At 62.0% G+C, this 57,671-nt stretch carries 48 protein-coding genes and 4 pseudogenes (2 of these 52 only partly in view); 29 read left to right on the forward strand and 23 right to left on the reverse strand.

From position 1 onward, the window contains the following. The 4 genes from PCOSP_RS18990 to aceA all read left to right on the forward strand — a co-directional run. On the forward strand, window positions 1-444 hold the final stretch of the coding sequence (locus PCOSP_RS18990; protein ID WP_464709296.1) for a ribosomal protein uL16 3-hydroxylase. The gene continues 723 nt to the left of window position 1, outside the view; 444 of the gene's 1,167 nt are visible here — the last part of the coding sequence; its start codon lies off the left edge, out of view; its stop codon occupies window positions 442-444. Next, window positions 437-862 (forward strand): GNAT family N-acetyltransferase, encoded by a 426-nt coding sequence (locus PCOSP_RS18995; RefSeq protein ID WP_139643811.1) that lies wholly within the window; start codon window positions 437-439, stop codon window positions 860-862. Before PCOSP_RS18990 ends, PCOSP_RS18995 begins: the two co-directional genes overlap by 8 nt. Window positions 863-1,097: 235 nt before the next feature. Then, window positions 1,098-1,859 (forward strand): secretin N-terminal domain-containing protein, encoded by a 762-nt coding sequence (locus PCOSP_RS19000; protein ID WP_041021071.1) that lies wholly within the window; start codon window positions 1,098-1,100, stop codon window positions 1,857-1,859. Between the two features lie 492 nt (window positions 1,860-2,351). Beyond that, window positions 2,352-3,677 (forward strand): isocitrate lyase, encoded by a 1,326-nt coding sequence (gene aceA / locus PCOSP_RS19005; protein WP_041021072.1) that lies wholly within the window; start codon window positions 2,352-2,354, stop codon window positions 3,675-3,677. A 95-nt stretch (window positions 3,678-3,772) separates the two neighbouring features. Here aceA and PCOSP_RS19010 read toward each other — a convergent pair whose 3' ends face one another. Continuing rightward, a complete protein-coding gene (locus PCOSP_RS19010; RefSeq protein ID WP_464709297.1) occupies window positions 3,773-5,695 on the reverse strand; it encodes a methyl-accepting chemotaxis protein in 1,923 nt (640 codons plus the stop codon). Between the two features lie 701 nt (window positions 5,696-6,396). On the opposite strand from PCOSP_RS19010, the gene PCOSP_RS19015 reads away from it, so the two are divergent. The 14 genes from PCOSP_RS19015 (at window position 6,397) to PCOSP_RS19080 (ending at window position 22,332) form a co-directional block, all read left to right on the forward strand. Continuing rightward, window positions 6,397-6,810, forward strand: a complete 414-nt coding sequence (locus tag PCOSP_RS19015; protein WP_024779313.1) for an NADH-quinone oxidoreductase subunit A — start codon at window positions 6,397-6,399, stop codon at window positions 6,808-6,810. 10 nt (window positions 6,811-6,820) lie between these two features. Next, complete coding sequence (locus tag PCOSP_RS19020) at window positions 6,821-7,495, forward strand: NuoB/complex I 20 kDa subunit family protein (RefSeq protein ID WP_024779314.1); 675 nt, start codon at window positions 6,821-6,823, stop codon at window positions 7,493-7,495. Window positions 7,496-7,568: 73 nt separating this feature from the next. Beyond that, window positions 7,569-9,353, forward strand: coding sequence for an NADH-quinone oxidoreductase subunit C/D (gene nuoC, locus PCOSP_RS19025; RefSeq protein WP_030141321.1), 1,785 nt, complete (start codon window positions 7,569-7,571; stop codon window positions 9,351-9,353). Window positions 9,354-9,355: 2 nt separating this feature from the next. Further along, window positions 9,356-9,853, forward strand: coding sequence for an NADH-quinone oxidoreductase subunit NuoE (gene nuoE, locus PCOSP_RS19030; RefSeq protein WP_024779316.1), 498 nt, complete (start codon window positions 9,356-9,358; stop codon window positions 9,851-9,853). Continuing rightward, window positions 9,850-11,208 carry an NADH-quinone oxidoreductase subunit NuoF gene (gene nuoF / locus PCOSP_RS19035; RefSeq protein ID WP_024779317.1) on the forward strand — a complete coding sequence of 453 codons (1,359 nt, stop codon included), beginning with the start codon at window positions 9,850-9,852 and terminating at the stop codon, window positions 11,206-11,208. Before nuoE ends, nuoF begins: the two co-directional genes overlap by 4 nt. 137 nt (window positions 11,209-11,345) lie before the next feature. Beyond that, a complete protein-coding gene (nuoG, locus tag PCOSP_RS19040) occupies window positions 11,346-14,060 on the forward strand; it encodes an NADH-quinone oxidoreductase subunit NuoG (protein WP_139643821.1) in 2,715 nt (904 codons plus the stop codon). After that, window positions 14,057-15,064 carry an NADH-quinone oxidoreductase subunit NuoH gene (nuoH, locus tag PCOSP_RS19045; protein WP_139643823.1) on the forward strand — a complete coding sequence of 336 codons (1,008 nt, stop codon included), beginning with the start codon at window positions 14,057-14,059 and terminating at the stop codon, window positions 15,062-15,064. Before nuoG ends, nuoH begins: the two co-directional genes overlap by 4 nt. An 11-nt stretch (window positions 15,065-15,075) precedes the next feature. Further along, window positions 15,076-15,624, forward strand: a complete 549-nt coding sequence (nuoI, locus tag PCOSP_RS19050; protein WP_024779320.1) for an NADH-quinone oxidoreductase subunit NuoI — start codon at window positions 15,076-15,078, stop codon at window positions 15,622-15,624. Window positions 15,625-15,633: 9 nt separating this feature from the next. Beyond that, window positions 15,634-16,134 carry an NADH-quinone oxidoreductase subunit J gene (gene nuoJ, locus PCOSP_RS19055; protein ID WP_024779321.1) on the forward strand — a complete coding sequence of 167 codons (501 nt, stop codon included), beginning with the start codon at window positions 15,634-15,636 and terminating at the stop codon, window positions 16,132-16,134. Between the two features lie 4 nt (window positions 16,135-16,138). Then, window positions 16,139-16,447, forward strand: a complete 309-nt coding sequence (nuoK, locus tag PCOSP_RS19060; protein ID WP_017131317.1) for an NADH-quinone oxidoreductase subunit NuoK — start codon at window positions 16,139-16,141, stop codon at window positions 16,445-16,447. Beyond that, a complete protein-coding gene (gene nuoL / locus PCOSP_RS19065) occupies window positions 16,444-18,297 on the forward strand; it encodes an NADH-quinone oxidoreductase subunit L (RefSeq protein ID WP_139643828.1) in 1,854 nt (617 codons plus the stop codon). Before nuoK ends, nuoL begins: the two co-directional genes overlap by 4 nt. 39 nt (window positions 18,298-18,336) lie before the next feature. Beyond that, window positions 18,337-19,869 carry an NADH-quinone oxidoreductase subunit M gene (gene nuoM, locus PCOSP_RS19070; RefSeq protein ID WP_024779324.1) on the forward strand — a complete coding sequence of 511 codons (1,533 nt, stop codon included), beginning with the start codon at window positions 18,337-18,339 and terminating at the stop codon, window positions 19,867-19,869. Between the two features lie 7 nt (window positions 19,870-19,876). Beyond that, complete coding sequence (gene nuoN / locus PCOSP_RS19075; RefSeq protein WP_024779325.1) at window positions 19,877-21,340, forward strand: NADH-quinone oxidoreductase subunit NuoN; 1,464 nt, start codon at window positions 19,877-19,879, stop codon at window positions 21,338-21,340. Between the two features lie 173 nt (window positions 21,341-21,513). Continuing rightward, on the forward strand, window positions 21,514-22,332 hold the full coding sequence (locus PCOSP_RS19080; RefSeq protein ID WP_464709299.1) for a DeoR/GlpR family DNA-binding transcription regulator: 819 nt from the start codon (window positions 21,514-21,516) through the stop codon (window positions 22,330-22,332). Window positions 22,333-23,045: 713 nt separating this feature from the next. Here the strand turns inward: PCOSP_RS19080 and otnI are convergent. The 5 genes from otnI to ltnD all read right to left on the reverse strand — a co-directional run bounded on the left by otnI (window position 23,046) and on the right by ltnD (window position 28,345). After that, a complete protein-coding gene (gene otnI / locus PCOSP_RS19085) occupies window positions 23,046-23,828 on the reverse strand; it encodes a 2-oxo-tetronate isomerase (protein ID WP_139643831.1) in 783 nt (260 codons plus the stop codon). Between the two features lie 11 nt (window positions 23,829-23,839). Then, a complete protein-coding gene (locus PCOSP_RS19090; RefSeq protein ID WP_464709300.1) occupies window positions 23,840-25,300 on the reverse strand; it encodes a GntT/GntP/DsdX family permease in 1,461 nt (486 codons plus the stop codon). Window positions 25,301-25,481: 181 nt separating this feature from the next. Continuing rightward, window positions 25,482-26,120, reverse strand: coding sequence for a 3-oxo-tetronate 4-phosphate decarboxylase (gene otnC, locus PCOSP_RS19095; protein WP_464709301.1), 639 nt, complete (start codon window positions 26,118-26,120; stop codon window positions 25,482-25,484). Then, window positions 26,117-27,409, reverse strand: a complete 1,293-nt coding sequence (otnK, locus tag PCOSP_RS19100; protein WP_464709302.1) for a 3-oxo-tetronate kinase — start codon at window positions 27,407-27,409, stop codon at window positions 26,117-26,119. The genes otnC and otnK overlap by 4 nt, the downstream gene beginning before the upstream one ends. A gap of 9 nt (window positions 27,410-27,418) precedes the next feature. Further along, the gene (gene ltnD, locus PCOSP_RS19105) at window positions 27,419-28,345 is read right to left on the reverse strand and encodes an L-threonate dehydrogenase (RefSeq protein WP_464709303.1); all 927 of its coding nucleotides are present in this window, start codon (window positions 28,343-28,345) and stop codon (window positions 27,419-27,421) included. 195 nt (window positions 28,346-28,540) lie between these two features. On the opposite strand from ltnD, the gene PCOSP_RS19110 reads away from it, so the two are divergent. Together PCOSP_RS19110 and PCOSP_RS19115 are read left to right on the forward strand one after the other, a co-directional pair. Next, window positions 28,541-29,647: an NAD(P)/FAD-dependent oxidoreductase gene (locus tag PCOSP_RS19110; RefSeq protein WP_464709304.1), complete on the forward strand. Its 1,107-nt coding sequence runs from the start codon at window positions 28,541-28,543 to the stop codon at window positions 29,645-29,647. A gap of 314 nt (window positions 29,648-29,961) precedes the next feature. Then, window positions 29,962-30,438 (forward strand): hemerythrin domain-containing protein, encoded by a 477-nt coding sequence (locus PCOSP_RS19115; RefSeq protein ID WP_024779328.1) that lies wholly within the window; start codon window positions 29,962-29,964, stop codon window positions 30,436-30,438. A gap of 52 nt (window positions 30,439-30,490) precedes the next feature. Here PCOSP_RS19115 and PCOSP_RS19120 read toward each other — a convergent pair whose 3' ends face one another. The 7 genes from PCOSP_RS19120 to PCOSP_RS19150 form a co-directional block, all read right to left on the reverse strand. Further along, the gene (locus PCOSP_RS19120) at window positions 30,491-31,369 is read right to left on the reverse strand and encodes a LysR family transcriptional regulator (protein ID WP_464709306.1); all 879 of its coding nucleotides are present in this window, start codon (window positions 31,367-31,369) and stop codon (window positions 30,491-30,493) included. A gap of 253 nt (window positions 31,370-31,622) precedes the next feature. Then, window positions 31,623-32,252, reverse strand: a complete 630-nt coding sequence (gene ycaC / locus PCOSP_RS19125; protein WP_024779330.1) for an isochorismate family cysteine hydrolase YcaC — start codon at window positions 32,250-32,252, stop codon at window positions 31,623-31,625. 140 nt (window positions 32,253-32,392) lie between these two features. Beyond that, window positions 32,393-34,231 (reverse strand): amidohydrolase, encoded by a 1,839-nt coding sequence (locus PCOSP_RS19130; protein ID WP_139643851.1) that lies wholly within the window; start codon window positions 34,229-34,231, stop codon window positions 32,393-32,395. Window positions 34,232-34,305: 74 nt separating this feature from the next. Continuing rightward, window positions 34,306-34,932 carry an antibiotic biosynthesis monooxygenase gene (locus PCOSP_RS19135; protein ID WP_464709308.1) on the reverse strand — a complete coding sequence of 209 codons (627 nt, stop codon included), beginning with the start codon at window positions 34,930-34,932 and terminating at the stop codon, window positions 34,306-34,308. Next, entirely contained in the window at window positions 34,925-35,338 is a 414-nt protein-coding gene (locus PCOSP_RS19140) for a DoxX family protein (RefSeq protein WP_139643856.1), read from the reverse strand. Before PCOSP_RS19140 ends, PCOSP_RS19135 begins: the two co-directional genes overlap by 8 nt. Continuing rightward, window positions 35,335-36,282, reverse strand: a complete 948-nt coding sequence (locus tag PCOSP_RS19145) for a LysR substrate-binding domain-containing protein (RefSeq protein ID WP_041024342.1) — start codon at window positions 36,280-36,282, stop codon at window positions 35,335-35,337. The genes PCOSP_RS19140 and PCOSP_RS19145 overlap by 4 nt, the downstream gene beginning before the upstream one ends. A gap of 130 nt (window positions 36,283-36,412) precedes the next feature. Beyond that, a complete protein-coding gene (locus PCOSP_RS19150; RefSeq protein WP_464709309.1) occupies window positions 36,413-37,234 on the reverse strand; it encodes an alpha/beta fold hydrolase in 822 nt (273 codons plus the stop codon). A gap of 355 nt (window positions 37,235-37,589) precedes the next feature. On the opposite strand from PCOSP_RS19150, the gene PCOSP_RS19155 reads away from it, so the two are divergent. After that, complete coding sequence (locus tag PCOSP_RS19155; RefSeq protein ID WP_464709310.1) at window positions 37,590-40,394, forward strand: ATP-binding protein; 2,805 nt, start codon at window positions 37,590-37,592, stop codon at window positions 40,392-40,394. On the opposite strand, the gene PCOSP_RS19160 is transcribed toward PCOSP_RS19155, so the two are convergent. From PCOSP_RS19160 to PCOSP_RS19170, 3 genes are all read right to left on the reverse strand, one after another. Further along, window positions 40,341-40,670 carry a hypothetical protein gene (locus tag PCOSP_RS19160; RefSeq protein ID WP_464709311.1) on the reverse strand — a complete coding sequence of 110 codons (330 nt, stop codon included), beginning with the start codon at window positions 40,668-40,670 and terminating at the stop codon, window positions 40,341-40,343. The genes PCOSP_RS19155 and PCOSP_RS19160 overlap by 54 nt on opposite strands. Beyond that, window positions 40,610-41,803 carry an ATP-binding protein gene (locus PCOSP_RS19165; RefSeq protein ID WP_464709312.1) on the reverse strand — a complete coding sequence of 398 codons (1,194 nt, stop codon included), beginning with the start codon at window positions 41,801-41,803 and terminating at the stop codon, window positions 40,610-40,612. The genes PCOSP_RS19160 and PCOSP_RS19165 overlap by 61 nt, the downstream gene beginning before the upstream one ends. A gap of 182 nt (window positions 41,804-41,985) precedes the next feature. Continuing rightward, window positions 41,986-42,936 (reverse strand): GlxA family transcriptional regulator, encoded by a 951-nt coding sequence (locus tag PCOSP_RS19170; protein ID WP_139643863.1) that lies wholly within the window; start codon window positions 42,934-42,936, stop codon window positions 41,986-41,988. Between the two features lie 339 nt (window positions 42,937-43,275). Between PCOSP_RS19170 and PCOSP_RS19175 the strand changes: the two genes are divergently transcribed. Continuing rightward, on the forward strand, window positions 43,276-43,998 hold the full coding sequence (locus PCOSP_RS19175) for a pirin family protein (RefSeq protein WP_464709313.1): 723 nt from the start codon (window positions 43,276-43,278) through the stop codon (window positions 43,996-43,998). Between the two features lie 99 nt (window positions 43,999-44,097). On the opposite strand, the gene PCOSP_RS19180 is transcribed toward PCOSP_RS19175, so the two are convergent. Beyond that, window positions 44,098-45,126 (reverse strand): GlxA family transcriptional regulator, encoded by a 1,029-nt coding sequence (locus PCOSP_RS19180; protein ID WP_139643869.1) that lies wholly within the window; start codon window positions 45,124-45,126, stop codon window positions 44,098-44,100. Between the two features lie 250 nt (window positions 45,127-45,376). Between PCOSP_RS19180 and PCOSP_RS19185 the strand changes: the two are divergent. Together PCOSP_RS19185 and PCOSP_RS19190 are read left to right on the forward strand one after the other, a co-directional pair. Further along, window positions 45,377-46,459: pseudogene (locus PCOSP_RS19185) on the forward strand (cache domain-containing protein); the annotation flags it as partial. A 324-nt stretch (window positions 46,460-46,783) separates the two neighbouring features. After that, window positions 46,784-47,320 (forward strand): annotated as a pseudogene (locus PCOSP_RS19190) (methyl-accepting chemotaxis protein); the annotation flags it as partial. 155 nt (window positions 47,321-47,475) lie between these two features. Here the strand turns inward: PCOSP_RS19190 and PCOSP_RS19195 are convergent. The 4 genes and pseudogenes from PCOSP_RS19195 to PCOSP_RS19210 form a co-directional block, all read right to left on the reverse strand. Continuing rightward, window positions 47,476-49,128, reverse strand: a pseudogene (locus tag PCOSP_RS19195) (AMP-binding protein). After that, window positions 49,125-49,865, reverse strand: coding sequence for a nitroreductase (locus PCOSP_RS19200; protein WP_464709314.1), 741 nt, complete (start codon window positions 49,863-49,865; stop codon window positions 49,125-49,127). The pseudogene PCOSP_RS19195 and the gene PCOSP_RS19200 overlap by 4 nt, the downstream one beginning before the upstream one ends. A gap of 55 nt (window positions 49,866-49,920) precedes the next feature. Beyond that, window positions 49,921-50,058 (reverse strand): hypothetical protein, encoded by a 138-nt coding sequence (locus PCOSP_RS19205; protein ID WP_464709315.1) that lies wholly within the window; start codon window positions 50,056-50,058, stop codon window positions 49,921-49,923. Window positions 50,059-50,375: 317 nt separating this feature from the next. Then, the gene (locus PCOSP_RS19210) at window positions 50,376-51,392 is read right to left on the reverse strand and encodes an AraC family transcriptional regulator (RefSeq protein ID WP_464709316.1); all 1,017 of its coding nucleotides are present in this window, start codon (window positions 51,390-51,392) and stop codon (window positions 50,376-50,378) included. Between the two features lie 541 nt (window positions 51,393-51,933). Between PCOSP_RS19210 and PCOSP_RS19215 the strand changes: the two genes are divergently transcribed. Continuing rightward, complete coding sequence (locus tag PCOSP_RS19215; protein WP_464709318.1) at window positions 51,934-52,596, forward strand: class I SAM-dependent methyltransferase; 663 nt, start codon at window positions 51,934-51,936, stop codon at window positions 52,594-52,596. Window positions 52,597-52,780: 184 nt separating this feature from the next. Further along, window positions 52,781-52,939, forward strand: a complete 159-nt coding sequence (locus PCOSP_RS19220) for a hypothetical protein (RefSeq protein WP_175385607.1) — start codon at window positions 52,781-52,783, stop codon at window positions 52,937-52,939. An 83-nt stretch (window positions 52,940-53,022) separates the two neighbouring features. Here the strand turns inward: PCOSP_RS19220 and PCOSP_RS19225 are convergent, their stop codons facing one another. Continuing rightward, entirely contained in the window at window positions 53,023-54,351 is a 1,329-nt protein-coding gene (locus PCOSP_RS19225) for a sensor histidine kinase (RefSeq protein WP_464709319.1), read from the reverse strand. After that, window positions 54,348-55,006, reverse strand: a pseudogene (locus tag PCOSP_RS19230) (response regulator transcription factor). Before PCOSP_RS19230 ends, PCOSP_RS19225 begins: the two are co-directional and overlap by 4 nt. Window positions 55,007-55,138: 132 nt before the next feature. On the opposite strand from PCOSP_RS19230, the gene PCOSP_RS19235 reads away from it, so the two are divergent. The 3 genes from PCOSP_RS19235 to PCOSP_RS19245 all read left to right on the forward strand — a co-directional run. Further along, window positions 55,139-55,462 (forward strand): PepSY domain-containing protein, encoded by a 324-nt coding sequence (locus tag PCOSP_RS19235; protein WP_139643911.1) that lies wholly within the window; start codon window positions 55,139-55,141, stop codon window positions 55,460-55,462. Window positions 55,463-55,554: 92 nt separating this feature from the next. After that, entirely contained in the window at window positions 55,555-56,025 is a 471-nt protein-coding gene (locus tag PCOSP_RS19240) for a DUF2271 domain-containing protein (protein WP_175362059.1), read from the forward strand. Between the two features lie 25 nt (window positions 56,026-56,050). Beyond that, window positions 56,051-57,671, forward strand: the 5' portion of a protein-coding gene (locus PCOSP_RS19245) for a PepSY domain-containing protein (RefSeq protein ID WP_464709320.1). The gene runs 560 nt beyond the window's last position; 1,621 of the gene's 2,181 nt are visible here — the first part of the coding sequence; its start codon is at window positions 56,051-56,053; its stop codon lies off the right edge, out of view.

The following is a 57,671-nucleotide window of genomic DNA, read 5'->3' on the forward strand; positions in this document are numbered from 1 at the left end:
GACGCGCGCCCGGTGAGCGATCCGCACCAGATCCAGCACGACGCCCTCGACCGCCTCAAGGGTCTGCTGGCCGAGCACATGAGCGACGAACGCCTGCTGCTGACCTGGTTCGGCCAGTTCATGACCGAGCCGCGCTACCCGGAACTGGTGGTTGGCCCGGAACTGGAAGAAGAGGACCTGCTGGCCGGCCTGGAACAGGGCGCCGTGATCATCCGCAACCCGAGCGCGCGCCTGGCCTGGTCGGAAGTCGACGACGACCTGCTGCTGTTCGCCAGCGGCCAGAGCCGTTACCTGCCGGGCAAGCTGCGCGAGCTGCTGAAAATGATCTGCGCGGCCGATGCCCTGCACATTGAAAACCTCGGCCCATGGTTGGCCGACGAAGACGGCCGCGGCCTGATCTGCGAGCTGGTCAAACAAGGCAGCCTGGGGTTCGCCGATGAATAAAATCCACGTTCGTGTCGCAGACTGGCAAAAGGATAACGCCGAGATCCGGCGCATTCGTGAGAGCGTGTTCATTGTCGAGCAGTCCGTTCCGCCCGAGCTGGAATGGGATGCCGACGATCAGGGCGCGGTGCACTTCCTCGCCTTCGAAGGCGACTTCCCCATCGGCACCGCACGCCTGCTGACCGACGGTCATATTGGCCGCGTCTCGGTGCTCAAGGACTGGCGCGGCCTGAAAGTGGGCGATGCCCTGATGCACGCACTGATCGCCGAAGCCGAGAAACGCGGGCTCAAGCAACAGAAGCTCAGCGCCCAGGTGCATGCCACGCCGTTCTATGAGCGGCTGGGCTTTGCGGTGGTCAGCGAGGAATTCCTGGAAGCCGGGATTCCCCATGTGGATATGGTGCGGCATTCGGCTTGATACCACGGCGCAGCCTTCGCGAGCAGGCTCGCTCCCACAGAATCAGTGGTGTTCATGTAATTTGTGCACACTCGACCTCGATGTGGGAGCGAGCCTGCTCGCGAAGAGGCCCTGAAGCGTAAGAAACGCCCCGCCATCCACCGATGCCGGGGCGTTTTGCCGTCTATCATTCAACTTGCCCCACCCTGGGCCGACAAACTGGCAATATCAAGCCTTTGTCCCGCGGAGAAATGGAATGTCGCTACGCACCCTCCTGGCCACCCTGCTGCTCGGCTGCAGCCTGTCGGTCATGGCCGATACGCAAATCGTACCGCTGAATTACCGCACCAGCGCCGACCTGCTCCCGGTGGCGCAGAACTTCATCGGCAAAGATGGCCAGGTCAGCGCCTATGGCAATCAACTGATCGTCAATGCCGAGCCCGGCAAGATCGAGGAACTCCGGCAATTCCTCGCGCAACTGGACACCGCCCCCAAGCGCCTGCTGATCACGGTCGACACCAACGAAAACAACCTGCAAGGCGACCAGGGGTACTCCATCAACGGCGCGGCACCCAGCCAGACCCGCATCATCAACCGCAGCACGGCCAGCCGTGACGGTGGCGTGCAACAGGTACAAGCCAGCGAAGGTCAACCGGCGCTGATCCAAGTCGGCCAGAGCGTACCGTTCACCAGCAACCAGACCGACAGCTACGGTCGCATGCAAAGCCAGACCGAATACCGCAACGTCACCCAGGGTTTCTATGTCACGGCGAGCGTCACCGGCGAGACCGTTCATCTGAGCATCAGTACCAACCGTGACCGCATGAGCCAGGAACGTCCCGATGTAGTGAACGTTCAGAGTACCGACACAACTGTCAGCGGACGGCTGGGTGAATGGATCACCCTGGCGGGCGTGAATCGTCAGACCCAAGCCGATAAACAGGGCCTTACCCGCAGCTACTCGACACAAGGCCGCGACGACATGATTCTGCGGGTCAAAGTCGACACCCTGAACTGAAGCACCAAAAACTGACTGATGAGTCGTATTAGACCAAAGATGTAGTGCCACAAAAAAAGCACTACAAAACGTTTGACGAGCCAAAAAACCGAAGGCATGATGGCCTCGCTCCCGCTAATCAGGGGCCCTGGCAAGGGCCTTCGGGTCGCCGCTTGCAACTACCCCGCAAGCCGATTCGTGTCTGTACCGCCCACAAGGTGTGTTTGACGAGGTTGCGACTGGAACGAAGTTGTCCCGAGGGACGGAAGCGTAACTAGGTAACCCGGCATCACTCTGAGTTCGTACAAGGGCCCACGACGCCCGAATGCGCCCGCAGTCCGCCTCTACCTGCTCACTTTCCCCTCGAGCCCATCGTTCATCCCGTCGCCTCCCCGCCTGAACCGACTTGTATGCCCGGCCCCCTGGCCAGCGAGCAGCCTTCTTCGCCAACGACTGGCGGATCGGCAGGAGCAGGAATCTTCCACACCCGACGATGCGACGAGGTTTATTTCCATGGCACTGACACGCGAACAGCAAATTGCAGCCCTTGAAAAAGACTGGGCTGAGAACCCACGCTGGAAAGGCGTGAAGCGCAATTATTCCGCTGCTGACGTCGTCCGCCTGCGTGGCTCGGTTCAACCTGAGCACACCTTTGCGAAAATGGGCGCCGAAAAGCTGTGGAACCTGGTGACCCAGGGCGCCAAGCCATCCTTCCGTCCCGAGAAAGATTTCGTCAACTGCATGGGCGCCCTGACCGGCGGCCAGGCCGTACAGCAAGTCAAGGCCGGCATCCAGGCGATCTACCTGTCGGGCTGGCAAGTGGCAGCGGACAACAACTCCGCCGAGTCGATGTACCCTGACCAATCCTTGTACCCGGTGGATTCGGTTCCGACCGTGGTCAAGCGCATCAACAACTCGTTCCGTCGCGCCGACCAGATCCAGTGGAAAGCCGGCAAGAACCCGGGCGACGAAGGCTACATCGACTACTTCGCGCCGATCGTGGCTGACGCCGAAGCCGGTTTCGGCGGCGTCCTGAACGCCTACGAGCTGATGAAGAGCATGATCGAGGCAGGCGCCGCCGGCGTTCACTTCGAAGACCAGCTGGCGTCGGTGAAGAAATGCGGCCACATGGGCGGCAAGGTACTGGTACCGACCCAGGAAGCCGTGCAGAAGCTGACCGCTGCCCGCCTGGCCGCCGACGTTGCCGGCGTACCGACCATCATCCTGGCCCGTACCGACGCCAACGCCGCCGACCTGCTGACTTCCGACTGCGATCCGTACGACCAGCCATTCGTGACCGGCACCCGCACCCAGGAAGGTTTCTACAAGGTTCGCGCCGGCCTTGACCAGGCCATCGCCCGCGGCCTGGCCTACGCCCCATACGCCGACCTGATCTGGTGCGAAACCGCCAAGCCAGACCTGGATGAGGCCCGCCGCTTCGCTGAAGCGATCAAGAAGGAATACCCGGACCAGATCCTGTCGTACAACTGCTCGCCTTCCTTCAACTGGAAGAAAAACCTGGACGACGCGACCATCGCCAAGTTCCAGCGCGAACTGTCCGCCATGGGCTACAAGCACCAGTTCATCACCCTGGCCGGCATTCACAACATGTGGCACAGCATGTTCAACCTGGCGCACGACTACGCCCGCAACGACATGACCGCCTACGTGAAGCTGCAGGAGCAGGAATTCGCCGACGCCGCGAAAGGCTACACCTTCGTGGCTCACCAACAGGAAGTGGGCACCGGCTACTTCGACGACATGACCACCGTGATCCAGGGCGGCACTTCGTCGGTGACCGCACTGACCGGCTCCACCGAAGAAGAGCAGTTCCACTGATCGATGGGTAACGGCCCTTGCGGACCGAATAAAAGCTAACCGCAAAGCCGACGATCTGAAGCCCCGACTGGTTCGGGGCTTTTTTTTCGCCGTTTTTACACCTTGAAGTGACTGACTAGTTGCTGCAACTGGTTACCCAGGCGCGCCAGCTCGATGCTGGAAGCGGCGGTTTCTTCGCTGGCCGAGGCGGTCTGTTCGGATACATCGCGCACGCTCAGGATACTGCGACTGATGTCCTCGGCCACCGAGCTTTGTTGCACCGCAGCAGCGGCAATCTGCTGGTTCATGGCCTGGATGCCTGAAACCGCCTGGGTGATGTTGCCGAGGGAGATGCCAGCCTTGCCGGCCAATTCCACGCTACTGTCGGTCAGTTCGCGGCTATTTCGCATAATGCTCGATACCTGGCGCGTGCCGCTCTGCAAGCCCGCCACCAGGCTTTCAATCTCTTCGGTGGAATGCTGGGTACGCTGGGCCAGCCCACGTACTTCGTCAGCGACCACCGCAAAACCGCGCCCGGCGTCACCCGCGCGAGCAGCCTCAATGGCGGCGTTAAGGGCCAGTAAGTTGGTCTGCTCAGCCACCGCCTTGATCACGTCCATGATCTTGCCGATGCGCGCGCTTTCTTGCTCCAAGTCATCCATGGCATCGACGGAGCGCCCGACTTCGCTGGCCAAGCGCTCGATCTGAACGATGGCCTGCGCGACGACCTGGTCGCCAATACGGGCCTGTGCATCGGCCTCTGAGGCGACCGTGCAAGCCTGCTCTGCATTACGCGCGACTTCATGCACGGTGGCGGACATTTCGTGCATGGCGGTAGCCACCTGGTCGGTCTCGGTCTTCTGACTATTGACCCCGGCACTGGTCTGCTCGGTGACGGCCGATAACTCTTCGGCGGCGCTGGCGATCTGAGTGACGCCATCGCGGATACCACCGATCAGGTCGCGCAACGTGGTGCCCATGCGCTGGATGCCTTGCTGCAAGACACCCAGTTCATCACTACGGGTCACGACCATGTCTTGCGTGAGATCACCTGCTGCAATGCGATCGACCACAGCCAAGGTGTCCTGCAACGGCCGCGTAATCTGGCGAGTGATGATCATGGCCGCAAGAATCCCCAGCAGCATCGCCAAGGCCGTACAGCTCAGTTGCAGGATGCGGGCCTGGGCGCTGTCTTCGTCACGGGAGACCAGTTGGCTGGCATACATTTCTTCAGACAGACGGGTAATCGTCTCGCCCAAATCGATGGTGTCCTGCACAGCCTTCACAATGGCCTGGTTGCTGGCGGTGAAATTCTGCACCGAACGGCGGTAGGCAATCAGTGCGGTTTCCAGCTGCTTGATGGTGTCGGCATAGGCCGGGCCGAAAGCGCCATTGAGGGTTTCAATGCCCTTGAGCGCATTTTCGATCTGGCGGCTGGCGGCTTGTTCGGTGGTGCTGTTGGGGTTGCCCGTGTAGCCACGCACCTCATAGCGCACCAAGGCCACGTCCTCCTTGGCCTTGAGGATGATCCTGTACAACTCGAACCGTCGCTCATCCGAAGCAGGCATTGCTTCTACATCATTGATGACCTTGGCAATCAGCGCGGCCCCCTTGACCGCATTGACCCCCATCTCCTTGCGCATGGCTGCGTCATTGCGATAAGCCTCGCGCATCGCATTCAGTGCCACTTGATACTGCGTGCTGGCCTGCTCGATCAGCGCAAGTTTTTTCAGGTTTTCAGCTTTCTTCAACTCGCTTGCAAGGCTTTTCTGCTTGGCGACAAACTGCTCCAGCGCCGCCTGGATCAACGCCCCCTTTTGTTCATCGCCCTTGTCCAGCTGGTATTGCAAGCGAGCCCTGCGCAGGAGATCAAGACGGTTGCCGAGTTCGGTAATGCTGGTCATTCGATCAGTGCGCTCGATCATTTTTCCCAGGCTGAACCAGCCGGTCGCGGCAAGGACAGCGGTCAGAAGCAGCACAACGGCAAAGCCCAAAGCCAACTTGAGCATGACGCTAATATTCGCGAGCCAAGAATTCATGACATTCCTTTGGTAATCAGCCGCGAACGATGAAGCTGACGCAGCTATGAAGGGAGCGATTGTCTAACCAGCATTGATATAGATGATTAGATGAGTGAATCGCAAAGATAGCTATTTGCCATCAATCCTTCAAGGCTCTAGACCAGGCCTCGTGCCGATTTTTGCTGGCAAAGATCTTTTGCTAGATGCCCCAATGCCCCGGGACCGCGTTGCTGACAGCGCGAACAAGCCTGGCTTCCACGGGAGCGGCCATCATGCAGATCCAACCCTTACCGAGCCCTTCCCTTCGACGCGCCCATAGAAAAATTGATCGAACGCAGTAACAGGCAGTCTGAAAAAGAGTAAAACGGCCGGCGCTGACAATTGCAGTAGCCACCCTGTAAGAAAAGTTCTCAGCTACTGCACCGGGTTATTGATGAAAAGCCCGGGCAAACAATAATAATTATCATTTGAAAGGCATTATCATTGTTACAGCGCAAACGAAATAAAGTCGATGATTTATCGGCCAATGCCCGCTGGGCCTGGGCTGCGCAGCCTTGGAGGTGCGCTATGTCCTTATTCCAATAAATAATTTCGCTATAGGAATTTTACTTGCCCGGTGTTTAGCCATAAAATCACCGCGATTGATTGCTGCGACATATCGTCACTGCGTTATTTCTTTCAAGCTCAGAGGCCTTTGCCCTCTGTTAAGGATTTCCAGCATGCCCGAAGCGACAGGACTCATGGCCCACAACTGGGGCTTTGCCATTTTCCTTCTGGGTGTCGTCGGCCTGTGTGCCTTCATGCTCGGGCTGTCGAGCCTGCTCGGGTCAAAAGCCTGGGGCCGCAGCAAAAACGAACCGTTCGAGTCCGGCATGCTGCCTACCGGTGGCGCCCGCTTGCGGCTCTCAGCCAAATTCTATCTGGTCGCGATGCTCTTCGTGATCTTCGATATCGAAGCCCTCTTTCTCTTTGCCTGGTCTGTGTCCGTCCGCGAAAGCGGCTGGACCGGATTTGTCGAAGCTCTCGTTTTCATAGCAATTCTGTTGGCAGGTCTTGTCTACCTATTCCGGGTGGGGGCACTTGATTGGGCTCCGGAAGCTCGGCGCAAGCGGCAAGCGAAGCTGAAACAATGAGGCTTTGGCAATGCAATACAATCTCACCAGGATCGACCCCGATGCTCCTAACGAGCAGTATCCGATTGGCGAACGGGAAACCGTCTCCGATCCGTTAGAAGATCAAGTCCACAAAAACATCTTCATGGGCAAGCTCGAAGACGTGCTGAACAGCACGGTCAACTGGGGTCGCAAGAACTCCCTGTGGCCGTACAACTTCGGCCTTTCGTGCTGCTACGTGGAAATGACCACCGCCTTCACGGCGCCCCACGACATCGCGCGCTTTGGCGCCGAGGTGATCCGGGCATCGCCGCGTCAGGCGGATTTCATGGTTATCGCCGGTACCTGCTTCATCAAGATGGCGCCGATCATCCAGCGTCTCTATGAGCAAATGCTCGAACCGAAGTGGGTCATCTCCATGGGTTCGTGCGCCAACTCCGGTGGCATGTACGACATCTATTCCGTCGTTCAAGGGGTGGACAAGTTCCTGCCCGTGGACGTCTACGTGCCTGGCTGCCCGCCCCGCCCCGAAGCTTTCCTGCAAGGCCTGATGCTGTTGCAGGAATCGATTGGCCAGGAGCGTCGCCCACTGTCCTGGGTCGTTGGCGATCAAGGCGTCTATCGCGCCGAGATGCCGTCGCAAAAGGAACAGCGCCGCGAACAGCGTATCGCAGTCACCAACCTGCGCAGCCCCGACGAAGTCTGATCCAGCTCTGTTCCTGAACAAGAAACACGAACCTGGCTTCATTCTTTACGTTGACCGAAAGCGATAAATAACCATGACTACAGGCAGTGCTCTGTACATCCCGCCCTACAAGGCAGACGACCAGGATGTGGTCGTCGAACTGAACAACCGTTTTGGCCCCGAGGCGTTCACCGCCCAGCCGACCCGCACCGGCATGCCGGTGCTTTGGGTTGCCCGCGCCAAACTCGTCGAAGTCCTGACCTTCCTGCGCAACCTGCCCAAGCCGTACGTCATGCTCTATGACCTGCACGGCGTGGACGAGCGCCTGCGCACCAAGCGCCAGGGCCTGCCCGACGGCGTCGACTTCACCGTGTTCTATCACCTGATGTCGATCGAGCGTAATAGTGACGTAATGATCAAGGTCGCCTTGTCCGAGAGCGACCTCAGCGTACCGACCGTGACCGGCATCTGGCCGAACGCCAACTGGTACGAACGTGAAGTGTGGGACATGTACGGGATCGATTTCCCCGGCCACCCGCACTTGTCGCGCATCATGATGCCGCCGACCTGGGAAGGTCACCCGCTACGCAAGGACTTCCCGGCCCGTGCCACCGAGTTCGACCCGTTCAGCCTGTCCCTGGCCAAGCAGCAGCTCGAGGAAGAAGCCGCGCGCTTCAAGCCTGAAGACTGGGGCATGAAGCGTTCGGGCGCCAACGAGGACTACATGTTCCTCAACCTGGGCCCGAACCACCCTTCGGCCCACGGTGCGTTCCGCATCATCCTGCAACTGGACGGCGAAGAGATCGTCGACTGCGTCCCGGACATCGGCTACCACCACCGTGGCGCCGAGAAAATGGCCGAGCGCCAATCCTGGCACAGCTACATTCCGTACACCGACCGCATCGACTACCTCGGCGGCGTGATGAACAACCTGCCGTACGTGCTTTCGGTCGAGAAACTGGCCGGGATCAAAGTGCCGGACCGGGTCGACGTCATCCGCATCATGATGGCCGAGTTCTTCCGTATCACCAGCCACCTGCTGTTCCTGGGCACCTACATCCAGGACGTGGGCGCCATGACGCCGGTGTTCTTCACCTTCACCGACCGCCAGAAGGCGTACACGGTGATCGAAGCCATTACCGGTTTCCGCCTGCACCCGGCCTGGTACCGCATCGGTGGCGTTGCCCACGATCTGCCACGTGGCTGGGAAAAGCTGGTCAAGGACTTCGTCGAGTGGATGCCCAAGCGCCTGGACGAATACACCAAGGCCGCCTTGCAGAACAGCATCCTCAAGGGCCGTACCATCGGTGTCGCCGCCTACAACACCAAGGAAGCCCTGGAATGGGGCGTCACCGGTGCAGGCCTGCGTTCCACCGGTTGCGACTTCGACCTGCGCAAGGCACGCCCCTACTCCGGCTACGAGAACTTCGAATTCGAAGTACCGCTGGCGGCCAACGGCGATGCCTATGACCGCTGCATGGTTCGCGTCGAGGAAATGCGCCAGAGCGTCAAGATCATCGAGCAATGCATGCGCAACATGCCGGAAGGCCCGTACAAGGCGGATCACCCGCTGACCACGCCGCCGCCCAAGGAGCGCACGCTGCAGCACATCGAGACCCTGATCACGCACTTCCTGCAGGTTTCGTGGGGCCCGGTCATGCCGGCCAACGAGTCCTTCCAGATGATCGAAGCGACCAAGGGCATCAACAGTTATTACCTGACGAGCGACGGCGGCACCATGAGCTACCGTACCCGGATCCGCACCCCAAGCTACCCGCACCTGCAGCAGATCCCTTCGGTGATCAAAGGCAGCATGGTCGCGGACTTGATCGCGTACCTGGGTAGTATCGATTTCGTTATGGCCGACGTGGACCGCTAAGCATGAACAGCACGCTTATCCAGACAGACCGTTTCGCCCTGAGCGAAACCGAGCGCTCGGCCATCGAGCACGAGCTGCATCACTACGAAGACCCGCGCGCGGCGTCGATCGAAGCCCTGAAGATCGTCCAGAAGGAACGTGGCTGGGTGCCTGACGGCGCGCTCTACGCCATCGGCGAGATCCTCGGCATTCCGGCGAGCGACGTCGAAGGCGTCGCCACCTTCTACAGCCAGATCTTCCGCCAGCCCGTAGGCCGCCACATCATTCGCGTCTGCGACAGCATGGTCTGCTACATCGGTGGCCACGAATCCGTGGTCAGCGAAATCCAGAGCAAGCTGGGCATCGGCCTCGGCCAGACCACCGCCGACGGCCGCTTCACGCTGCTGCCGGTGTGCTGCCTGGGCAATTGCGACAAGGCCCCGGCGCTGATGATCGACGACGACACCTTCGGTGACGTTGCACCCGCTGGCGTCGCCAAATTGCTGGAGGGCTACGTATGACCCTGACTTCCTTCGGGCCCGCCAACCGCATCAAGCGCTCGGCCGAAACCCATCCCCTGACCTGGCGCCTGCGTGACGACGGCGAAGCCGTGTGGCTGGACGAGTACCAGGCCAAGAACGGCTACGCCGCCGCGCGCAAGGCGTTCGCCGACATGGCCCAGGACGACATCGTCCAGACCGTGAAGGACTCCGGCCTCAAGGGTCGCGGCGGTGCGGGCTTCCCCACCGGCGTGAAGTGGGGCCTGATGCCCAAGGACGAATCCATCGACATCCGCTACCTGCTCTGCAACGCGGATGAAATGGAACCCAATACCTGGAAGGACCGCATGCTGATGGAGCAACTGCCCCATCTGCTGATCGAAGGCATGCTGATCAGCGCCCGTGCGCTGAAAACCTACCGTGGCTACATCTTCCTGCGCGGCGAATACACCACCGCCGCCAAGCACCTGAACCGTGCCGTGGAAGAAGCCAAGGCTGCGGGCCTCCTGGGCAAGAACATCCTGGGCAGCGGCTTCGATTTCGAGCTGTTCGTCCACACCGGTGCCGGGCGTTACATCTGCGGTGAAGAAACCGCACTGATCAACTCCCTGGAAGGCCGCCGCGCCAACCCGCGTTCCAAACCGCCCTTCCCTGCCGCCGTGGGCGTGTGGGGCAAGCCGACCTGCGTGAACAACGTCGAGACCCTGTGCAACGTGCCGGCGATCATCGCCGACGGCGTGGACTGGTACAAATCCCTGGCCCGCGACGGCAGCGAAGACATGGGCACCAAGCTCATGGGCTTCTCCGGCAAGGTCAAGAACCCCGGCCTGTGGGAACTGCCCTTCGGCGTCACCGGCCGCGAGCTGTTCGAGGATTACGCCGGCGGCATGCGCGACGGCTACAAGCTCAAGTGCTGGCAGCCCGGCGGTGCCGGTACCGGTTTCCTGTTGCCGGAACACCTGGACGCACAAATGTATGCCGGCGGCATCGCCAAGGTGGGCACCCGGATGGGTACCGGCCTGGCCATGGCGGTGGACGACAGCGTCAACATGGTTTCGCTGCTGCGCAACATGGAGCAGTTTTTCTCCCGTGAGTCCTGCGGCTTCTGCACCCCTTGCCGCGATGGCCTGCCCTGGAGCGTCAAGCTGCTGATGGCCATTGAGAACGGCGAAGGCCAGCCCGGCGACATCGAGACCCTGCTGGGTCTGGTGGGTTTCCTCGGCCCAGGCAAGACCTTCTGTGCTCACGCACCGGGTGCCGTGGAGCCGTTGGGCAGCGCGATCAAATACTTCCGCTCTGAATTCGAGGCCGGCATCGCGCCTACCCGCGCAGGCGATCTCAATCAGGTGGTCACGCCGACCATGGTCGGCGCGTAACACGCTTAAGAAGGCGAAGGGTCCGTGCCCTTCGCCTTTCGTCCGATGACGCCTTTGCAGGCTGTTTGGATTCGGACGAACGACAAGATTCCATTAGCCACGCCCGCTGACACCGGGCCAACGAAGAACTTTGAACCATGGCCACTATCCACGTAGACGGCAAAGCGCTCGAAGTCGACGGGGCAGACAACCTGTTACAGGCATGTCTGTCGCTAGGCCTCGACATCCCATATTTCTGCTGGCATCCCGCGCTTGGTAGCGTCGGGGCCTGCCGCCAGTGCGCGGTCAAGCAGTACACCGACGAGAACGACACCCGTGGTCGGATCGTCATGTCCTGCATGACCCCCGCCACCGACAACACCTGGATCTCCATCGACGATGAAGAATCCAAGGCGTTCCGCGCCAGTGTCGTCGAATGGCTGATGACCAATCACCCGCACGACTGCCCGGTCTGCGAGGAAGGCGGTCACTGCCACCTGCAAGACATGACCGTGATGACCGGCCACAACGAGCGCCGTTATCGCTTCAAGAAACGCACCCACCAGAACCAGCAACTGGGCCCGTTCATCTCCCACGAGATGAACCGCTGCATCGCCTGCTACCGCTGCGTGCGCTACTACAAGGACTACGCCGGCGGCACCGACCTGGGCGTGTTCGGCGCCCACGACAACGTGTACTTCGGTCGCGTTGAAGACGGCACCCTGGAAAGCGAATTCTCCGGCAACCTCACCGAGGTCTGCCCGACCGGTGTGTTCACCGACAAGACCCACTCCGAGCGCTACAACCGCAAGTGGGACATGCAGTTCTCGCCAAGCATCTGCCACGGCTGCTCCAGCGGTTGCAACATCAGCCCGGGCGAGCGCTACGGCGAACTGCGTCGCATCGAGAACCGCTACAACGGTTCGGTGAACCAGTATTTCCTGTGCGACCGCGGCCGCTTCGGCTACGGCTACGTCAACCGCACGGACCGTCCACGCCAGCCGCTGCTGGCCGACGGTACCAAGCTGAGCCTGGACGCAGCCCTGGACAAGGCCGCCGAACTGCTGCGCGGCCGCAACATTGTCGGTATCGGTTCGCCACGGGCCAGCCTGGAAAGCAACTACGCACTGCGTGAACTGGTCGGCGCCGAGCACTTCTACAGCGGTATCGAAGCCGCTGAGCTGGAGCGCATCCGCCTGGTGCTGCAAGTGCTCAAGGACAGCCCGCTGCCCGTGCCGACGATGCGTGACATCGAAGACCACGATGCCGTGTTCGTCCTCGGCGAAGACCTCACCCAGACCGCCGCACGCATGGCCCTGGCCCTGCGCCAGTCGGTCAAGGGCAAGGCCGAAGACATGGCCGACGCCATGCGCGTCCAGCCGTGGCTCGACGCTGCCGTGAAGAACATCGGCCAGCATGAGCTGAACCCGCTGTTCATCGCCAGCCTGGCTGAAACCAAGCTCGACGACGTCGCCGAGGAATGCGTTCACGCCGCCCCTGACGACCTGGCGCGCATCGGCTTTGCCGTGGCCCACGCCCTGGACGCCAGCGCCCCGGCCGTCGAAGGCCTGGACAGCGAAGCGACCGCCCTGGTCCAGCGCATCGCCGACGCCCTGCTGGCGGCCAAGCGTCCGCTGGTGATCGCCGGTACCTCTCTGGGCTCCAAGGCCCTGATCGAGGCCGCCGCCAACATCGCCAAGGCCCTGAAACTGCGCGAGAAGAACGGTTCCATCAGCCTGGTTGTGCCGGAAGCCAACAGCCTCGGCCTGGCCATGCTCGGTGGCGAATCGGTGGATGCAGCCCTGCAAGCAGTGATCGACGGCAGCGCCGACGCCATCGTGGTGCTGGAGAACGACCTGTACACCCGCACCGACAAAGCCCGTGTGGACGCCGCGCTGAACGCCGCGAAAGTGGTGATCGTCGCCGACCACCAGAAGACCGCCACCACCGACCGCGCCCACCTGGTGCTGCCGGCGGCGAGCTTCGCCGAAGGCGACGGTACGCTGGTCAGCCAGGAAGGCCGCGCCCAGCGCTTCTTCCAGGTCTTCGACCCGCAATACCTGGACGCCAGCATCCTGGTCCACGAAGGCTGGCGCTGGCTGCACGCCCTGCGCGCCACCCTGCTGAACCAGCCGATCGACTGGACGCAACTCGACCACGTCACCGCTGCCTGTGCCTCGAGCACCGCGCAACTGGCCGGCATCGTCGACGCCGCGCCGTCCGCCTCGTTCCGCATCAAGGGCCTGAAACTGGCCCGTGAACCGCTGCGTTACTCCGGCCGTACCGCCATGCGCGCGAACATCAACGTTCACGAACCACGCACCCCGCAGGACCAGGACACCGCGTTCGCCTTCTCCATGGAAGGTTACTCGGGCTCCGCCGAACCGCGCTCGCAAGTGCCGTTCGCCTGGTCGCCGGGCTGGAACTCGCCGCAGGCCTGGAACAAGTTCCAGGACGAAGTCGGTGGTCACCTGCGTGCCGGTGATCCAGGCACCCGCCTGATCGAAAGCCAGGGCGATGGCCTGAGCTGGTTCGCCAGCGTACCGCGCGCCTTCAACCCGGCACCGGGCACCTGGCAGGTCGTGCCGTTCCATCACCTGTTCGGCAGCGAAGAGAACTCTTCCAAGGCCGCGCCGGTTCAGGAACGCATCCCGGCCGCCTACGTGGCGCTGGCCAAGTCCGAAGCCGACCGCCTGGGTGTCAACGATGGCGCCCTGCTGAGCCTGAACGTGGCCGGCCAGACCCTGCGTCTGCCGCTGCGCATCAATGAAGAACTGGGCGCCGGCCTGGTGGCCCTGCCGGCTGGCCTGGCGGGAATCCCGCCGGCGGTGTTCGGTAAAACCGTCGACGGTCTGCAGGAGGCAGCGCAATGAGCTGGTTCACCCCTGAAGTGATCGCTGTGATCCTGACGGTCCTCAAGGCCATCGTGATCCTGCTGGCCGTGGTGGTCACAGGCGCGCTGCTGAGCTTTGTCGAACGTCGCCTGCTGGGCTGGTGGCAGGACCGCTACGGTCCGAACCGCGTCGGCCCGTACGGCATGTTCCAGATCGCCGCCGACATGATCAAGATGTTCTTCAAGGAAGACTGGACGCCTCCGTTTGCCGACAAGGTGATCTTCACCCTGGCACCGGTGGTGGCCATGAGCGCCTTGCTGATCGCCTTCGCGATCATCCCGATCACCCCGACCTGGGGCGTGGCGGACCTGAACATCGGCCTGCTGTTCTTCTTCGCCATGGCCGGCCTGTCGGTGTACGCGGTGCTGTTCGCCGGCTGGTCGAGCAACAACAAGTTCGCCCTGCTGGGCAGCCTGCGGGCTTCGGCCCAGACCGTGTCCTATGAAGTGTTCATGGGTCTGGCGCTGATGGGCGTGGTGGTCCAGGCCGGTTCGTTCAACATGCGCGACATCGTCGAGTACCAGGCCCAGCACCTGTGGTTCATCATTCCGCAGTTCTTCGGCTTCTGTACGTTCTTCGTCGCTGGCGTGGCGGTGACTCACCGTCACCCGTTCGACCAGCCGGAAGCGGAACAGGAACTGGCCGACGGTTACCACATTGAATATGCCGGCATGAAATGGGGCATGTTCTTCGTGGGCGAGTACATCGGTATCGTCCTGATCTCGGCACTGCTGGTGACGTTGTTCTTCGGCGGCTGGCACGGTCCGTTCGACATCCTGCCGCAACTGTCCTTCGTGTGGTTCGCCCTGAAGACCGCGTTCTTCATCATGCTGTTCGTTTTGCTGCGCGCCTCGATCCCGCGCCCACGCTACGACCAGGTGATGGACTTCAGCTGGAAATTCTGCCTGCCGCTGACCCTGATCAATTTGCTGGTGACCGCTGCGATCGTGTTGATGAACACGCCTGCGGCCGCGGTTCAGTGAGGATTTGACCCATGTTCAAATATATTGGCGACATCGTTAAGGGTACCGGTACCCAACTGCGAAGCCTGGTCATGATCTTCGGCCATGGCTTTCGCAAGCGCGACACCCTGCAATACCCGGAAGAGCCGGTCTACCTGGCACCGCGTTACCGCGGCCGCATCGTCCTGACCCGCGACCCCGACGGCGAAGAGCGCTGCGTAGCGTGCAACCTGTGCGCCGTGGCCTGCCCGGTAGGCTGCATCTCGTTGCAGAAAGCTGAAACCGAAGACGGTCGCTGGTACCCGGACTTCTTCCGCATCAACTTCTCGCGCTGCATTTTCTGCGGCCTCTGCGAGGAAGCATGCCCGACCACCGCGATCCAGCTCACGCCGGATTTCGAAATGGCGGATTTCAAACGTCAGGACCTGGTGTACGAGAAAGAAGATCTGCTGATTTCCGGTCCCGGTAAAAACCCTGATTACAACTTCTATCGTGTTGCAGGTATGGCCATTGCCGGTAAGCCGAAAGGCGCCGCGCAGAACGAAGCCGAACCGATCAACGTGAAGAGCTTGCTGCCTTAAGGAAGAAAGATGGAATTCGCTTTCTATTTCGCATCGGGTATCGCGGTGGTGTCCACGCTTCGTGTGGTCACCAACACCAACCCCATACATGCCCTGCTCTACCTGATCATTTCGCTCATCGCCGTGGCCATGACCTTCTTCGCTCTCGGCGCGCCGTTCGCCGGGGCCCTGGAAGTGATCGCCTACGCCGGCGCCATCATGGTGCTGTTCGTGTTCGTGGTGATGATGCTGAACCTCGGCCCGGCCTCGGTCCAGCAGGAGCGTAACTGGCTCAAGCCCGGTATCTGGGCGGGGCCGGTGATTCTCGCCGCCCTGCTGCTGGGTGAACTGCTGTATGTGCTGTTCGCTCACCAGAGCGGCCAGGCCATCGGCCACACCACCGTAGGTGCCAAGACCGTGGGCATCAGCCTGTTCGGTCCGTACCTGCTGGTGGTCGAACTCGCCTCGATGCTGCTGCTTGCCGCAGCCGTCACGGCGTTCCATTTGGGCCGTAACGAGGCGAAGGAGTAATCACATGCCTGCTATCCCTCTCGAACACGGTCTGGCGGTTGCCGGCATCCTGTTCTGTCTCGGTCTGGTCGGCCTGATGGTCCGCCGCAACATTCTGTTCGTGCTGATGAGCCTGGAGGTCATGATGAATGCCGCCGCCCTGGCCTTCATCGTCGCGGGCGCTCGCTGGGCGCAGCCCGATGGACAGATCATGTTCATCCTGGTGATCAGCCTGGCAGCCGCCGAGGCCAGTATCGGCCTGGCGATCCTGTTGCAGCTGTATCGCCGCTTCCACACGCTCGATATCGACGCTGCCAGTGAGATGCGCGGATGAACATGATCTTTCTGACTTTCGTATTTCCCCTGATTGGTTTCCTGCTGCTGGCGTTCTCCCGTGGACGTCTCTCGGAAAATCTTTCGGCCCTGATCGGCGTCGGCTCCATCGGCCTGTCGGCGATTGTCGCCGCCTACGTGATCTGGCAATTCAACGTCGCACCGCCCGAAGGTGGTCACTACACCCTGGTGCTGTGGCAATGGATGGCGGTGGAAGGCTTCACGCCGAACTTCGCCCTGTACATCGACGGCCTGTCGGTCACCATGCTGGGCGTCGTGGTCGGCGTGGGTTTCCTGATCCACCTGTTCGCGTCCTGGTACATGCGCGGTGAAGCCGGTTACTCGCGCTTCTTCGCCTACACCAACCTGTTCATCGCCAGCATGCTGTTCCTGGTGCTTGGCGATAACCTGTTGTTCCTGTACTTCGGCTGGGAAGGCGTGGGCCTGTGCTCGTACCTGTTGATCGGTTTCTACTACAGCAACCGCAACAACGGCAACGCGGCACTCAAGGCGTTCATCGTCACCCGCATCGGCGACGTGTTCATGGCCATCGGCCTGTTCATCCTGTTCCAGCAACTGGGCACGCTGAACATCCAGGAACTGCTGGTCAAGGCGCCCGAGCACTTCAAGGTCGGCGACTTCTGGATCGTCCTGGCGACCCTGATGCTGCTGGGCGGCGCCGTCGGTAAATCCGCGCAACTGCCGCTGCAGACCTGGTTGGCGGACGCGATGGCCGGCCCTACGCCGGTATCGGCCCTGATCCACGCTGCCACCATGGTGACCGCGGGCGTCTACCTGATCGCCCGTACCCATGGCCTGTTCGCCCTGGCGCCGGACATCCTCCACCTGGTGGGCATCGTCGGTGGCGTGACCCTCGTACTGGCCGGCTTTGCCGCCCTGGTACAGACCGACATCAAGCGGATCCTCGCCTACTCCACCATGAGCCAGATCGGCTACATGTTCCTGGCCCTGGGCGTCGGTGCCTGGGAAGGCGCGATCTTCCACCTGATGACCCACGCCTTCTTCAAGGCCCTGCTGTTCCTTGCTTCCGGTGCGGTGATCGTTGCCTGCCACCACGAGCAGAACATCTTCAAGATGGGCGGCCTGTGGAAGAAACTGCCGTTGGCCTACGCCAGCTTCATCGTCGGCGGCGCGGCCCTGGCGGCCCTGCCACTGGTGACCGCCGGCTTCTACTCCAAGGACGAGATCCTCTGGGAAGCGTTCGCCAGCGGTAACCAGGGCTTGCTCTATGCCGGCCTGGTGGGTGCGTTCATGACCTCGCTGTACACCTTCCGCCTGATCTTCATCGCGTTCCATGGTGAAGCCAAGACCGAAGCCCACGCCGGCCACGGGATTGCCCATTGGCTGCCGCTGTCGGTGCTGATCGTGCTGTCGACCTTCGTCGGCGCCATGATCACCCCGCCGCTGCACGGTGTACTGCCGGAGAGCGTCGGCCATGCCGGCGGCGAAGCCAAGCACAGCCTGGAAATCGCCTCCGGCGCCATCGCCCTGGCGGGTATCCTGCTGTCCGCCCTGCTGTTCCTGGGCAAGCGTCGCTTCGTCACGGCCATCGCCAACAGCGGCCTCGGCCGTGTCCTTTCGGCCTGGTGGTTCGCTGCCTGGGGCTTCGACTGGATCTACGACAAACTGTTCGTCAAGCCATACCTTGCGATCAGCCACATTCTGCGCAAAGACCCGCTCGACCAGACCATTGGCCTGATCCCGCGCATGGCCAAGGGCGGCCACACTGCCCTGAGCCGTACCGAGACCGGTCAACTGCGTTGGTATGCGGCTTCCATGGCGGCTGGCGCCGTGCTGGTTATCGGCGCCATCGTGCTGGTAGCGGTCTGATATGAACCTTGCGAACTTGCGAAAGGAAACGAGCCCGTCATGATTCTGCCCTGGCTAATCCTGATCCCCTTCATCGGCGGCCTGCTGTGCTGGATCGCGGAGCGCTCCAGCTCCACGCTCCCGCGCTGGATTGCGCTGCTGACCATGTCCCTGGAACTCGCGCTCGGCCTCTGGCTGTGGGCGACCGGTGACTATTCATTCGCCCCGGCCCCTGGTGCCAACCCGACCTGGGCGCTTGAATTCAAGCACCTCTGGATCGAACGCTTCGGCATCAGCGTGCACCTGGCCCTTGATGGCCTGTCGCTGCTGATGATCCTGCTGACCGGCCTGCTGGGTATCCTCTCGGTACTCTGCTCCTGGAAAGAGATCCAGCGTCACGTCGGCTTCTTCCACTTGAACCTGATGTGGATCCTGGGCGGTGTCGTCGGCGTGTTCCTGGCGCTGGACCTGTTCATGTTCTTCTTCTTCTGGGAAATGATGCTGGTGCCGATGTACTTCCTCATCGCGCTCTGGGGTCACAGTTCTTCGGACGGCAAGAAGACCCGGATCTACGCGGCGACCAAGTTCTTCATCTTCACCCAGGCGTCCGGCCTGATCATGTTGGTGGCGATCCTTGGCCTGGTGCTGGTCAACTTCAACAACACCGGCGTGATTACCTTCAACTACGCCGACCTGTTGAAAGTGCAGATGTCGCGCAGCACCGAGTACGTGCTGATGCTGGGCTTCTTCATCGCTTTCGCGGTGAAGCTGCCGGTGGTGCCGTTCCACTCCTGGCTGCCGGATGCCCACGCCCAGGCGCCGACCGCAGGTTCCGTGGACCTGGCCGGTATCTTGCTGAAGACAGCGGCCTACGGCCTGCTGCGTTTCGCCCTGCCGCTGTTCCCCAACGCCTCGGCCGAGTTCGCGCCGATTGCGATGACCCTGGGCCTGATCGGGATCTTCTACGGTGCGTTCCTGGCGTTCGCCCAGACCGACATCAAGCGCCTGATCGCCTTCTCCAGCGTCTCGCACATGGGCTTCGTGCTGATCGGGATCTACTCCGGCAGCCAGCTCGCCCTGCAAGGCGCGGTGATCCAGATGCTCGCCCACGGTCTGTCGGCGGCGGCACTGTTTATCCTCAGCGGTCAGTTGTACGAGCGCCTGCACACCCGGGACATGCGTGAGATGGGTGGCCTGTGGTCGCGCATCGCCTACCTGCCGGCCATCAGCCTGTTCTTCGCGGCCGCCTCCCTGGGCCTGCCGGGAACCGGCAACTTCGTCGGCGAGTTCCTGATCCTGATCGGTACCTTCGTCAGCGCGCCGTGGATCATCGCCATCGCCACCTCCGGCCTGGTGTTCGGTTCGGTCTATTCGCTGATCATGATCCACCGCGCCTACTTCGGCCCGTCGAAGTCGGACGAAGTGCTGCGCGGCATGGACGGTCGCGAACTGATCATGGTGCTGGGCCTGGCGATGCTGCTGGTCTACCTCGGCGTCTACCCGCAGCCGTTCCTCGACACGTCTGCCGCCACCATGCATGGCGTGCAGCAGTGGCTCGGCACCGCCTTCTCTCAACTCGCTTCGGCCCGGTAAGAGCGCTATGGAATTCACGATTCAACACTTTATCGCGCTTGCACCGCTGCTGATCACCAGCGCCACGATCATCGTGGTGATGCTGGCGATCGCCTGGCGGCGCAATCACTCACAGACCTTCCTGCTGTCGGTGGCGGGGCTGAACCTGGCCTTGCTGTCGATCCTGCCGGCCCTGAAAGTCGCGCCACTGGCGGTCACGCCGTTGCTGCAGATCGACAGCTTCGCCTGCCTGTACATGGCGTTGATCCTGGTCGCCACCCTGGCCTGTGTCACCCTCGCCCACGCCTACCTCGGCGATGGCGGTTCGGGTTACCCGGGCAACCGTGAAGAACTGTACCTGCTGATCCTGATGGCCGCCGCCGGTGGCCTGGTCCTGGTCAGCGCGCAGCACCTGGCCAGCCTGTTCATCGGCCTGGAACTGCTGTCGGTGCCGGTCTACGGCCTGGTGGCCTACGCCTTCTTCAACAAGCGCTCCCTGGAAGCCGGCATCAAGTACATGGTGCTGTCGGCGGCCGGTTCGGCGTTCCTGTTGTTCGGCATGGCGCTACTCTACGCGGAAGCCGGTACCCTGAGCTTCGTCGGTATCGGCCAGGCCCTGGCGGCCACCGGCCTGCCTAGCCCGATCGCGCAACTGGGCCTGGGCATGATGCTGATCGGCCTGGCGTTCAAGCTGTCGCTGGTACCGTTCCACCTCTGGACCCCGGACGTCTACGAGGGCGCCCCGGCGCCGGTGGCGGCGTTCCTGGCCACGGCCTCAAAAGTGGCGGTGTTCGCGGTGATGGTGCGTCTGTTCCAGATCTCGCCAGTGGCCAGCAGTGGCGTCCTGAGCAACGTGCTGACCATCATCGCCATCGTGTCGATCCTGTTCGGTAACCTGCTGGCACTGACCCAGAGCAACCTCAAGCGTCTGCTGGGTTACTCGTCCATCGCCCACTTCGGTTACCTGCTGATCGCCCTGATCGCCAGCAAAGGCCTGGCGGTGGAAGCCATCGGCGTGTACCTGGTCACCTACGTGATCACCAGCCTCGGCGCCTTCGGCGTGATCACCCTGATGTCCTCGCCTTACAACGGCCGTGACGCCGACGCCCTGTACGAATACCGCGGCCTGTTCTGGCGCCGTCCGTACCTGACCGCCGTGCTGACCGTGATGATGCTGTCCCTGGCCGGCATCCCACTGACCGCCGGCTTCATCGGCAAGTTCTACATCGTCGCCACCGGCGTCGAGGCTCACCAATGGTGGCTGGTCGGCTCCCTGGTGCTGGGCAGTGCCATCGGCGTGTTCTACTACCTGCGTGTCATGGTCACCCTGTACCTGATGGAACCCAACCTGCGTCGCCACGACGCCGAGTTGCACTGGGAACAGAAAGCGGGCGGCGTGATGCTGCTGGCCATCGCCATCCTGGCGTTCTTCCTCGGTGTGTACCCACAGCCGTTGCTGACCCTGGTCCAGCAGGCGGGCCTGACAGGCTGATTGCCTGAACCCCGTCGCAGTGAAAAAACCCGTATCGCGAGATGCGGGTTTTTTTATGGCTGTGGAAAGACAATCGTGGCGAGGTAGCTTACTCGGCTTTGTTCCTCGTCCGCCTCCCGCAGATTCGTTACTATGTCCGCTCCCCTGCCCTCTCAGTTACCGAGCCCACACCAATGCCCACCTCCAAGGACATGGCCAACGACAGCCCCGCACCGATGATTCCCGAGCAGCGCCGGGAACAGATCCTGCGTCAGTTGCGCAAGCATCAGGTGCTGAGCGTCCATCAGTTGATGGAGATGTTCGATTGCTCGCACATGACCGTGCGTCGCGACATTGCCCTGCTGGAACAGGAAGGCCGGGCTTATTCGGTGACGGGTGGGGTGCGTATCGCCAGCCAGCTGCACAGCGAGCCGAGCCACCAGTCCAAGGCCGTGGTGGAGCTGCCGCAGAAGCAGGCCATGGCCAAACTGGCGGCCAGGCTGTTGAAGGATGACATGACGGTGTACCTGGATGCCGGCACCAGCACGCTGGAGATCGTGCCCTACATCAAGGCGTTGTCGGGAATGACGGTGGTGACCAACGATTTCGGCGTGGTCCAGGCGCTGATGGAAGCGCCGCAGGTGACGGTGATTCATACCGGCGGGCAGTTGGATCATTCCAACCACTCTTGCGTCGGCGGGCTGGCGGTGGCGACCTTGCGTCAGGTGGTGACGGACATTGCCTTCATGTCCACCAGTTCGTGGGACCTGCAACGGGGCATCACCACGCCGTCGGCCTTGAAAGTGGAGGTCAAGCAGGTGGCGATGCAGTCGGCCTCGCAAGTGGTACTGGTGGCCAGCAGTTCCAAGTATGGCACCTTCAGCATGTACCGCATCGCCGGGCTGGAGCAGTTCGACTTCATCATCAGCGACAACGCCCTGGCACCGGCAGCGGCAGATGGCATCCGCAAGCAAGGCGTCGAGTTGCTGCTGCCGGATGGGCAGCCTGCCTGACATCGTCGCAAGCCGGTCCATCGCTATCGCGAGCAGGCTCGCTCCCACAGGGGATTGATGGCGAACGGGAATCTGGCGAACAGCCGAAATCAGTGTGGGAGCCGGGCTTGCCCGCGATGGCGGTGGCACAAATAGATTGATGCAAGCTGACCCACCGCTTTCGCGAGCAAGCCCGCTCCCACAGGGGATTGATGGCGAACGGGAATCTGGCGAACAGCCGAAATCTCTGTGGGAGCTGGGCTTGCCCGCGATGACGGCGGCACAAATAACATCGATGCAAGCTGACCCACCGCCATCGCGAGCAGGCTCGCTCCCACAGGGGATTGATGGCGAACGGGAATCTGGCGAACAGCCGAAATCAGTGTGGGAGCCGGGCTTGCCCGCGATGGCGGCGGCACAAATAACATCGATGCAAGCTGACCCACCGCTTTCGCGAGCAAGCCCGCTCCCACAGGGGTATTGATGGCGAACGGGAATCTGGCGAACAGCCGAAATCAGTGTGGGAGCCGGGCTTGCTCGCGATGGCGGTGGCACAAATAGATTGATGCAAGCTGACCCACCGCTTTCGCGAGCAAGCCCGCTCCCACAGGGGGATTGATGGCGAACGGGAATCTGGCGAACAGCCGAAATCTCTGTGGGAGCGAGCCTGCTCGCGATGGCAATGGATCAGTCAACATCAAAGCCGGCTGACCCACCACCATTTCTCACAGTTCCTAGAACGCTTTCCAGTCCCGCAGCCACTGCAGGCCGGCCGAGGTATCGCCACGGGGACGGTATTCGCAGCCGACCCAGCCGTCATAGCCCAGCTCGTCCAGCAATCCGAACAGGAACGGATAATGAACCTCCCCCAGGTCCGGCTCATGCCGATCCGGCACGCCGGCGATCTGGACATGCCCGATACCGCTGAAGTCGCGCCTGAGTTTGCTCGCCAGGTCGCCCTCGACGATCTGGCAGTGGTAGCAATCGAACTGGACCTTGAGGTTATCCGCCCCCACCTCCCGGCAGATGGCATGGGCCTGATCCTGACGATTGAGGAAAAAGCCCGGCATGTCCCGGGTGTTGATCGGCTCCAGCAACACCGTGATCCCGGCTTTCGCCGCCTGGGTCGTAGCGTAGGCGAGGTTTTCCAGGTACACGGCGTGGTGCCGGGCACGCTCGGCTTCGGACGGGAGCAAGCCCGCCATCACATGAATGTTCGAGTTGCCGAGCACCGCGGCGTATTCCAGGGCACGCTCGAAGCCTTGACGAAATTCCTGCTCGCGCCCCGGCAACGTCGCCAGCCCCCGCTCCCCCGCCGTCCAATCCCCGGGCGGTGCGTTGAAGAGCGCCTGGACGAGGCCGTGGTCATCCAGCCGCTGCTTGAGCACCTCGGGGCCGTACTCGTAGGGGAACAGGTATTCCACGGCATCGAAACCATCGGCCGCCGCGGCCGCGAAACGGTCGAGGAAATCATGTTGCGGGTAGAGCATGCTGAGATTGGCTGCGAAACGAGGCATACCGATATTCCTTAAACAAAAGGCCAGATCAACAAGGTGATACCGAAACCGAGTGTACCGAGCAGCGTAGTGATCACGGTCCAGGTGCGCAGGCCGTCCGCCACGTTGAGCCCTGCCAGTTTAGTGAAAATCCAGTAGCCGGCGTCGTTGATGTGAGACATCGCCAGCCCGCCACCGCCCATGGCCAGGCACAGCAGCGCCAGGTGATTGGGGGTCAGGCCGAGCGTCGCGATCAACGGACTGATGATACCGGCGGTGGTCACCAGCGCTACCGTGGTCGAACCTTGCACGGCGCGCAGCAGCATGGTCAGCAAAAAGCCCAGCGCCAGCACCGGCAACCCGGTGGTGCGCAACATCTCGGACACCACCGCACCGATCCCGGTGTCCACCAGCACCTTGCCAAAGACGCCACCGGCACCGGCGATCAGGATCACCATCGCCACCCCGGGCAACGCCGAGCCGATCACATCGGACACTTGGGTGCGACTCCAGCCCCGCCGTGAGCCCAACAGCCAGGCGCAAAGCAAGGTGTCGATCAGCAAGGCCACCAGCGGCGCACCCAGCACCGTCATGACCCCACGAACCGTGGATTCCACCGGCAGCAGCGTGGTCGACAGCGTCCCCAGCAGGATCAGCACGATCGGCAACAGGATCAATCCCACAATCAGGCCGAACCCCGGTGGCGGCGCCGGTGGCAGCTTGGCGACCAGCGAGCCGGTGGACTCTTCCAGTCCCATATGGGACACCGCAACGGCGGCTTGCAGCGGATCCCTGCCGTTGCCATTGCTCCAGGCGGCCAGGTCGTCGTTGGTGACGTGGGGGCCGTAGACTTCAGCGCGGATGTCGTCGGTCATCGGATAGAAGCGACGCGTCATGCGCCCTGCCACCTTATAGCCGACAAAACACAGAAAGGCAGTCAGCGGTAGGCCGAACATCAACACACGGCCCAGGTCGGCACCCAACTGGCTGGCCGCCGCCACGGCCCCTGGATGCGGCGGCAGGAACGCATGCACCGTGAGCAACGCCGCGCACATCGGCAAGGCGAACACCAGCAACGGCTTGCGGGCACTACGAGCCACGCCATAGGCCAGCGGCATGAGGATGATGACACCCACCTCGAAGAACACCGGCACGCCGATGATGAAACCGGCGATGGTCAGGGCCAGCGGTGTACGCCGGTTGCCAAAGCGTTCGATCAGGGTTTTCGCCAGGGCCTCGGCGCCGCCCGACAACTCGATGATGCGCCCGATCATCGCGCCCAGAGCGATGATGATTGCGATATGGCCGAGGGTCTTGCCCATGCCGCCTTCAATGGTCGCCACCAGGTCGGCCGGTTTCACCCCGGCCACCAGCGCCACCAGGATGCTCACCAGCATCAGCGCCACGAACGGTTGGAACTTGTACTTGAGCACCAGGAACAGCAACAGCGCGATCCCGGCACCGGCCGTGATCATCAGGATGACCGGGCTCATGGGCGCGACCCTCCGGAGAGGATCGGGAGAACGCTTGCGCGACAAACACTGCGATTGAAGTGGGTCATGGAGTGAATCCTGTTGTTATTGTTTTTTCAGCCAGCCCGCACGACACCGGTAGCGAGGGAATCAATCCCCTCGCCACTGGCTGTGCAAGGCTTTGGTTCTTGTGGCGGATCCCTTACCAATCGGCGCCGAAGATAGCGCGCAGCTCATCCAGTGCCGCCTGATCGAGCGGCTCGGGCCTGGGATTGCTCATCAGCCAGAGCCGCGCGGTCTCTTCCAACTCTTCCAGGGCGTAGCTGGCCCGGGACACCGTACTTTCCCAGACCACCGGGCCCAGGCGTTCGAGCATCACGCCGCGAACCCGATTGGCCAGTTGCGCCACCTGCTCGGCCACGTTGGGCGAGCCGGGACGCTGGTAGCCGATCAACGGAATGTGCCCGACCTTCATCACCTGATAAGGCGTGAGCGGAGGCAAGATGTCGTCGGGCCGCCAGACCCCGGCCAGGGTCAGCGCCACCAGATGGGTGGAGTGGGTGTGCACCACGCCGCCGACCGTCGGGTTGCGGTCGTAGACCTGGCGATGCAACGCCAGGGTCTTGGACGGCTTGTGTCCGGACACCCAATCGCCGGCGGCATTGACCTTGGCAATGGCCGCTGGATCGAGACGTCCCAGGCAGGCATCGGTCGGCGTGATCAGCCAGCCATCGTCGAGCCGGGCGCTGATGTTGCCAGCGCTGCCGACGGTGTAGCCACGCTGATAGAGGCTCAGGCCGACTTCGCAGATCTCTTCACGCAAGGCGCTTTCGGGGCTCATCGGGCGCCTCCGGCCAATTGCGCGAGGGCCTTGGCGAAGAAATCGCGACCGCCGAAATTGCCCGACTTGAGTGCCAGGGCCAGCGGTTCCGCGCCACTGCTGAGGGTGGCAGGCACACCCGGATCGATCTGCGCGCCGATCTGCAGCAACGTCACCTGCAGCGCCTTGACCACCGCGCCGGAGGTTTCGCCACCGGCAATCACGAAACGCCGTACACCTTGCTCGCGCAAACCCCGGGCGATCTCGCCCAAGGCGTTCTCCACCAGCGCACCGGCCCGACCAGCGCCCAACTGTTGCTGCACAGCCTTGACTTCATCGGCGCTGTTGGTGGCATAGATCAGCACGGTGTCCGCCGCGTCGCGGGCAAACGCCAGGGCTCGGGCGACCACCGGCTCACCAGCCGCCAACGCCACGGGATCGATGCGCAAGGCCGGCCGCCCAGCCTCGAGCCAGGCGGCCACTTGTCCATTGGTGGCGATTGACGCGCTGCCAGCCAAAACCACTTCACCGCCAGGAACCTGGGGCAGCGTCGACACATCGAAGTCCCTCAACTGGCCGGCTCGCCGGAAGTTGTCCGGCAGCCCCAGGGCCAGCCCGGAGCCGCCCGTCAGCAAGGGCAAGTCCGCGCAGGCCGCGCCGAGGGTGTACAGGTCCGCATCGGACAATGCGTCGGCGATGGCCATGCCGACGCCCCGGGCGCGCAACTCGGTCATCTTCGCCCGCACTGCATCCACGCCCTGGGCGACACTGTCGTAGCGCAACAGGCCAACCTCGAGGGAGGTCTGGGCTTGCAGCACACGCACCAGGTTGGCGTCGGTCATCGGCGTCAACGGGTGGTGTTGCATGCCCGACTCGTTCAGCAACTGGTCCTGCACGAACAGATGGCCGCGGAAAATCGTCCGGCCGTTTTCCGGAAACGCCGGGCAAGCCAGGGTGAAATCACTGCCCAGGGCCTTGAGCAGGGCTTCGCTCACCTGGCCGATATTGCCCGCGGCGGTCGAATCGAAGGTCGAGCAGTATTTGAAGAAAATCTGCTGGCACCCCCGTTCACGCAGCCAGGCCAGCGCCGCGAGGGATTCATCGATGGCCTCGGCCACAGGCAGGGTCCGCGACTTGAGGGCAATCACGATCGCATCGGCCGCCAGGCCTTCAGCGTCTTCGGCACCGGGGATGCCGATGCTCTGCACCGTACGCATGCCGCCGCGCACCAGCATGTTGGCCAAGTCCGTGGCACCCGTGAAGTCGTCGGCAATGCAGCCCAGCAGCGGGCGCGCGTTGGAAGGGGTCATGGCGGCTCCTCAGATCGAATCGGGCTTGGCGGTCGGCAAGTCGATGCCCGGAAAAATCTTGATCACCGCCGAATCATCCTCCCGGCCGAAACCGGCGCTGGAGGCCTGCATGAACATCTGGTGCGCGGTGGCCGACAACGGCAACGGAAATTTGCTGGCGCGGGCGGTATCGAGCACCAGACCCAGATCCTTGACGAAGATGTCCACCGCCGACAGGGGCGTGTAGTCAGCCTTGAGAATGTGCGGCACGCGGTTTTCGAACATCCAGGAGTTGCCGGCGCTGTGGGTGATCACTTCGTACAACGCATCGGCATCCACGCCTTCACGCAGCCCCAGGGCCATGGCTTCGGCCGAGGCGGCGATGTGTACGCCGGCCAGCAATTGATTGATGATTTTGACTTTGGAACCCAGGCCGTGGACATCGCCCAGGCGATAGACCTTGCCCGCCATGCCCGCCAGGACCGCTTCGGCCTTGGCGTAGGCCGGCGCCGGGCCCGAGGTCATCATGGTCATCTCGCCAGCCGCAGCCTTGGCCGCGCCGCCGGAGATCGGCGCGTCGAGGTACAGCAGGCCAGTCTGCGCCAGGCGCTGGCCCAGCTCCACGGCAAAGGTCGGCGCCACGGTGGCACAACCGATAACCAGGCTGCCCTCGCGCAAGGCTTGCACGGCACCGTTCTCGCCAAACAACACCGTGTCGGTCTGCTCGGCGTTCACCACCACGGTGATGATCACATCGCATTGAGCCGCCATGTCGGCGGGTGATGCACAGGCCACCCCGCCCTCGCCGGCAAATTGCTCGGTGACGGCGGCACGTACATCGCAGGCATGCACATTGAAGCCTGCGCGCAGCAACGAGCGGGCAATGCCCAGGCCCATCGCGCCGAGACCAATCACACCGACATTCTTGTTATTCATGAGGCACTCCGGAAAAGACAACGAACCGTTCTGGTGGGTCTTGTAGCGAGCTTTGTCCTACAGGTTGGTTTCGATCATCCACCAATGAACAGATCTTGTGAAGTATTTTTTCAATCTAACATTTTTTAACATTGCTCTTTTCCATGAACATCGTCTTCACCTGTCTTCCAGGCAGGGCTACCCTGAACGTCACGCAGCCCTGAAGGAGCAAAGAGCTTGAGCGTCGATATCGAGTGCGTGGTGGTGGGTGCGGGGGTCGTCGGTCTGGCCGTGGCCCGGGAGATGGCCCAGGCCGGCCATGAGGTGCTGTTGATCGAAGCCGGCGGCGCCATCGGCATGGGCACCAGTTCGCGCAATTCCGAAGTCATCCATGCCGGCATCTACTACCCTCCGGGCAGCCTCAAGGCCCGGTTGTGCGTCGAAGGTCGGCACCGGCTGTACGCCTATTGCGAAAGCCACGGCGTGACGACTCGCCGGCTCGGCAAGCTGATCGTCGCCAAGGACCCGGCGCAGGTGGCCGGCCTCCAGGTCTTGCTGGAACGCGGCTTGACGAACGGCGTGGACGACTTGCGCCTGCTCGATCAGGAGCAGGCGTTGGCCCTGGAGCCGGCGCTGGCGTGTGTCGCCGCGTTGTATTCGCCTTCCACGGGCATTGTCGATTCCCATGCCTTGATGCTGGCCTTGCAAGGCGATGCCGAAGCGGCCGGCGCGAACCTGGCCTTCCACACGCCGTTGCTGGGGGTTCGCATCGGCGCGGGGCAGTTTCTGCTGGAGTTGGGTGGCACGGCCCAGATGAAGCTGTCCTGCCGCCGACTGATCAACGTCGCCGGCCTCCAGGCGCCCGCCCTCGCCCGTCGCATGGAGGGCCTGCCGGCGCAAACAGTGCCCCCCGACTATTTGTGCAAGGGCAATTACTTCAGCCTTGCCGGACGCGCGCCCTTCCGGCATCTGGTCTACCCGGCTCCGGAAGCCGCCGGGCTGGGCATCCACATGACCCTGGACCTGGCGGGCCAGGCCCGTTTCGGGCCTGACATCGAATGGGTCGAACACGAGGATTATCGGGTCGATCCGGCGCGCGCCGAAACCTTCTACCCGGCGATTCGCACTTACTGGCCCGACCTGCCCGACCACAGCCTGCAACCGGCCTACAGCGGCATCCGCCCGAAGATCTCCGCCCCCGGCGAACCCTCCCGCGACTTCCTCATCAGTAGCGCTGCCGAGCACCAGGTACCTGGGCTGATCAACCTGTTCGGCATCGAATCGCCAGGGCTGACATCTTGCTTGGCGATTGCCGAGCGGGTGCGGCAATTGCTCGACGACTGAGCTGCAAAATCCTCTGTGGGAGCGAGCCTGCTCGCGATGAGGCCAGGCCAGTCGACTTCATCATTGGCTGAACGACCGCTATCGCGAGCAGGCTCGCTCCCACAAGGGGTTCTAGGTCAGGCAACGCAAAGTGCAAGGCGCTTTGGCCCCTCTTCATGCAGCCTGCACGATGATAAAAATGGCATCCATCTCAACCCATTGTTTTAAAAGAACTTTATAAAGCCACCTGGCTGGCACGGCCGATGCAATCCTTGGTTAACGCGACGTCGGCGCTTGAAGCCGGCGCGTAACCGTGAATTGCCGAGGAGCTGTATATGAACGCCATCGATCTGTTGAAAGCTGACCATGAACGCGTCAAAGGTATTCTGGCTCAACTGAGCGAATCCACCGAACGCGGCGTCAAGAAACGTACTGACCTGTTGGCGAAGCTGGAAATGGAAGTCACCATTCATACCCGGCTGGAAGAAGAGATCCTGTACCCGGCCTTCAAGCAAGCGGGGGGCAAGGACGAGGCCGAAATGTACTACGAGGCCAAGGAAGAACATCGCACGGTCGATTCACTGGTGCTGCCGGACCTGAAGGCCACCGATCCTTCCCAACCGGAATTTGCCGGCCGGGTGAAAGTGGTCAAGGAACTGCTTGAGCACCACATCGAAGAAGAAGAAAAAGAGATGTTCCCCCAAGCCAAGAAAGTGCTGGGCAAAGCCAAGCTGGATGCCTTGGGTGAACAGATGGAAACCATGAAGGCGCAGTACAAGAAGGAACTGTCCGGCGCCAATATGGCCGCCTGATTGGTATCACGCAAGCTTTCAGCCGTCTGGTGGCGGCTGAAAGCTCAGCCACTCATTGCATGTGCTCACGTAGAAATTCCACCAGCGCTTGCACCGGGGGAGCGCTCTGGCGATGTTGCGGGTAGACCGCCGACAGGGCGAGGGGCTCGGTTTCGAAACCCTCCAGGACCTTGATCAGCCGTCCGTCCTTCAGCGCATCGCCGAGGATGAAGGTGGGGAGATAGGTAATACCCATGCCGGCAATGGCCGCATCCCGGAGCAGATCACCGTTGTTGGCGCGCATGCGCCCGGCGACTTCCAACACCAGCGGTTTACCCCCTCCTCCAAAACGCCATTGAACCTGACGGCTGTGACCATAGGGCAGGCAGTCATGGTTGCGCAGGTCTTCGGGGCGCAAGGGTGTGCCGCGTTGCGCCAGATATGACGGGCTGGCGCAGTAGACCCGGTCGATGGTTGCGATGCGGCGGGCGATCAAGGTCGAATCCTCCAGCACCCCGATCCGTAGCGCGAGGTCGTAGCCCTCCCCCAGCAAATCCACCGAGCGGTCACTCAGGTCCACTTCGACGCTGACCTGCGGATAACGCTCCAGGAACAACGGCAGCAGACTGCCCAGGTGCGCCACGGCAAAAGACAGCGGTGCGCTGAGCCGAAGGGTGCCGCGAGGCTCGCTGGTCTGGCCGCTGATGCCCTGCTCCACCTGCTCGATTTCGTTGAGCAGACGCAAGGCGGCCTCGTAATAGCGCTGGCCCAACGGGGTGACATCCAGCCGCCGCGTCGAACGGTTGAGCAGACGAACCCCCAGCCGCTGTTCCAGCTCCATGAGCTTGCGGCTGACGAATTGCTTGGACAACCCCAACTGGTCCGCCGCCGCCGTGAAGCTGCCCGACTCCATGACCTGGGCAAAAATGCGCATTTCTTCGAAGGGGTTCATTGTCACTCCAGAGGTGGACAGTGAGGGAGTTCAGTTGAGCATTGTGGTCGGGGTGAGACAGGTTGGGAAGGGTTGAATGGGCTGACGCCATCGCGAGCAGGCTCGCTCCCACAGGGGATTCGGGCGTTTCAAGAGACATGTCCACCACAAAACCCATGTGGGAGCGAGCCTGCTCGCGATGGCGGCCTGTCAGTCGACCAAAAACCAAAACGCCCGCACAAGGCGGGCGTCGTCCAGCAACAACCACTGAAGCTTACTTGGCAGTCAGCGCCGCGTAGCTGTTCATCAGGTTGCGGTAGTTCGGAATGCGCTGGGACAGCAGGTTGCCCAGGCCTTCAATGTCGTTGCGCCAGTCGCGGTGCAGTTCGCAAGCCACCGAGAACCAGTTCATCAGTTGCGCGCCGGCAGCGCTCATGCGAGCCCAGGAGGCCTGCTGCACGGTTTCGTTGAAGGTGCCCGAGGCGTCGGTGACGACGAACACGTCGAAACCTTCGGCCAGGGCCGACAAGGTCGGGAATGCCACGCAGACATCGGTCACCACGCCAGCGATGATCAGTTGCTTGCGGCCGGTGGCCTTGATCGCCTTGACGAAGTCTTCGTTGTCCCAGGCATTGATCTGGCCTGGACGCGGGATGTACGGCGCGTCCGGGAACATTTCCTTGAGCTCCGGCACGAGCGGGCCGTTAGGGCCTTTTTCGAAGCTGGTGGTCAGGATGGTCGGCAGACCGAAGAACTTCGCCAGGTCAGCCAGGGCCAGCACGTTGTTCTTGAACTCGTTGGGCGAGAAGTCCTGGACCAGGGAGATCAGACCCGTCTGGTGATCGACCAGCAGGACGACTGCATCATCTTTGTTCAGGCGGTTGTAGACAGGGGCATTGCTCATGGGATGACTCCTTATACATGGTTGTTACAAATCCTGTGGGAGCGAGCCTGCTCGCGAAGCGGTGTGCCTGTTGCGAAGGTGTCGGATGCGCCGACGTCTTCGCGGGCAGGCTCGCTCCCACAGGGGGATGTTGATGTCTGTCAGAACGCGAAGCAGGAACAGCCAAACGCGCCCCAGAAGCCTTGGAAATCGCTGACCGGGACGTTCGACAGCCGCGCCCGCTCATGGCTATGGGAATGCACCGTGCAAGGACCGCTGCACTGGTGAACCTGGGCCTGCAACGGCGAAGTCGGGCGCCAGTGACCTGGCACCTTGACCACCGGTGACCAGTCCGGCAGCACCGGGACGCTGGCAGGGCCGAGTTTTTCGAAGTCACCGGCGGCGTACACCACCTTGCCGTCGACCACCGTCAGCACGGACTCGATCCACTTGATGGCTTCTTCCTCGACGCTGAAGAAGTCGGCGCTCAGTGCCGCCAGGTCCGCCAACTGGCCGACCTTGATCTGGCCCTTCTTGCCCTGCTCCGAGGAGAACCAGGCGCTGCCATGGGTGAACAGCTCCAGCGCGGTCAGGCGCGGCAGGCCTTCTTCGTGCAGCGCCAGGCCACCGACCGTGCGACCGCTGACCATCCAGTACAGCGAGGTCCAGGGGTTGTAGCTCGATACCCGGGTGGCATCGGTGCCGGCACCCACTGGTACGCCTTCGGCCAGCATGCGCTTGATCGGCGGCGTCGCTTCGGCGGCCTTGGCGCCGTAGCGATCGACAAAGTATTCGCCCTGGAAGGCCATGCGGTCCTGGATGGCAATGCCGCCGCCCAGTGCACGGACCCGCTCGATGTTCTGCGGGGTGATGGTTTCGGCGTGGTCGAAGAACCATGGCAGGCCGTTGAACGGGATGTCACGGTTGACCTTCTCGAACACGTCGAGCATGCGGCTGATGGACTCGTTGTAGGTGGCATGCAGGCGGAACGGCCAACGCTGCTCCACCAGGTGCCGCACCACGGGCTCCAGGTCCTGCTCCATGCCAGGCGGCAGGTCCGGACGCGGCTCGAGGAAGTCTTCGAAATCCGCCGCCGAGAACACCAGCATTTCACCGGCGCCGTTGTGCCGCAGGAAATCATCGCCCTGGTGCAGCTTGACGCTGCCGGTCCAGTTCTTGAAGTCGCTGAGCTCTTCCTTGGGCTTCTGGGTGAACAGGTTGTAGGCGATGCGCACCGTCAACTGTTCTTCCCGGGCCAACTGCTCGATCACCGCGTAGTCGTCGGGGTAATTCTGGAAACCACCACCGGCGTCGATGGCACTGGTCAGCCCCAGGCGATTGAGTTCACGCATGAACTGGCGAGTGGAATTGACCTGGTACTCCAGCGGCAACTTCGGCCCCTTGGCCAACGTCGAGTAGAGGATCATCGCGTTGGGACGCGCCACCAGCATGCCGGTGGGTTCACCCTTGCTGTCGCGCACGATCTCGCCGCCCGGCGGGTTCGGCGTGTCACGGGTATAGCCGGCCACCCGCAACGCGGCACGGTTGAGCAAGGCGCGGTCATACAGGTGCAACACGAACACCGGGGTGTCGGGGGCGGCCTGGTTGAGTTCTTCCAGGGTCGGCATGCGCTTTTCGGCGAACTGGAATTCGTTCCAGCCGCCCACCACACGTACCCATTGCGGCGTCGGCGTACGGTCGGCCTGGTCCTTGAGCATGCGCAGGGCATCGGCCAGGGACGGCACGCCTTCCCAACGCAGTTCGAGGTTGTAGTTCAAGCCACCGCGGATCAGGTGCAGGTGCGAGTCGTTAAGCCCGGGGATGACGGTGCGGCCCTTGAGGTCGATGACCTGGGTACTGCCGCCACGCAAGGCCATGGCCTCGGCGTCGGTGCCCACGACAACGAACTTGCCCTGGCTGATGGCCACGGCGCTGGCCCGGGGCTTTTCCCGGTCGACGGTGTGGAACTGGCCATTGAACAGAATCAGATCGGCGTTCATAGGGTTCTCCTTCAACTATCAAAAAATGTGTGGCTAGGGAGCTGGTTGTGACTAGGCACAACGGCTCGACAAGCTCAGGATTCCAAATGCTCGTGTGCTGTCGAGGCTTGCAGCCAGGGTGCGAACAGACGGGTCGCCAGCGGCATGCACACGTAACAGACCGAGAGCACGATGGTCAGGGTGATCAGGAACGTGGCGACGACGTAGTTGGAAAGAAATGCGTTGAGTTGCAGCACGGGCCCCCAGATCAGCGGCACCAACAAGGTGTGCGGCAGGATGACCAACAGCGTCACCACGGCCTGCTTCCAGCGCGGTGGCGGCGTGGAGGCGTCGGCCAGCGGGGCGAACCAGAACTCCTTGTGGGACGCGACCTCGGTCTGGTCACCATCGGCCAGCAACGGCGTGGCCTCTTCCACCAACTCGCGGCGCTCGGGCGAATCGAGCCAGCGCTGCATGGCCTCGGTGGAACAGAAGCGCAGCACGCAAGTGAACAGCGACAACCCGCTCTGCTTGCCTCGCACCACATCCACGCCCAGGTGTCCCGGCCAACTGCCGGCCACGGTCACGATGCGTCGCAACCAGGCCTCATAGGCCGCGTCCTGGCCGGCCTTGACCCGGTGCTTGACGATCAGGGTCACGATTTCGTCGAAGCCAGGTGTGGCAGCACCCGTTGTGGGCTCGACAGCTTGAGATTCAGACATGGCGTAACACTCCGGTAAAACGCGCATTCAGCGCCAGGCGGCCCGGCCCGGCGATGAACACAGTGGTAAAGATGATCAGCAGCAGCCAGCCGAACTGCCCTTCTTCGAGGCTCCATTGCGGGTGAACCACCCACAGCGCAACCGCCAACAGGAACAGGATGGGCAGGCACGCGAGGCGCACCAGGACACCGACTGCGATCAGCAACGGGCACAGCACTTCGGCGAAGATCGCCAACATCAGGGTAAGGCTCGCCCCCAAGTGAAACGGGTCTTCGATGCGGGTCAGCTCGTCGCTGTAGTGCAGCCACTTCGGCAACCCGTGGACCCATAGCAGAAACAGCGCGCCACTGAGGCGCAGGAACAGCAGTCCCCAGTCCTGCAGGGTACGTTCGTCGGTGACGTTCATCGGTGTGCTCCGTCCGGGTCCGCATAGGCAGCGGCCGGCAATGATTGGGACATGTGGGTGGCAATGCGCGAGCGCAGCCAGCGCTCGGCCGGGTCGTTGTCATGCACGCCACTCCAGACCATCGACAGCTCGGCCGCGTTGATCTCGAACGGTGGATCCTCGGCCCGCAACGCGCAGCCTTCCACCAGCGCGCAGGCCGCGTAGTCGGGCACGGTAGCGATCAGTTCGGTGCCGGCCAACAACGCCCGCAAGCCACTGAACTGCGGGACGCCCAACACCACTTTGCGGGTCCGGCCAATACGCGCCAGGTCCAGGTCGATGTTGCCGCTCAGGTCCCCCGAGAACGACACCATGGCGTGGGGACGCGCGCAGTACTCGTCCAGGGTCAGCGGGCCCGGACGCTTGTCGCCGCGCAAGACCTTGCAGGGGATGTCCCGCAGTTTCTTGCGCTTGGCGTTGGCCGGCAGATCGGTGGTGTAGCTGACCCCGACGCTGATTTCCCCGCTGCCCAGCAACGACGACATCAGCAGGTAATTGGCCCGGCGCACCACCACGATGATGCCCGGCGCTTCTTCGCGCAGTTGGCTCAGCAACGGCGGGAACAGGCCGAACTCGGCGTCGTCCGACAGGCCGATGCGAAACACGTCGCAACTGGTGGACGGATCGAACGCCTTGGCCCGGCTGACCGCGCCGGAAATCGTGTCCATGGCCGGTTGCAGCTCACGCAGGATCGCCATGGCCCGAGGCGTCGGCTCCATGCCGCGACCGTGGCGGATCAGCAGCGGATCATCGAACAGATCCCGCAACCGCCCCAGCGCCGCGCTCACGGCAGGCTGGCCCATGAACAGCTTTTCAGCGACGCGGGTCAGGTTCTTCTCGAACATCAACGCCTCGAAGATCACCAGCAGGTTCATGTCAAGACGGCGTAAATCGTTGCGATTCATCGATTAGGATCCTGTGGAATACCATCCTGTGGGAGCGAGCCTGCTCGCGAAGCGTCGACACATCCGACGTCGTCACAAGCTGACCCACCGCTATCGCGAGCAGGCTCGCTCCCACAGGTTCTATGCTCGATCAGCCTCGGATGAACGCCAGCAGGTCGGCGTTCAGTCGATCCTTGTGGGTGTCGGTCAAGCCGTGGGGCGCGCCGGGGTAGACCAGCAGTTGCGAGTGCTTGAGCAGTTTGGCGGCTGCAATGCCGGCGGCTTCGATGGGGACCACCTGGTCGTCATCGCCATGGACCACGAGGGTCGGCACGTCGATGTTGCGCAGGTCTTCGGAAAGATCAGTCTCCGAGAACGCCTTGATGCAGTCGTACGTGTTCTTGTGGCCGGCGAGCATGCCTTGCATCCAGAACCAGTCGATCATGCCTTGGGACACCTTGGCACCCGGACGGTTGGCGCCGAAAAACGCGCTGGCCACATCCTTGTATAGCTGAGAACGGTCGGCCAGGGAGGCCTGGCGGAAACCGTCGAACACTTCGATGGGCAGGCCGCCCGGGTTGACCGGGGTCCTGAGCATCAACGGCGTCACTGCCGAGATCAGCCCGAGCTTGGCGACGCGAGCGGCGCCATGACGGCCGATATAGCGTGCCACTTCACCACCGCCGGTCGAGAAACCGAGCAGTACGGCGTCCTTCAGGTCCAGCCGCTCGATCAGCTCGGCCAGGTCATCGGCGTAGGTGTTCATGTCATTGCCGTCCCAAGGCTGGCTGGAGCGCCCATGCCCACGACGGTCGTGGGCGATCACCCGGTAACCGTTGGACGCCAGGAACATCATCTGCGCCTCCCAACTGTCCGAGCTCAACGGCCAGCCATGACTGAAGACAACCGGCTGACCACTGCCCCAATCCTTGTAGTAGATCTCGGTGCCGTCGCGGGTGATGAAGGTGCTCATGACATGACTTCCTTGAGAGGGGTGGAGGTCTCCATGGTCGTGTCAGAGGGGGTGTATGCGTGAGTTAAACGTTGTTAATTTTTTTGATTGAGGGCAGGACTGTGGTGCTTTTTGTGGCGAGGGGATTTATCCCCGCTGGGCTGCGAAGCAGTCCCAAGACTGACGCCTCGGTGTGTCAGTGTTAATGGACATCAAGCGTTTGGGGCCGCTTTGCAGCCCAGCGGGGATAAATCCCCTCGCCACAGGGTGTCTCACTGCGGGCTATGAGAGAAGGCTCTAACCGTTGCACCTGAAGCCAAACCTGAGGAATATGCTCGGATATGCCTTGTGCACCAGACCAGACGTTGAGAACACGATGAACCACCCCAGCGCCCTGCCCGTCGAACAGACCGTGCATTTCGGCCCTTACCACGTCCATCCTCGCCAGCGCCTGGTGCTGGAGGGCGGGCAGCCGTTGCGCCTTGGGCGACGGGCGGTAGAGATCCTGCTGGTGCTGCTCGAGCACGCCGGAGAGGTGGTGAGCAAGCAACAGCTGATCGCCCGTGTCTGGCCCAGGAGTGTCGTGGAAGACACCAACCTGCGAGTGCATGTCGCGGCATTGCGCAAGGCGCTGGGGGATGGCCAGGCCGGGCAGCGTTACATCGTCACCGTGGCCCAGCGCGGCTACAGTTTTGTCGCGCCGGTGTCGACCGCGCCCCTCGCCCCCATGGCGGATATTGCGCCTGCATCACCGACCCACAACCTGCCACCCCGTCGCAACCGGATGATCGGCCGCCAGGCGGTGTTGGAAAGCCTGGTGACCCACCTGCCGCGCAAACGCTTCATCACCCTGGTCGGGACCGGTGGCATCGGCAAGACCACTGTGGCCCTGCGGGTCGCCGAGCGGCTGATCGATCACTACCGCGACGGCACTTATCTGCTAGACCTGTCATTGCTCAACGAGCCGGCCTCGATCATGCCGGAGCTGTGCGCGCTGCTGGATCTGCCACAGCCGGACAGCGATCCGCTGGCGACCATCGCGCGACAGCTCAAGGACCGACATCTATTGCTGGTGATCGATAATTGCGAACACCTGATCGACGCCATCGCCCAGCTCTGCGAAACCCTGCTGCGCGGTGCCCCGCACCTGCATATCCTGGCGACCAGCCGTGAAGGCCTGCGCGCCGAGGGCGAACACGTACAGCGCCTGGACGCCCTGGCCTGCCCGCCCCGGGAGATCCCCATCGAAGGCTACCCGGCCCTCGAATACCCGGCCCTGCAACTGTTCGCCGAGCGAGCGATGGCCAGCCAGGACGACTTCGAGCTGACCGACCGCGAGGTGCCCTTGGTGGCAGACATCTGCCAGCGACTGGACGGGATTCCCCTGGCCATCGAACTGGCCGCCGCGCAAGTGGGCCGCTTCGGGCTGGAAGCGCTTCACCGACAACTGCAAGGCAGCGTCGCCCAGCTCCACAACGACAGCGACGTTGCGCCGCGCCAGCAAACCCTGCGCGCTACGCTGGATTGGAGCTTCGCACTGCTCACCGTGTGCGAGCAGATCTGCCTGCGACGGTTGTCAACGTTCATGGGCAGCTTCAACCTGACGTCGGCAGCCGCGGTGATCATCGGACCACATGTCGCGCCCGACCAGGTGCTGGTGTCGATCAGCCAACTGGTGGCCAAATCCCTGCTCAACGTCGAAGTCGGCGATGAAGAGGTGCGCTATCGCCTGCTGGACACCACCCGCAGTTATGCCCTGGAAAAACTGGTCGAAGCCGGCGAACTGGCAGCCAGCCAGGAACGCCATGCCGAGCGCTGCCTGGCCCTGATGGAGCAAGCCGAGCAGGATTGGGAAAACACCGCCACGCCAGTGTGGATCGCGCGCTACGCCGCCTATCGCGATGACATCCGCGCGGCCCTCGATCGCGGGTTGGGCCCGCACGGTTCCCATCAGGTGGCCATCCGCTTGACCGCCAGCACCCTGCCCCTCTGGCAGGAGCTGTCATTGCTCAGGGAGCATGGGCTTTACGTCAATAAGGCGCTGCAATTACTGCGGGCCGCCCCGTCGCCATGCCCCAGGCTGAGCCTCGCTTTGGAATTGGCCCACGCCAGTTTCAACTACCACACCGAGGGCGGTACGCCGGCCACGATCCGCGCCTTCGTCACCGCCCGGCAGCTGGCGCAACAATGCCAGAACCGCGCCGGCGAGCTCCGGGCGGTGTCGGGGCACATGGCGGTCAACCTCAGTTGCGGCTATTACCAGCAGGCGCTGGAACAAAGCCAGGACTTCGACCGGCTGGGCACCCTGGGCGATCCGCTCCTGTCTTTGAGCGCCCAACGCCTGCGGGTGCTGGCGCTGCACTTTGCCGGCGACCAGGGCGCGGCCCGACAAGATGCCGAACAGGTCATCCAGCGCCTGGCCCAGAGCGGCCACCTCAGCCGCTTCACCCACGGCTTCGGCGTGCAATACGACCAGAGCGTAGCGTCGCTGACCACCCTGGCACGCGTACTCTGGCTACAAGGCTTTGCCGAAAAAGCCCGGCGGGCCGCCAATCTCGCCCTGCAAATTGCCTTGCAGATCAATCACGGCACCTCGATCTGCTACACCCTCGCGCTGGCCGGTTGCGTGATTGCACGCTACAACGGCGATCATTCAGTCGCGCGGGAAAGGCTCGATCTGTTGCGACACCAGGCCAACAAACATTCGGTGATGCTGTTTCATAGCTGGGCCCGCCACTACGATGCTGCGTTCAATGACGCGCCCCTCGAGGCGAATCCGGTCAACGGTCTGATCCAGGACATTGTCGTGACCCTGCGTGCCGATCAGGTCAGCGCCGAGCAACTCGATCGCGCCCATAGCGGCGCCGCGGGCTGGTGCACAGCCGAGATCCTGCGGGCCGGGGCGCAGGCCTTGTTGGCACGCAACGACCCGACCCTCGACGAGCGCGCCGAAGAACAGCTGGTGACCGCCCTGGGCGTGGCCCGCGGTCAGGGTGCCCTGGCCTGGGAGCTGCGCAGCACCACGACCCTGGCGCGACTATGGCAACGCCAGGGCCGGGAACGGGCCGCACAAGAATTGCTCGAGCCGATCTATCGACGCTTCACCGAAGGCTTCGATACCCCAGACCTAGTGGAGGCCGACGCGCTGCTCCAGACGTTGTCTCAACGGTGCGAGACTTGAATGGACAGGCTTCCATGCGTTCTGCAGCGCATGACGCCGATGATACAAATGCCATTGGCCACTGCGCCGCAGCTTTTCCACGGCATAGGCACGCGTGGTGTGGAGCCAGTGGAAACGCACCCCATTGGCGCAGGGTTCGACTCTCAACAGAGACTGCTGGGCCAGCCGTGACAGCAGCCAGGGCAACTGCCCGACACCCAGTTCCGGACAACTGATCACCGCAATGGCCGCCTTGGCGGTAAAAGGCCGGTCGAACACCGCGAGGCGCTGGAACACCACCCGCTCGGGGGGCTCAAACGCTCGAAACTCCAGTCCAGCAAGGCCTCCAGGCTCCGGTGACGGGGCACGGCCGTGCGCCGGCCAAAGCTCAGGAGCGACAGTCCGAAGTCCAGTTGTTCCAGTACACCCGCCACGCCCAAGACACAGACCTGGGCTGCCGCCAGCTCCAGGGCCAGCGGTAAACCGTCCAGGCGCTGGCAGATTTGCGCAATCGCCACCAGGTCGCGGTCGCTGGGTTTGAAACCTTGCTGCCGGGCGCCAACCCGTTCCACCAGCAACTGTACCGCTGGGCATGCCAGTAATTGATGCTCGGGCTCAAGGGGCGATGCCACCGTCAGGCCTGGCAGTTGCAGGACGCGCTCATCGGTGAGGTTCAGCGGCTCGCGACTGCTCAACAACAGCGACACGCCCGGTGCCGACGCTCGCAACGCCAAGGCCAGTTCACGACAGGCCTCAAGCAGATGTTCGCAGCCGTCGAGCACCAGCAGCAGCCGACGATGTTCGAGTTGCCGGCCCAGGGCCTCGGGCGCCAGGCCCAGCGTACAAGCAATCCGCGCCCGTACCTGGCAAGGCTCGGTGATGGCCGCCAGGTCGACGAACCACGCCCCGTCGTCAAAGTGTTCCAGCAACAGCTCCGCGACCCGCAGCACCACGGTGGACTTACCAACGCCGCCCGGGCCGACCACGGTGGTCAGGCCCTGGCGCGGCACCTCGACCAGCAACCGGCCCAGCACTTTATCGCGGCCGATCACCGGGCTCAGCCGTGCAGGCAGGTTGTGCTTTTCGCCTCTGGACGAAGCCAGCGGCGCGGCAAAGCAATAGCCACGTCGCGGATCGTTGAGGATGTACCGGCAGCCGTCCCGCCCGTCACCGAACGCCCGCCGCAATGCCGCAATGTGCACCCGCAGGTTGATGTCTTCCACCACATTGTCCGGCCAGACCTCGGCGATGAGCGCTTGCTTGCTGATATAGCTGCCGGCGTGATCCACCAGGACCTGGAGAACGTCCAGCGCCCGTCCGCCCAAGCTGAGGGGTTCGCCATCTCGGGTGACGAGCCGCTGCTGCCGGTAGAAGGCAAACGGGCCGAAGCCCACCGCCGGTTCGGTATCGGGTTTGACGAAACTGTTCATGGTGATCCAGCGCCAAAGAACCGGTGTGGGCATGGCGTCGCGGTCATCAAACGCGTCTGCCCCGGCTCTCTTGCATCCTTTCCAGAGGGTTCGCCGTTATCTTGGCAGCCCACGACCGGAGAACAATGCTGGCACAGGGTGCATGACGGACATCACGGTGCCCTGGACGGACACCGGAGGGCTCAACTGAACTGCTGGCGGTATTGCACTGGGGTCAGGCCGAGTTTTTCGCTGAACAGAGAACGCATGTGCCGGACGCTGCCAAACCCACTGCGAAACGCTACGGTCTTGAGGGGTAAGTCCGTGCTTTCCAGCAACTGACGGGCCCGGTCGATACGGGCCCCCTGCAGGAACTCCATCGGCGTCATCATCACTTCGCGGGCGAACATCCGGGCGAAATGCCGCGGACTCATGGAGGCCAGCGTCGCCATGCGCTCGACGGTGAACGGCTCTTCGAGATGCTCCATCACATAATGCTGCACCCGGGTGACGGCCGACTCCTGGGACGCCACCGCCGCCACCAGAGGGCTGAACTGGGCTTGCCCGCCTTGGCGCTTCATGACCACCAGCAACACCTTGGCCACATCCAGTGCCACTTTGCGGCCATGGTCCTGGGCTACGATGGCCAATGCCAGGTCGATGCCGGCGGTGACGCCGCCGGACGTGAACAGGCGCCGGTCCTGCAGGAAGATCTTGTCGGTTTCCACCAGTGCCTTGGGGAAACGCCGGATCAGGCGTTCGGTGTAATGCCAGTGTGTGGTGACGCGGTAGCCGTCAAGCAATCCCGCCTCACCCAGCACGAAGGCCCCGGTGCAGATGGAGCCGTAGCGCGTGGCCCGTTGCGTCGCGGCCCGCAGCCAGGTGTGCAACCCCGGATGTCGATCGTTGTAGGCCCCCGGCCCGCCCGGCACCAGCAGCACATCATAGGCCGCCCAGGCCTGGTCGATGTGGATGTCGGCCTCGACCGCCACGCCGTTGGAGGCCCGCAATGGGCCGCGATCAGTGCCCAGGGTCAGTAATTGATAGCGTTGATCCGGCTCAAGATAGCGGTTGGCGATGGAAAACACCTCCATCGGCCCGGCCATGTCGAGTAGTAAAAAATCCGGGAACAGCACCATTGCAACGGTTTTCATCAGTTAACACGCCAAAAAATCCAGAGGAACGCAGCAAGCCCGCCTGATAAAACCTGTGGGAGCGAGCCTGCTCGCGATAGCGGTGGGTCAACTTGCAGGGATGTTGACTGTACCAACGCCATCGCGAGCAGGCTCGCTCCCACAGGTCCGATGTCGCACCAGACGCGGCTTCGACATCATGTTAACGCACCGCACCGGCTGGCAGGCCTGCTTATTGTCCACTTATAAGTGACAGTCTTTCGTTTTTCACCTACTTATTAAGCAGCAGCATAACCATTAACCTTCTTCTGTCCCCGGCGAACGGCCAAAGCCGTCGCCCACAGAACCAGGAGAACTACCATGCTGACCCTTCGCAAAGCTGCGGACCGCGGAATCGCCCGTCACGGCTGGCTGACCTCGTTCCACACCTTTTCCTTCGCCAACTACCGTGACCTCAATCAACAAGGCTTCTCCGACCTGCTGGTCATCAACGATGACCGGGTGGCCGCCGCCAAGGGTTTCGGCCAGCACCCCCACCGGGACATGGAGATTTTCTCCTATGTGCTCGAAGGCGCGCTGGAACACAAGGACACACTGGGTACAGGCTCGGTCATTCGCCCAGGCGATGTGCAACTGATGAGCGCCGGCAGTGGCGTGGCCCACAGCGAGTTCAACCACAGCGCGGACGAGCCGGTGCACTTCCTGCAGATCTGGATCGTGCCGAATGTCAGCGGTGCCAAGCCACGCTACCAGCAGGAGCATTTCAGCAGCGGGCAGAAACGCGGTCGCCTGCAATTGATCATCTCGCCGGACGGCGCCGACGGCTCCCTTGAGGTGCGCCAGGACGCACGGGTTTATGCCGGACTGTTCGATGGCAGCGAAAGCGCCACCCTGACATTGGCACCTGATCGCTATGCCTATGTGCATGTCGCCCGGGGCAACGTCGAGCTCAATGGCGTGTCGTTACAGGAAGGTGATGGCGTGCGAGTGCGGGAAGAACAGGTACTGACGTTGAGCAATGGCCAGGATGCCGAGGTGCTGGTGTTCGATCTGCGACCGCAGGAACTGCCGCAGATGCCGTGAGCCCTCACCGGGGGGAACGAGCTTGCTTATGACAGCGGGGTATCGGCCGGCATGGATGCAAGCCGGCCGATACCCCGCGAACACGTCGCTGCTCCAGCCCTACTTCCGCCCAAACGTCGAACGATAGCTGCCTGGCGGAACGCCGAAAAAATCCCGGAAACGCCGCTGAAAATGCGGGGAGCTGACAAAGCCCGTCGCCACGGCGACCTCTGTCATTGATCGATTGGTCTGCTGGATGAGCTGGCGTGCCCGGGTCAGGCGCAACTCCAGGTAGTAACGCGTTGGGGTCGCGCCGAGAAAACTGCAGAAGCGCCGCTCCAGCTGGCGCTTGGAAATCTTCACGCAGGCCGCCAGTTCATCGATGGTCAATGGCTCTTCGATGTTCTGCCACATCAACTCCAACGCCAGCTTGAGGCTTTCCGGCAGCCTCGGGTCCGTCTCGACGAAGACGGGCGGCAAATCCGACGCATCGCCCGATTCGTCACACCGCAGAATTTCCTCGATGGCCCCCACCAGGGCCTCCCCTCCCGTCTGGCGGATCAGCTGGAGCATCATGCGCAGCGAACTGTTGGCACCGGCACAACTGACCCGTCCGCGATCAACGACATAGGCCCGGCTCGATACCTTCACATGAGGGAAGACCTCCACCATCATCGCTCGGCTTTCCGGGTGAACGGCGCATTCGAAACCGTCCAGCAGGCTGGCGTCGGCAACGAAGAAAACCCCATTCCACAGCCCACCCAGTATCGCCCCCGACGCCGCATTGGCGCGCAGCTTGCGCCGCAGCAGGGGGACACCTTGCAGCTTTACACGAAAACCCCCGGCGACGATGAGAACGTCCTGGTTTTCCGGCAATTGCGCCAACTCGATGTCAGTGGAAATGACAATCCCCAGGTCACTCGTCACCTGGCTCCCCGACACTCCGACCGTCAGAATCTCGTAGAGGGGCATGTCACACATCAGGTTGGCCGTTACCAGGGCATCCACCGCACCGGTGAAGGACATCATCGAGAAATTGTCCATCAATACGAACGCGACGCGGGTCGGCGCCTGATCCACCCCCGGCGAGCCGAGTGGCCGATAAGCCATGTTCTTGTTTTTAAGTACGCTCTCGAATGCGCTTGGCATAGGGCCTCTTCCTGAAGACGATCAGACTTGCGCCACTCTCGCATCTCAGGCAAGCGGCCATGGTATGGGGAACGTCGCTATCGTGTGGATTAGCGACGCGGGACGCCTTTAAGTACCTGCGGCTCTAAAGTCTGTTCGCCTTTAGTCGATAGGCTGAGAGTAGACATGGGCGCTTCCTTTCCAGCACTCGCAACTTACACCGCCATTGTTTCCGCCGACCCAACACTTATAAATACCCGCGGGAGAAGTCATGAATATCAAACAGAAGCTGACATGGGCGTTCGCGACCATCGCCTGCCTTCCGGTCGTCCTGGTGGCGGTGCTCGTCGTGCTGAACCTGCGCGAAGCGGCAAAAACCAACTTCCTCGACAGCAGCGGCCGGGAAATCCGCCAGATCGACAATGGCATGAAGACGTTCTTCGATGGCATCAGTCAGAACGTCGAATTCTTCGCCAAGGACCCGCGGATCGTGGCGGCAAAGGACCTGAAAAACTATTCCGCCGCCGACGCGGCACAAACGCCACTCCCTGAAACCAATAAACAGATCCTGGATATCTTCGACCGCTTCGCCAAGAGCCATCCGACCACCGCCTATCTTTCCGTGGGCCTTGCCGATGGCGGCTATGCCAGCTGGCCGGATGACCCCAAGATCTCCAACTACGACCCACGCGTGCGCCCATGGTACAAGGCCGCCATCGCCTCGCCTGGCGTGACTGTGCGCACAGACGCCTATTACTGGGCGCCGGATGATATATCGCTGATCGGCATCGTTCACACGGTATCCGACGCTGCCGGCAAACTGGTGGGCGTCGTCGGCCTCGACGTGTCGCTCAAGCAACTGACCGAACTGGTCAAGAACATCAAGCTGGGCGAAAGCGGCTACCTCATCCTGGTCGAGGGGAACGGCAACGTGCTGGTGGATGCCAGCGACGCCAAGCACAACTTCAAGCCTCTCGCCGACCTGGGCCCCAACTATGCCGCGCTGGCCAAGAGCGGCGACGGCATGACCCAGGTCGAGATCGATGGCGTGTCCTACATGGTCAACATCGTCACCTCCAAGAGCCTGGGCTGGCGCTTCATCGGCCTGATCAAAAGCGACGAAGTCATGGCCGGGGCCTCAAGCCTCACCTGGTTGATCGCGATTATCGCAGCGGTATTGGCAGTGATCTTCGCGGTCGTTGGGGCAAGCTTCGCCAGCGTCATCGTGCGACCGATTCGCGGCGTTGCAAACGGCTTGCAGGAAATCGCCGAAGGTGAAGGCGACCTCACCCGTCAACTCTCCGTACAAGGCAAGGACGAAACGGCCACCCTGGCCAGCTGGTTCAACCAGTTCCTGGGCATGATTGCACAGTTGGTACAGCGAATCGGCAGTGCCTCCTCCGACTTGCAAAGCGCGGCGGCCGACACCAGCGAAGTCGCCACCAACATGAACGAAGCCGCCGGTCGCCAACGCCAGGCAGTGGAGCTGGTCAGCACCGCCTTCAATGAAATGGTCGCGACCGCCAACGAAGTGGCCCGCTCCTGCAGCCAGGCCGCCACCAGCGCGGACACCGGCTACCGTGATGTGCACGATGGCCAGCATCACATCGGCGAAGCCACCGGCAGCGTGCTGAAACTGAGCGAAGACCTGCAGCAGTCGACCCAGACCATGCAGGCACTCGAGCAGGACAGCAAGAACATCAACACCATCCTCGACACCATCCGCTCGATTGCCGAGCAGACCAACCTGTTAGCCCTCAACGCCGCCATCGAAGCCGCGCGCGCCGGCGACCAGGGTCGCGGATTCGCCGTCGTGGCCGATGAAGTACGGGCCCTGGCACGGCGCACCGCCGACTCCACCGGCGAGATCGACAGCCTGCTCGGTAATCTGGCCCGCCGCACCCAGGAAGTGACCCAGCAGATGCAGAGCAGCCTGCTGGTGTCGCAAACCAGCGTGGAACGCATCCAACAGGCCCGCGACAGTTTCGACAAGATCCGCAACTCGGTGGACTCGATCCGCGACCAGAACACCCAGATCGCCACCGCCGCCGAGGAACAGCACCAGGTGGCCGAAGACATCAACCGGCACATCGCGCAGATCCATGCCGATGCGCAGCTGGTCGAGGAGTTTGCCCACTCGGCGCAGACCGGTTCGGGCCGTTTGACGGACATTTCCGGTCAATTGAGGGGGTTGGTGGGGCGATTCAAGTTCTAGGCACGGTTGCCTGAATGAGCCAGGGACGGCTCAAAGGCTAAATCAATCGCGAACCCTCCCGCTCGTTCAAGACACCTTCAGTCAAACAGGCACAACCTCTAAAAGTCCTCGGTAGCGCCCCCCCCTGAATCGGTTCACGCCCTACAGCCGAGGACTTACCCTCCCGACGCCAGTCGAACGATCGCCTCCCGGCTTCCCGCTTGTTCGCGAAGAATGAATTTCTGGATTTTCCCGGTTGCCGTTTTCGGCAGCTCCATGAACACGACCCTGCGTGGGCACTTGAATCGCGCCAGACGTTCTTGGCAGAAGGCAATCAATTCCGCCTCGCCGGGCGGCGTTGCGCCGACCTTGAGTTCGATAAAGGCACACGGCACCTCACCCCATTTGTCGTCCGGTTGAGCAACCACTGCCGCGTGCAGCACCGCCGGATGGCCGTGAATCACGTCCTCGATTTCGATGGACGAGATATTTTCCCCCGCCCGAGATGATCACGTCCTTGCAGCGATCGGTGATCTGCACATAACCATTCTCATGTACGACTGCGACGTCGCCCGTATGGAACCAACCGCCGCCAAACGCCTTTTCATTGGCACTCGGGTTTTTCAGGTAGCCCATCATCACCGTATTGCCGCGAAGCAATAGCTCACCGGTGGTGTGACCGTCGTGCGGTACCGGTTCAAGGGTCTCGGCATCCGCCACCATCAACCCTTCGAATGCCGCCGCTCGCGCACCCTGGCGTACCCGAAGTGAGCTCTGCTCAGACGATGGGCGATCAGACCAGTCGTCCTGCCATACACAACTGACAGGCGTGCCACAGACCTCGGTAATCCCGTAGACGTGCTCAACATCGAAACCAAGCGAGACGACCGCATTCAATACCGCCGCGGGGGTGGAGAACCGGCAGTCAATACCCGCACCGGCGACGCCAGCGGCGGTCGCGTCGTTGAGTTGGCAATCATTGCCATGACAATGGGCGCGGCACAGAAATGATCGATCCCGTGTTGGTCGATGGCATCGAACACTGCCTCTGCAGAGACCTTGCGTAGGCACACGTGCGTACCCGCCGCCGCCGTGATCGCCCAGGTAAAACACCATCCGTTGGCATGAAACATCGGAAGCGTCCACAAATAGCGCGGCGCTCTGGATACCGGCCAGTTGGTGAGTTGCAGCAGGCTCATCAGGTACGTTCCTCGATGGCTGGCGACAACCCCCTTAGGGTCGCCGGTGGTGCCCGAGGTGTAATTGAGTGCGATGGGTTGCCATTCATCAACCGGCCAAACGCCAGCAAACTCGGGATCGCCTTCATACAGCAGCGACTCATAATCGATCTCACCGATCGCTGAGCCCACAGGCGCCAAATGATCGTTGATATCGACGACTGTCGGGCGCTCCCCCAGCAGTTCGATAGCCGCCGCGGCCAGCGCGGAAAATTCGCGATCGACAAAAAGCAGCTTGCACTCCGCATGGCGGAGAATGAACGCCACGCCCTCTGCATCGAGCCGATAATTGACGCAGTTCAGAACCGCGCCGGATAACGGCACACCGTAGTGCGCCTCGAACATCGCGGGGGTGTTGGGCGACAGGATCGAAACGGTGTCGCCCGTCCCGATTCCCCTGGCAACCAGCGCAGAGGCGAGGCGAAAGGCGCGGTCGCGGGTTTCAGACCAGGTTCTTCGCAGATCGCCATGAATGACCGCCACTCGGCCCGGGTGCACCAGCGCCGCACGGTCCAGGAACCCGAGCGGTGTGAGAGGCAGATGATTCGCAGGATTTCGGTCGAGACCGTACTCAGGGGTTTCACGACTCATGCCATTGACTCCTTATTATTGTGATGGAACGTTGCGAACGCGCTCACCGGCTCTCGATCGGTCACCAGGCTGTTTTCCAGGCTGGACTCGTCCGCATAGCCAAGGCTCATGCCGCACACCAGCATCTGATCGGACGGGATGGCGAGTAACTCGGCAATCACTTGGTGATACTTCAAGAAGGCGGCTTGGGGACAGGTGTGCAGCCCTCTGCCACGGGCCGCTACCATCACGCTCTGCAGGAACATGCCATAGTCGAGCAAACTTCCTTTCTGAAGCACTCGATCGATGGTGAACAACAGGCCAACCGGCGCATCGAAAAATCGATAATTGCGGCCGTGCTGCTGGTGCATGCGTTGCTTGTCACCCTTTTCAATACCCAGCAGGCCGTACAACTCCCAACCCACTTGTCTTTTCCTATCGATGTAAGGAGCGACCCAGTGGCGAGGGTAATACTCGTAGGCATCTTCAAGATGAAGGCTCAACGCTGGATCGTCATCGAGCTGGGCGATGACCTGGGATAGCCGATCCTTGATCGCCCCCGTCACCACATGGACCCGCCACGGCTGCATGTTCACGCCAGTGGGGCAGAAACGGGCGATGTCGAGAATGGCTTCGACCTCTTCAAGCGGCACCGGGGTCGGCAAATAGGCCCTCATGCTACGACGCGTGGTAATCGCCCAATCCACCGTTCGACTCAACAATTCAGGCGAGAGTGGAGGTTGTGATAAGCGGTTCATGCTCTTGTCCCATGGATGACGAATTCAGGAGAACGCTGGCGCTTCAACCGTAAAGTCAGCCAGGCAACGCAGTGGTCTTTCGCACGCGGGCCGAATCGGCGCGGGTCTGATTGATCAGGGCGACGGCGGCGGCGCTAATGAGACCGGCCAGGCTGATCGCCATGAAGTTTTGTTCGAGAGGCAGAATGAGCACACACCAAAACAGGATAAGACCATTGAAGCGATTGAACTTTGAGTCGCCCGATCTGACGGGCTACCTGTGAGACATCCTAAAATTCAAAATGAAGTTGGCCCATGCCCGAAGGCCTCGTTGTGAATGACCGATCCGGGCACCCAATGGACTTGCCAGTCAGTCGAGCCACAAACCGTGGGAGCAAAGCTTGCTCGCGATAGCGGCAGGCCAGTCGGTCATAATGTTGACTGACCTGCCGCCATCGCGAGCAAGCTTTGCTCCCACAGGACTTGACCATTTGGTCTTTAACTGACTGGCACCAAGGCAAGTACAGGCCGCTAGGTAGCGACAGGATTACTGCGATAGGCCCCGGGGCTGACGCCCGTCCACTTCTTGAAGGCCCGGTGAAACGCACTGGTTTCCTGAAATCCGGTGAGGGCCGCGATATCGCTGACACTCAGCTCAGCCTGGCTCAACAGATTGATCGCCATGTCCCGTCGAAGATCGTCTTTCAGGCGTTGATAACTGGTGCCCTCGGCCTGGAGACGGCGCTGGAGTGTCGAACTGGAGATTCGCAGGTCTTTGGCGATTGCCTCCAACTCCGGCCAATTGTCGGGGCATCGTTCTCGCAGACGATGCCGAATCAAAGCACTCAGGCTTTCATCGTTGCGATACTTCACTAACAGATTGGCCGGTGCTTCTCGAAGAAAAGCGGACAGATGACTATTGTCCTGGGCAACTTTCAGGTCCAGGACGCTACGGTCAAAGCGAACCCATGTCCTCGCCGAATCATATTCAATGTCTGCACAAAACCGCATTCGGTAGTCGCTGTCGTCCTCTGGGCGGGCGGGTCGAAAGCGCACTTCTTGCAGCGGAATCCTTCTATTGGCCAACCAACAAAGCAGGCCATGCACCAGGATCAGCCAAGTGCCATAAGCGTATAAGCGGCGCTCGATCCCATGGTCATGAATGATGATCCGCGCGTCTTCCCCCTCGATCTCCAGTGTCCCGTAAATGTCATCCAGAACGCTGCGAAGAAAAGCCAATATGCGCTGTAAAGCCTGTTGCAGGGAGCGGCATCCGATGACCGTATGACACATCAACTGGAAGCTTCCCCTGCGCATCGGATGACTATCGATTCCGAAAAACTCGTCATCCAACTGGTCCGACAAGGCGATCCACAGACGTGAAAAAGCGGACGCCTCGACTCGCGCCTGCGGGGCCTTCAAAAGTTCAGGATCAATACGGGCGAACTGCAGAATCGGTTGTACATCCAGGCCACGTTGAATCGCCCCGGACAACGCTTCATGTACCAATCCGATTGAAGTGGTCCCCTTGTATTGAGCCTGTGCCATCTTTTCTCCCTAAAGCCATGTGCGGACGGGACTGCCTTCACCGGTCCGCGCTACGTGGCTTTGCCGGCGCGATCCTGGCTCGATCATAACCACGTTCGATTGCCCGCCCCCTTCTGTCAATGTCCAAAACGCTCACCTCGGCTGAGGTACTTGAACAGTGCCGCAGTCTAGTACGCCCTCCGAGATCCAAGATCAGGGGGACTTGTAGAGGACTCGTGGCTTGAGAAATAAATGAGGGGATTGGCCCCATGACGCAAGCAACGCTCTTCTGGGAAGTGCTGATCATGCGCCGTGGATCCGAAGGCTGCTGATCCAGCGGTGACGTGCGCACGTCCGACTGGTCAGCAGCGAGGCATTAATGAATCCCCCCCAAGCGCCATGAGCGCCAATCCCGCGGAGGACGTTTAATTGCCGAACACCCAAAAAATGTATATCGGAGTGCATTTTGTCGACTTTACGCTCGAAGTGCAGGCAAACCAAAAGTGAAAGCGACTGGAGAACGTAACCTATTCTGGTATTCAGGCCTCCACCGGACACCGCTATGCCCACCCACGAATCAGAGCTCCTTCAAAGCTGGCACCACAACGCCCAGGCCTGGATCGACGTCATCCGCACCGGCGCCATCGCCAGCCGGCGCGAAGTGACCGACCAGGCTATCCTGCTGGCAATACTCAGCCGCCAACCCGGACGCGTGCTCGACCTGGGTTGCGGTGAAGGCTGGCTATTGCGGGCCCTGGCTGGGCGGGGCATCCAGGCCGTTGGAGTAGATGGCGATGCCACGCTGGTGGCGTCCGCACGGACGGCCGGTTCTTCGCCCGTGCACCTGGCCAGCTATGAAGCGCTGGAGCAGGCGAAGGTGGATATTGGCAGCGACTACGACCTGATCTGCGCCAACTTTGCCCTGTTGCACCAGGACATCATCCCCCTGCTCACCGCCATGAAGGCTCTGCTCGTCCCTGGCGGCGCCCTGGTGATCCAGACCTTGCATCCCTGGGTCGCCGCCGCGGGCGACTATCAGGATGGTTGGCGGCAGGAACACTTCGAAGGTTTCAAGGGACAGTGGCAGCCCATGCCGTGGTACCTGCGCACCCTGCCCAGCTGGTTCAATGCCCTGGACATGGCTGGCTTTCGGCTGACGGGCCTGCAGGAACCGCAACACCCGCAGAGCACGGTGCCGCAGTCATTGTTGCTGGTGGCTGAATGAGAGCCGCCGATGCGCCGGATGACTTCGGCGCATAATCCTTGCACACTCCCTGCGCGGTGCCAGCCAGTGCAAGCTCTGTCGTACCACAATTCAAGCGCCCGAGGATGAACATACGTTCATCCCAATCACCGTCAAACGCGTCTACCCTGCGGGTTACAACATAGTGACTACAGGAGTACCCACCATGTTTTCGCACGAAAGCACGCCGTTGATTTTAATGTTCGTCATCTTGCTGCTGTGCACGCTTGCAGCTGTTCTACACCCGGTTCACGCTCTCTTTGACCGGGTTCGCAAGCGCAGGGAATCATCTGCCGAGGTGGCGAAAGAGGTGGACTCGCACTGAATGTATTCTCTGAACAGCCCGGCGGTGTCCGGGCTTTTTTGTGCCTGTGCCTCGAATCGCGGTCATGGACGACCTGGCTGGAGTCAGGCAAGCGGTAACCAGACACACACTTCGAAACCCTCCTGTCGACCTGTCGCAGGGGACACCAATTTCATTCTCCCGTTGACCCCTTGCACGATGGTTTTCGTAATCGCCAACCCCAACCCTGAACCACTGTTTTCACTGTGACCACGTACAAAGCGCTCTGTAAGACGCTGCAGTACCGACTGCGGCACCGCAGGGCCGCCATTGACCACCCGCAATAGCGCCTCTTCGGTGAGGCTGATTTCTATCGGTTGATCTGCTGCCCCATACTTGAGCGCATTCTCGATCAGGTTGCGCAGGAGGATGCCAAAGGCGTCCGGATCGATGCTTGAGTACACGCTGGCTTGGCCGGGCAAATGCAACTCGATGCGCTGACCATTGCGCTGGTTCCATTCATCGACCCCATGGGCGAGCAATGGAATCAGGTCCTGAGGTGTTTCGGACAGCAGCCCACCGCCCTCGGCCTTGGCCAGTTGCATGAGCTTTTCCGAAAGCCGCGCCAACTCGCGCAATGCGTTTTCGATCTTCGCCGCTCGTACTCGCAACGGGCCTTCGGGCGCCTCGTGGTGTAGCCGCTGGATCTGCGCCAGGGTCGCGGCCAATGGCGTGCGCAGCTCATGGGCGCTGTTGGCGGTAAAGCTGCGTTCGGCTTCCAGGGCCTTGCGCAAACGCTCCAGCAGATGGTTGACGGCCTCGGCCAACGGATCAATTTCTGCCGGCAGGCGGGCCACCTTGATCGGCGATAAATCACCCACGCCTCGCGCCTCGACCGCACGACGATATGCCAGCACACTGCGCAGACTGATTCGCACGAACAACCAAGTGCCCAACAGGCTGATGGGAATCAGCGCCAACAGTGGCAACAACAAGGCAAACAGAGCTTCTCGCGCGGCTTCACGGCGATGCCCCAGCGGCTCGGCGACTTCAATGAACAGCGTTCCGCGCAATGCGCTGGCGCCATACAAGCGGTACTTTCCAGAGGTGGAAAAACCCTCAATCGGTTGTTGATTGAAGATCTTCGGGTTGGCATCGTGGGACTGCATCAGGATCTGGCCGCTGGCATCTCGCACCAGGTACGTCAGGTATTCCTTATGCATTTTCAACGTCGCAACGTGCTGAGCCTCACGGGGCCCCTCACGGTTGCTGATTTCCAACACGGCCAGCGGCAGGATGCGTTGCGCGGTCTCTTCCAGTGCGCTGTCGAACGCCTCGTTCAACTCATGTTGTACCACCAGCCAGGCACCAACTGTCGCGCCCAGCCACAGCAAGGTCATGCCCAGGGTCAGCCCCAGGCCGAGGCGTTTTTGCAGGCTCGAAGAAGGCTTCATCCGGCCATCAACCGGTAGCCCATGCCACGCACGGTTTCAATCAGCTCGCGTCCGAGTTTCTTACGCAGACGACTGATGTAGACCTCGATGGTGTTGCTTTCGATTTCGGCACCGAAGGCATACAGCCGTTCTTCCAACTGCGACTTGGACAACAACGCGCTGGGACGCTGCACGAACGCTTCGAACAGCGCCCATTCGCGGGCCGTCAGGTCCACAATGGTACCGTCACGCTGCACAGTGCGGGCGCTCATGTCCACCTGCAGGTTACCGAGCCTGATCTGCGGGTTGGGGTTGCCGCTGTAACGTCGGGCCACCGCGGCGACACGGGCAGAGAGCTCGGACAGGTCGAACGGTTTGACCAGATAATCATCAGCCCCGGCATTGAGGCCGGCAATGCGGTCGGAAATCTGATCCTGGGCCGTCAGGATAATCACCGGGGTCACATTCCCCGCCGTGCGCTGCTGACGCAGAAAATCCAGCCCGCGACCGTCCGGCAGCATCAAGTCCAGCAGAATCAGGTCGTATGGTGTGGTGCGTACGCTGTCGCGCGCATGGTCCAGACGCTGCACCCAATCCACAGCGTGACCGTCATCTGCGATCTGCTCGCGCACCGCGTCCCCAACCCAAGGGCGTCCTCGACCAATAGAACCCGCATCTGGCAACTCCTGTGGTGGTTGTCGTGCCGCACCTTAATCGCCTTACCTGACGTGAATCTGAAGATTCAGCTGATTGTCAGGAATGCACTCTAGGGTATGCGACAGACGCCGACCGCGGCAGGAGACAGATCATGAAGTCAGGTTTTATTCCCCATGCAACCCTTTTGAGCCTGCTGCTCAGCGGTCACGTCCTGGCCGACGAAGACTGCACCGACCCGGTGAGCGACTGGCAACCCCGTGAAACCTTGCGTCTGCAAGTCGAGCGGCAATACGGCTGGAACGTGCAACGCATCAAGGTTGACGACGGCTGTTACGAGCTCAAGGGGTTGGATCGAAAAGGCAACGCCATCGAAGCCAGCTACTCACCGGCCTCGCTGCGCCTGCGCACCCTAGAGATCCATTTCCGCGACGATGGCGATGCCAACGACTACCTCCGCAGCCCGATCACCGAATGACGCCTCACCTCTCGATGAGTTTTTCCTGCGCTTCAGGTTGCTGTCAGCAAGCAGGTCCAGGCTCTCGACCTAACGATCAGAAGGAGACACTCATGAAGAAGATCATCGCAGCCACCTGCCTCGCCGGCACCATTGCCCTGCCGGGATTGGCCCATGCCCGTGAAGTGACGCTGACCACCCAGCTCAAGGACTACAGCGGCAATGATGCCTACCTGGCGATCTACGTGACCGACGCCAATGGCCAATACCAGAAAACCCTCTGGGTGGCCGGCAAAAAGGCCAAGTACTACAAGCACCTGGGAGACTGGGCCCGTGGTAGCGGAATGAACCGCACCGAGTTTGATGGGGTCAGCGGTGCCAGCGTCGGCAGTGGGCGCACGCTCAAAGTCAGCGTCGAGCTGGCAGATACCCTGATCGATGCCGGGTACCAGATCCGCATCGACAGTGCCGTAGAAGACAAACGTGACGCCCGCGCCGATGTCAGCGTGCCGCTCACGTCCAAGGGCGCGGGCCAGCCAGTGGCCGGCAGCACCTATGTCGAGTCGTTTACTTACGATCTGTAGCACCTGCCCTTTCCGGAGGCTGAACATGCTTCGCCAGTCCCATTCCCTGCCCGGTCTGATCGCGGCCCTGTTGGTCATGCTGTTGGCCATCAGCGGCGCGATCCTGTCGGTCGACCCGGCGCTGGAACGCTTGCACAGTACCACCACCGCGACCGGACAACTCAACGTCGGCCAACTGGCCGGACGTGTTGCCAATCACTTCCCGGGCGTAGAGCAGATCCAGCGTACAGCGTCCGGGACAGTCATCGTCTACTACAACCGGAACGGTCAGGCCGGGGCTGAAACGGTCGATCCGCTGACCGGCGAAGGCCTGGCACCCTATGCACCCTCCGCGTTCACGCGCTGGGTGAAAGAGCTGCACCGCTCGATGTTCTTCGGCTCGCCAGGCCACGGGGTGTCGGGGGTCGGCGCGCTGTTCATGCTGATGCTGTCGGTGTCTGGCGCGCTATTGCTCGCCCGACGCCTGGGGGGTTGGCACAACGTGCTGCGGCCACTGCGGGGCACCTTCAGCCAGCGCTGGCATGCTGAGGTCGGCCGACTGGCCTTGCTCGGGCTGCTGCTGTCGGCGTTGAGCGGGCTCTATATGTCTGCCACCACCTTCGGCTTTATCGCTGACGGCAGTCAGAGTGAGCCCGCCTTCCCCGCCCACGTCAGTAACGGCCCGGCCTTGCCGGTGGCGAGCCTTCAAGCCTTGCAGGCCACCGACCTCAATGAGCTGCGCGAACTGGTCTACCCCAGCCCCGGCAACCCGAAGGATATGTTTTCCTTGCGCACGATCCAGGGCGACGGCTACGTGGATCAGGTCAGCGGTGCCTTGCTGTCCTATCAGCCCCACGACTCGATGCATCATCTTTATGAATTGATTTACCAGATGCACACCGGCGAGGGCCTGTGGTGGCTGGGCCTACCCCTGGGACTCTGCGCCCTCTGCGTACCATTGATGAGCGTGACCGGCATACTGTTGTGGTGGCGCCGCCGCAAGGCTGGCCCGAAGATCCGCCACAACGCCCCGGCCCACTCTGCCGACAGCGTGATTCTGGTGGGCAGTGAAAACAACAGCACCTGGGGCTTTGCCAACACCTTGCACGCCGCCTTGCACCTGGCCGGACACCGGGTGCATAGCGCGACCATGAATCAGTACGCCAACGGCTACAGCAACGCCCAGCGGGTGCTCATCCTGACGGCGACCCACGGTGACGGCGACGCGCCAGCCTCGGCCTCGCAGTTCCTGGCGCGGCTGGCCAAAGCCGGTCTCAAGCCCGGACTGCCCTTTGCTGTGCTGGGCTTCGGTGATCGGCAGTTCCCGCAGTTCTGCCAGTTCGCCCATCAGGTGCACGACGCCATGTTGCAAGCCGGTGGCGCGCCGTTACTGGGGTTGGAAACCGTCAACCGCCAGTCCTCTCAGGAATTTACGCGCTGGGGCCACGCGCTGGGCGAAGTGCTCCAGCATGACCTGGCACTGATCCATGCCCCGCAGCGGCCACAGACTCACCCATTGCAGCTGACCGAGCGCATTGTCTACGGCGAACAGGTGAACGCCCCCACCCACGTCTTGCGCTTCAAAGCGTCCAGCGAGTTGCCGGACTTCCTGGCCGGTGACTTGGTCGCGATAGTGCCCCCGGGCAGCCAGACCCCGCGTTTCTATT

The organism is Pseudomonas sp. MAFF 730105 (assembly GCF_055380705.1).

Bases quoted from the DNA above. Each gene is read 5' to 3' on its own strand.
- nuoM (WP_024779324.1), top strand. From the start codon at position 18,337: ATGATTCTGCCCTGGCTAATCCTGATCCCCTTCATCGGCGGCCTGCTG.
- nuoL (WP_139643828.1), top strand. From the start codon at position 16,444: ATGAACATGATCTTTCTGACTTTCGTATTTCCCCTGATTGGTTTCCTG.
- otnI (WP_139643831.1), bottom strand. From the start codon at position 23,828: ATGCCTCGTTTCGCAGCCAATCTCAGCATGCTCTACCCGCAACATGAT.
- otnK (WP_464709302.1), bottom strand. From the start codon at position 27,409: ATGACCCCTTCCAACGCGCGCCCGCTGCTGGGCTGCATTGCCGACGAC.
- nuoF (WP_024779317.1), top strand. From the start codon at position 9,850: ATGACCCTGACTTCCTTCGGGCCCGCCAACCGCATCAAGCGCTCGGCC.
- nuoE (WP_024779316.1), top strand. From the start codon at position 9,356: ATGAACAGCACGCTTATCCAGACAGACCGTTTCGCCCTGAGCGAAACC.
- PCOSP_RS19145 (WP_041024342.1), bottom strand. From the start codon at position 36,282: ATGAATCGCAACGATTTACGCCGTCTTGACATGAACCTGCTGGTGATC.
- PCOSP_RS19210 (WP_464709316.1), bottom strand. From the start codon at position 51,392: ATGGCACAGGCTCAATACAAGGGGACCACTTCAATCGGATTGGTACAT.
- PCOSP_RS19000 (WP_041021071.1), top strand. From the start codon at position 1,098: ATGTCGCTACGCACCCTCCTGGCCACCCTGCTGCTCGGCTGCAGCCTG.
- nuoN (WP_024779325.1), top strand. From the start codon at position 19,877: ATGGAATTCACGATTCAACACTTTATCGCGCTTGCACCGCTGCTGATC.
- PCOSP_RS19015 (WP_024779313.1), top strand. From the start codon at position 6,397: ATGCCCGAAGCGACAGGACTCATGGCCCACAACTGGGGCTTTGCCATT.
- PCOSP_RS19115 (WP_024779328.1), top strand. From the start codon at position 29,962: ATGAACGCCATCGATCTGTTGAAAGCTGACCATGAACGCGTCAAAGGT.
- PCOSP_RS19010 (WP_464709297.1), bottom strand. From the start codon at position 5,695: ATGAATTCTTGGCTCGCGAATATTAGCGTCATGCTCAAGTTGGCTTTG.
- nuoK (WP_017131317.1), top strand. From the start codon at position 16,139: ATGCCTGCTATCCCTCTCGAACACGGTCTGGCGGTTGCCGGCATCCTG.
- PCOSP_RS19020 (WP_024779314.1), top strand. From the start codon at position 6,821: ATGCAATACAATCTCACCAGGATCGACCCCGATGCTCCTAACGAGCAG.
- PCOSP_RS19180 (WP_139643869.1), bottom strand. From the start codon at position 45,126: ATGCCAAGCGCATTCGAGAGCGTACTTAAAAACAAGAACATGGCTTAT.
- otnC (WP_464709301.1), bottom strand. From the start codon at position 26,120: ATGAGCCCCGAAAGCGCCTTGCGTGAAGAGATCTGCGAAGTCGGCCTG.
- PCOSP_RS18995 (WP_139643811.1), top strand. From the start codon at position 437: ATGAATAAAATCCACGTTCGTGTCGCAGACTGGCAAAAGGATAACGCC.
- PCOSP_RS19130 (WP_139643851.1), bottom strand. From the start codon at position 34,231: ATGAACGCCGATCTGATTCTGTTCAATGGCCAGTTCCACACCGTCGAC.
- PCOSP_RS19090 (WP_464709300.1), bottom strand. From the start codon at position 25,300: ATGAGCCCGGTCATCCTGATGATCACGGCCGGTGCCGGGATCGCGCTG.
- PCOSP_RS19200 (WP_464709314.1), bottom strand. From the start codon at position 49,865: ATGAACCGCTTATCACAACCTCCACTCTCGCCTGAATTGTTGAGTCGA.
- PCOSP_RS19120 (WP_464709306.1), bottom strand. From the start codon at position 31,369: ATGAACCCCTTCGAAGAAATGCGCATTTTTGCCCAGGTCATGGAGTCG.
- PCOSP_RS19225 (WP_464709319.1), bottom strand. From the start codon at position 54,351: ATGAAGCCTTCTTCGAGCCTGCAAAAACGCCTCGGCCTGGGGCTGACC.
- PCOSP_RS19235 (WP_139643911.1), top strand. From the start codon at position 55,139: ATGAAGTCAGGTTTTATTCCCCATGCAACCCTTTTGAGCCTGCTGCTC.
- PCOSP_RS19155 (WP_464709310.1), top strand. From the start codon at position 37,590: ATGAACCACCCCAGCGCCCTGCCCGTCGAACAGACCGTGCATTTCGGC.
- aceA (WP_041021072.1), top strand. From the start codon at position 2,352: ATGGCACTGACACGCGAACAGCAAATTGCAGCCCTTGAAAAAGACTGG.
- ycaC (WP_024779330.1), bottom strand. From the start codon at position 32,252: ATGAGCAATGCCCCTGTCTACAACCGCCTGAACAAAGATGATGCAGTC.
- PCOSP_RS19150 (WP_464709309.1), bottom strand. From the start codon at position 37,234: ATGAGCACCTTCATCACCCGCGACGGCACCGAGATCTACTACAAGGAT.
- PCOSP_RS19215 (WP_464709318.1), top strand. From the start codon at position 51,934: ATGCCCACCCACGAATCAGAGCTCCTTCAAAGCTGGCACCACAACGCC.
- PCOSP_RS19240 (WP_175362059.1), top strand. From the start codon at position 55,555: ATGAAGAAGATCATCGCAGCCACCTGCCTCGCCGGCACCATTGCCCTG.
- nuoJ (WP_024779321.1), top strand. From the start codon at position 15,634: ATGGAATTCGCTTTCTATTTCGCATCGGGTATCGCGGTGGTGTCCACG.
- PCOSP_RS19080 (WP_464709299.1), top strand. From the start codon at position 21,514: ATGCCCACCTCCAAGGACATGGCCAACGACAGCCCCGCACCGATGATT.
- nuoI (WP_024779320.1), top strand. From the start codon at position 15,076: ATGTTCAAATATATTGGCGACATCGTTAAGGGTACCGGTACCCAACTG.
- PCOSP_RS19220 (WP_175385607.1), top strand. From the start codon at position 52,781: ATGTTTTCGCACGAAAGCACGCCGTTGATTTTAATGTTCGTCATCTTG.
- nuoH (WP_139643823.1), top strand. From the start codon at position 14,057: ATGAGCTGGTTCACCCCTGAAGTGATCGCTGTGATCCTGACGGTCCTC.
- nuoC (WP_030141321.1), top strand. From the start codon at position 7,569: ATGACTACAGGCAGTGCTCTGTACATCCCGCCCTACAAGGCAGACGAC.
- PCOSP_RS19135 (WP_464709308.1), bottom strand. From the start codon at position 34,932: ATGTCTGAATCTCAAGCTGTCGAGCCCACAACGGGTGCTGCCACACCT.
- PCOSP_RS19140 (WP_139643856.1), bottom strand. From the start codon at position 35,338: ATGAACGTCACCGACGAACGTACCCTGCAGGACTGGGGACTGCTGTTC.
- nuoG (WP_139643821.1), top strand. From the start codon at position 11,346: ATGGCCACTATCCACGTAGACGGCAAAGCGCTCGAAGTCGACGGGGCA.
- PCOSP_RS19165 (WP_464709312.1), bottom strand. From the start codon at position 41,803: ATGAACAGTTTCGTCAAACCCGATACCGAACCGGCGGTGGGCTTCGGC.
- PCOSP_RS19175 (WP_464709313.1), top strand. From the start codon at position 43,276: ATGCTGACCCTTCGCAAAGCTGCGGACCGCGGAATCGCCCGTCACGGC.
- PCOSP_RS19170 (WP_139643863.1), bottom strand. From the start codon at position 42,936: ATGAAAACCGTTGCAATGGTGCTGTTCCCGGATTTTTTACTACTCGAC.